General features: G+C 72.5%; 57 protein-coding genes and 1 other RNA gene (2 of these 58 only partly in view). 14 read left to right on the forward strand and 44 right to left on the reverse strand.

Features of this window, described 5'->3' with window-relative positions:
- Positions 1 to 5: the 5' end (the start) of a WD40 repeat domain-containing protein gene (locus tag AC3X7Z_RS02440; RefSeq protein ID WP_489974885.1), read on the reverse strand. 1,357 nt of this gene lie to the left of the window's left edge; the window shows 5 of its 1,362 coding nt (coding positions 1-5); its start codon is at positions 3 to 5; its stop codon lies beyond the left edge, outside the window.
- 128 nt (positions 6 to 133) lie between these two features.
- Positions 134 to 688: a YqgE/AlgH family protein gene (locus AC3X7Z_RS02445; RefSeq protein ID WP_186340707.1), complete on the reverse strand. Its 555-nt coding sequence runs from the start codon at positions 686 to 688 to the stop codon at positions 134 to 136.
- A gap of 121 nt (positions 689 to 809) precedes the next feature.
- On the opposite strand from AC3X7Z_RS02445, the gene AC3X7Z_RS02450 reads away from it, so the two are divergent.
- On the forward strand, positions 810 to 1,460 hold the full coding sequence (locus tag AC3X7Z_RS02450; RefSeq protein WP_489974886.1) for a TetR/AcrR family transcriptional regulator: 651 nt from the start codon (positions 810 to 812) through the stop codon (positions 1,458 to 1,460).
- Here the strand turns inward: AC3X7Z_RS02450 and AC3X7Z_RS02455 are convergent.
- From AC3X7Z_RS02455 to AC3X7Z_RS02465, 3 genes are all read right to left on the reverse strand, one after another.
- A complete protein-coding gene (locus AC3X7Z_RS02455; protein ID WP_186340705.1) occupies positions 1,444 to 2,514 on the reverse strand; it encodes a DUF3048 domain-containing protein in 1,071 nt (356 codons plus the stop codon). The two genes, AC3X7Z_RS02450 and AC3X7Z_RS02455, sit on opposite strands and share 17 nt — an antisense overlap.
- A gap of 107 nt (positions 2,515 to 2,621) precedes the next feature.
- Positions 2,622 to 3,251 (reverse strand): C40 family peptidase, encoded by a 630-nt coding sequence (locus AC3X7Z_RS02460; RefSeq protein ID WP_489974887.1) that lies wholly within the window; start codon positions 3,249 to 3,251, stop codon positions 2,622 to 2,624.
- Positions 3,252 to 3,556: 305 nt separating this feature from the next.
- Positions 3,557 to 4,324 carry an SDR family NAD(P)-dependent oxidoreductase gene (locus AC3X7Z_RS02465; protein WP_186340703.1) on the reverse strand — a complete coding sequence of 256 codons (768 nt, stop codon included), beginning with the start codon at positions 4,322 to 4,324 and terminating at the stop codon, positions 3,557 to 3,559.
- Positions 4,325 to 4,457: 133 nt separating this feature from the next.
- On the opposite strand from AC3X7Z_RS02465, the gene AC3X7Z_RS02470 reads away from it, so the two are divergent.
- Entirely contained in the window at positions 4,458 to 5,510 is a 1,053-nt protein-coding gene (locus AC3X7Z_RS02470) for a phosphatase PAP2 family protein (protein ID WP_489974888.1), read from the forward strand.
- A gap of 21 nt (positions 5,511 to 5,531) precedes the next feature.
- Here AC3X7Z_RS02470 and AC3X7Z_RS02475 read toward each other — a convergent pair whose 3' ends face one another.
- On the reverse strand, positions 5,532 to 5,942 hold the full coding sequence (locus AC3X7Z_RS02475; RefSeq protein WP_241005167.1) for a winged helix-turn-helix transcriptional regulator: 411 nt from the start codon (positions 5,940 to 5,942) through the stop codon (positions 5,532 to 5,534).
- Between the two features lie 122 nt (positions 5,943 to 6,064).
- Between AC3X7Z_RS02475 and AC3X7Z_RS02480 the strand changes: the two genes are divergently transcribed.
- Positions 6,065 to 7,477: an MFS transporter gene (locus tag AC3X7Z_RS02480; RefSeq protein ID WP_241005168.1), complete on the forward strand. Its 1,413-nt coding sequence runs from the start codon at positions 6,065 to 6,067 to the stop codon at positions 7,475 to 7,477.
- Positions 7,478 to 7,494: 17 nt separating this feature from the next.
- Here AC3X7Z_RS02480 and AC3X7Z_RS02485 read toward each other — a convergent pair whose 3' ends face one another.
- Entirely contained in the window at positions 7,495 to 7,908 is a 414-nt protein-coding gene (locus AC3X7Z_RS02485; RefSeq protein WP_186340700.1) for an HIT family protein, read from the reverse strand.
- A 199-nt stretch (positions 7,909 to 8,107) separates the two neighbouring features.
- Between AC3X7Z_RS02485 and AC3X7Z_RS02490 the strand changes: the two genes are divergently transcribed.
- From AC3X7Z_RS02490 to AC3X7Z_RS02500, 3 genes are all read left to right on the forward strand, one after another.
- Positions 8,108 to 8,731 carry an MSMEG_6728 family protein gene (locus AC3X7Z_RS02490; protein WP_489974889.1) on the forward strand — a complete coding sequence of 208 codons (624 nt, stop codon included), beginning with the start codon at positions 8,108 to 8,110 and terminating at the stop codon, positions 8,729 to 8,731.
- 165 nt (positions 8,732 to 8,896) lie between these two features.
- Positions 8,897 to 9,592 (forward strand): excalibur calcium-binding domain-containing protein, encoded by a 696-nt coding sequence (locus AC3X7Z_RS02495; RefSeq protein WP_489974890.1) that lies wholly within the window; start codon positions 8,897 to 8,899, stop codon positions 9,590 to 9,592.
- A 14-nt stretch (positions 9,593 to 9,606) separates the two neighbouring features.
- The gene (locus AC3X7Z_RS02500; protein ID WP_489974891.1) at positions 9,607 to 10,122 is read left to right on the forward strand and encodes a putative immunity protein; all 516 of its coding nucleotides are present in this window, start codon (positions 9,607 to 9,609) and stop codon (positions 10,120 to 10,122) included.
- Between the two features lie 23 nt (positions 10,123 to 10,145).
- On the opposite strand, the gene AC3X7Z_RS02505 is transcribed toward AC3X7Z_RS02500, so the two are convergent.
- Complete coding sequence (locus AC3X7Z_RS02505; RefSeq protein ID WP_489974892.1) at positions 10,146 to 10,574, reverse strand: organic hydroperoxide resistance protein; 429 nt, start codon at positions 10,572 to 10,574, stop codon at positions 10,146 to 10,148.
- A 41-nt stretch (positions 10,575 to 10,615) separates the two neighbouring features.
- Here AC3X7Z_RS02505 and AC3X7Z_RS02510 point away from each other — a divergent pair, with 41 nt between their 5' ends.
- Complete coding sequence (locus AC3X7Z_RS02510) at positions 10,616 to 11,065, forward strand: MarR family winged helix-turn-helix transcriptional regulator (protein WP_489974893.1); 450 nt, start codon at positions 10,616 to 10,618, stop codon at positions 11,063 to 11,065.
- 125 nt (positions 11,066 to 11,190) lie between these two features.
- Here the strand turns inward: AC3X7Z_RS02510 and AC3X7Z_RS02515 are convergent, their stop codons facing one another.
- The 3 genes from AC3X7Z_RS02515 to AC3X7Z_RS02525 form a co-directional block, all read right to left on the reverse strand.
- Complete coding sequence (locus AC3X7Z_RS02515) at positions 11,191 to 11,853, reverse strand: fasciclin domain-containing protein (protein WP_186340696.1); 663 nt, start codon at positions 11,851 to 11,853, stop codon at positions 11,191 to 11,193.
- Positions 11,854 to 11,979: 126 nt separating this feature from the next.
- A complete protein-coding gene (locus AC3X7Z_RS02520) occupies positions 11,980 to 12,654 on the reverse strand; it encodes a DUF6629 family protein (protein WP_186340695.1) in 675 nt (224 codons plus the stop codon).
- A gap of 114 nt (positions 12,655 to 12,768) precedes the next feature.
- The gene (locus AC3X7Z_RS02525) at positions 12,769 to 13,164 is read right to left on the reverse strand and encodes a RidA family protein (RefSeq protein ID WP_186341219.1); all 396 of its coding nucleotides are present in this window, start codon (positions 13,162 to 13,164) and stop codon (positions 12,769 to 12,771) included.
- A 127-nt stretch (positions 13,165 to 13,291) separates the two neighbouring features.
- Here AC3X7Z_RS02525 and AC3X7Z_RS02530 point away from each other — a divergent pair, with 127 nt between their 5' ends.
- Together AC3X7Z_RS02530 and AC3X7Z_RS02535 are read left to right on the forward strand one after the other, a co-directional pair.
- A complete protein-coding gene (locus tag AC3X7Z_RS02530; RefSeq protein ID WP_489974894.1) occupies positions 13,292 to 14,317 on the forward strand; it encodes a helix-turn-helix transcriptional regulator in 1,026 nt (341 codons plus the stop codon).
- A 274-nt stretch (positions 14,318 to 14,591) separates the two neighbouring features.
- Positions 14,592 to 15,311, forward strand: a complete 720-nt coding sequence (locus AC3X7Z_RS02535) for a transporter substrate-binding domain-containing protein (protein ID WP_489974895.1) — start codon at positions 14,592 to 14,594, stop codon at positions 15,309 to 15,311.
- Between the two features lie 164 nt (positions 15,312 to 15,475).
- On the opposite strand, the gene ssrA is transcribed toward AC3X7Z_RS02535, so the two are convergent.
- The 13 genes from ssrA to AC3X7Z_RS02600 form a co-directional block, all read right to left on the reverse strand.
- Positions 15,476 to 15,846: a transfer-messenger RNA gene (gene ssrA, locus AC3X7Z_RS02540) on the reverse strand.
- Positions 15,847 to 15,915: 69 nt separating this feature from the next.
- A complete protein-coding gene (locus AC3X7Z_RS02545; RefSeq protein WP_186340682.1) occupies positions 15,916 to 17,319 on the reverse strand; it encodes a hemolysin family protein in 1,404 nt (467 codons plus the stop codon).
- A 74-nt stretch (positions 17,320 to 17,393) separates the two neighbouring features.
- Positions 17,394 to 18,329 (reverse strand): ROK family protein, encoded by a 936-nt coding sequence (locus AC3X7Z_RS02550; protein WP_489974896.1) that lies wholly within the window; start codon positions 18,327 to 18,329, stop codon positions 17,394 to 17,396.
- A 290-nt stretch (positions 18,330 to 18,619) separates the two neighbouring features.
- Positions 18,620 to 20,713, reverse strand: a complete 2,094-nt coding sequence (locus tag AC3X7Z_RS02555; RefSeq protein WP_489974897.1) for a YhgE/Pip domain-containing protein — start codon at positions 20,711 to 20,713, stop codon at positions 18,620 to 18,622.
- Complete coding sequence (locus AC3X7Z_RS02560; protein WP_489974898.1) at positions 20,710 to 21,525, reverse strand: P-loop NTPase family protein; 816 nt, start codon at positions 21,523 to 21,525, stop codon at positions 20,710 to 20,712. The genes AC3X7Z_RS02555 and AC3X7Z_RS02560 overlap by 4 nt, the downstream gene beginning before the upstream one ends.
- Positions 21,526 to 21,641: 116 nt before the next feature.
- Positions 21,642 to 22,574: an urea transporter gene (locus tag AC3X7Z_RS02565; RefSeq protein WP_489974899.1), complete on the reverse strand. Its 933-nt coding sequence runs from the start codon at positions 22,572 to 22,574 to the stop codon at positions 21,642 to 21,644.
- Between the two features lie 77 nt (positions 22,575 to 22,651).
- A complete protein-coding gene (locus AC3X7Z_RS02570; RefSeq protein WP_489974900.1) occupies positions 22,652 to 23,665 on the reverse strand; it encodes an urease accessory protein UreD in 1,014 nt (337 codons plus the stop codon).
- A complete protein-coding gene (gene ureG / locus AC3X7Z_RS02575) occupies positions 23,662 to 24,297 on the reverse strand; it encodes an urease accessory protein UreG (RefSeq protein ID WP_186340677.1) in 636 nt (211 codons plus the stop codon). The genes AC3X7Z_RS02570 and ureG overlap by 4 nt, the downstream gene beginning before the upstream one ends.
- Before the next feature lie 92 nt (positions 24,298 to 24,389).
- Positions 24,390 to 25,088 carry an urease accessory protein UreF gene (locus AC3X7Z_RS02580; protein ID WP_186340676.1) on the reverse strand — a complete coding sequence of 233 codons (699 nt, stop codon included), beginning with the start codon at positions 25,086 to 25,088 and terminating at the stop codon, positions 24,390 to 24,392.
- A gap of 7 nt (positions 25,089 to 25,095) precedes the next feature.
- Positions 25,096 to 26,820: an urease subunit alpha gene (gene ureC / locus AC3X7Z_RS02585; RefSeq protein ID WP_186340675.1), complete on the reverse strand. Its 1,725-nt coding sequence runs from the start codon at positions 26,818 to 26,820 to the stop codon at positions 25,096 to 25,098.
- A gap of 1 nt (position 26,821) precedes the next feature.
- Complete coding sequence (locus tag AC3X7Z_RS02590) at positions 26,822 to 27,241, reverse strand: urease subunit beta (protein WP_489974901.1); 420 nt, start codon at positions 27,239 to 27,241, stop codon at positions 26,822 to 26,824.
- A gap of 128 nt (positions 27,242 to 27,369) precedes the next feature.
- Positions 27,370 to 28,263: a sirohydrochlorin chelatase gene (locus tag AC3X7Z_RS02595; protein ID WP_489974902.1), complete on the reverse strand. Its 894-nt coding sequence runs from the start codon at positions 28,261 to 28,263 to the stop codon at positions 27,370 to 27,372.
- A complete protein-coding gene (locus AC3X7Z_RS02600) occupies positions 28,260 to 28,565 on the reverse strand; it encodes an urease subunit gamma (RefSeq protein WP_186340672.1) in 306 nt (101 codons plus the stop codon). The genes AC3X7Z_RS02595 and AC3X7Z_RS02600 overlap by 4 nt, the downstream gene beginning before the upstream one ends.
- 185 nt (positions 28,566 to 28,750) lie before the next feature.
- Here AC3X7Z_RS02600 and AC3X7Z_RS02605 point away from each other — a divergent pair, with 185 nt between their 5' ends.
- The 3 genes from AC3X7Z_RS02605 to crcB all read left to right on the forward strand — a co-directional run bounded on the left by AC3X7Z_RS02605 (position 28,751) and on the right by crcB (position 33,106).
- Entirely contained in the window at positions 28,751 to 32,197 is a 3,447-nt protein-coding gene (locus AC3X7Z_RS02605; RefSeq protein WP_489974903.1) for an FUSC family protein, read from the forward strand.
- An 88-nt stretch (positions 32,198 to 32,285) separates the two neighbouring features.
- Positions 32,286 to 32,729 (forward strand): fluoride efflux transporter FluC, encoded by a 444-nt coding sequence (locus AC3X7Z_RS02610; RefSeq protein ID WP_186340670.1) that lies wholly within the window; start codon positions 32,286 to 32,288, stop codon positions 32,727 to 32,729.
- On the forward strand, positions 32,726 to 33,106 hold the full coding sequence (crcB, locus tag AC3X7Z_RS02615; protein WP_186340669.1) for a fluoride efflux transporter CrcB: 381 nt from the start codon (positions 32,726 to 32,728) through the stop codon (positions 33,104 to 33,106). Before AC3X7Z_RS02610 ends, crcB begins: the two co-directional genes overlap by 4 nt.
- A gap of 7 nt (positions 33,107 to 33,113) precedes the next feature.
- Here the strand turns inward: crcB and AC3X7Z_RS02620 are convergent, their stop codons facing one another.
- From AC3X7Z_RS02620 to AC3X7Z_RS02680, 13 genes are all read right to left on the reverse strand, one after another.
- Entirely contained in the window at positions 33,114 to 33,989 is an 876-nt protein-coding gene (locus AC3X7Z_RS02620) for an amidohydrolase family protein (protein ID WP_489974904.1), read from the reverse strand.
- A gap of 7 nt (positions 33,990 to 33,996) precedes the next feature.
- Complete coding sequence (gene smpB, locus AC3X7Z_RS02625; RefSeq protein ID WP_179617930.1) at positions 33,997 to 34,476, reverse strand: SsrA-binding protein SmpB; 480 nt, start codon at positions 34,474 to 34,476, stop codon at positions 33,997 to 33,999.
- Between the two features lie 42 nt (positions 34,477 to 34,518).
- Positions 34,519 to 35,784 (reverse strand): peptidoglycan DD-metalloendopeptidase family protein, encoded by a 1,266-nt coding sequence (locus AC3X7Z_RS02630; RefSeq protein WP_186340667.1) that lies wholly within the window; start codon positions 35,782 to 35,784, stop codon positions 34,519 to 34,521.
- A gap of 87 nt (positions 35,785 to 35,871) precedes the next feature.
- Entirely contained in the window at positions 35,872 to 36,780 is a 909-nt protein-coding gene (ftsX, locus tag AC3X7Z_RS02635) for a permease-like cell division protein FtsX (protein WP_186340666.1), read from the reverse strand.
- Between the two features lie 55 nt (positions 36,781 to 36,835).
- Positions 36,836 to 37,525 carry a cell division ATP-binding protein FtsE gene (gene ftsE / locus AC3X7Z_RS02640; protein ID WP_186340665.1) on the reverse strand — a complete coding sequence of 230 codons (690 nt, stop codon included), beginning with the start codon at positions 37,523 to 37,525 and terminating at the stop codon, positions 36,836 to 36,838.
- 123 nt (positions 37,526 to 37,648) lie between these two features.
- Positions 37,649 to 37,951, reverse strand: a complete 303-nt coding sequence (locus AC3X7Z_RS02645) for a hypothetical protein (RefSeq protein ID WP_489974905.1) — start codon at positions 37,949 to 37,951, stop codon at positions 37,649 to 37,651.
- A gap of 7 nt (positions 37,952 to 37,958) precedes the next feature.
- Positions 37,959 to 39,074 (reverse strand): peptide chain release factor 2, encoded by a 1,116-nt coding sequence (gene prfB / locus AC3X7Z_RS02650; RefSeq protein WP_186340663.1) that lies wholly within the window; start codon positions 39,072 to 39,074, stop codon positions 37,959 to 37,961.
- Between the two features lie 123 nt (positions 39,075 to 39,197).
- A complete protein-coding gene (locus AC3X7Z_RS02655) occupies positions 39,198 to 39,974 on the reverse strand; it encodes a hypothetical protein (RefSeq protein ID WP_489974906.1) in 777 nt (258 codons plus the stop codon).
- Positions 39,975 to 40,019: 45 nt separating this feature from the next.
- Entirely contained in the window at positions 40,020 to 41,783 is a 1,764-nt protein-coding gene (treZ, locus tag AC3X7Z_RS02660) for a malto-oligosyltrehalose trehalohydrolase (RefSeq protein WP_489974907.1), read from the reverse strand.
- Between the two features lies 1 nt (position 41,784).
- Entirely contained in the window at positions 41,785 to 44,130 is a 2,346-nt protein-coding gene (treY, locus tag AC3X7Z_RS02665) for a malto-oligosyltrehalose synthase (RefSeq protein ID WP_489974908.1), read from the reverse strand.
- Positions 44,127 to 46,307: a glycogen debranching protein GlgX gene (glgX, locus tag AC3X7Z_RS02670; RefSeq protein ID WP_489974909.1), complete on the reverse strand. Its 2,181-nt coding sequence runs from the start codon at positions 46,305 to 46,307 to the stop codon at positions 44,127 to 44,129. Before glgX ends, treY begins: the two co-directional genes overlap by 4 nt.
- A gap of 200 nt (positions 46,308 to 46,507) precedes the next feature.
- Complete coding sequence (locus AC3X7Z_RS02675) at positions 46,508 to 48,439, reverse strand: ABC transporter permease (protein WP_489974910.1); 1,932 nt, start codon at positions 48,437 to 48,439, stop codon at positions 46,508 to 46,510.
- The gene (locus AC3X7Z_RS02680; RefSeq protein WP_489974911.1) at positions 48,436 to 49,173 is read right to left on the reverse strand and encodes an ABC transporter ATP-binding protein; all 738 of its coding nucleotides are present in this window, start codon (positions 49,171 to 49,173) and stop codon (positions 48,436 to 48,438) included. The genes AC3X7Z_RS02675 and AC3X7Z_RS02680 overlap by 4 nt, the downstream gene beginning before the upstream one ends.
- Positions 49,174 to 49,282: 109 nt before the next feature.
- On the opposite strand from AC3X7Z_RS02680, the gene AC3X7Z_RS02685 reads away from it, so the two are divergent.
- Positions 49,283 to 50,491 carry a sensor histidine kinase gene (locus AC3X7Z_RS02685; RefSeq protein ID WP_489974912.1) on the forward strand — a complete coding sequence of 403 codons (1,209 nt, stop codon included), beginning with the start codon at positions 49,283 to 49,285 and terminating at the stop codon, positions 50,489 to 50,491.
- Positions 50,488 to 51,144, forward strand: coding sequence for a response regulator (locus AC3X7Z_RS02690; protein WP_489974913.1), 657 nt, complete (start codon positions 50,488 to 50,490; stop codon positions 51,142 to 51,144). The genes AC3X7Z_RS02685 and AC3X7Z_RS02690 overlap by 4 nt, the downstream gene beginning before the upstream one ends.
- A 30-nt stretch (positions 51,145 to 51,174) precedes the next feature.
- Here the strand turns inward: AC3X7Z_RS02690 and AC3X7Z_RS02695 are convergent, their stop codons facing one another.
- The 7 genes in view from AC3X7Z_RS02695 to AC3X7Z_RS02725 are tightly spaced (at most 23 nt apart) and all read right to left on the reverse strand, a layout consistent with a single transcriptional unit that may run on beyond the window.
- Entirely contained in the window at positions 51,175 to 51,618 is a 444-nt protein-coding gene (locus tag AC3X7Z_RS02695; protein WP_489974914.1) for a Tad domain-containing protein, read from the reverse strand.
- Positions 51,611 to 52,081, reverse strand: coding sequence for a hypothetical protein (locus tag AC3X7Z_RS02700; RefSeq protein ID WP_489974915.1), 471 nt, complete (start codon positions 52,079 to 52,081; stop codon positions 51,611 to 51,613). The genes AC3X7Z_RS02695 and AC3X7Z_RS02700 overlap by 8 nt, the downstream gene beginning before the upstream one ends.
- On the reverse strand, positions 52,078 to 52,473 hold the full coding sequence (locus AC3X7Z_RS02705) for a TadE/TadG family type IV pilus assembly protein (protein ID WP_489974916.1): 396 nt from the start codon (positions 52,471 to 52,473) through the stop codon (positions 52,078 to 52,080). Before AC3X7Z_RS02705 ends, AC3X7Z_RS02700 begins: the two co-directional genes overlap by 4 nt.
- A 7-nt stretch (positions 52,474 to 52,480) precedes the next feature.
- On the reverse strand, positions 52,481 to 52,687 hold the full coding sequence (locus AC3X7Z_RS02710) for a hypothetical protein (protein WP_489974917.1): 207 nt from the start codon (positions 52,685 to 52,687) through the stop codon (positions 52,481 to 52,483).
- A 23-nt stretch (positions 52,688 to 52,710) separates the two neighbouring features.
- Entirely contained in the window at positions 52,711 to 53,652 is a 942-nt protein-coding gene (locus tag AC3X7Z_RS02715; protein WP_489974918.1) for a type II secretion system F family protein, read from the reverse strand.
- Positions 53,649 to 54,503 (reverse strand): type II secretion system F family protein, encoded by an 855-nt coding sequence (locus AC3X7Z_RS02720; protein WP_489974919.1) that lies wholly within the window; start codon positions 54,501 to 54,503, stop codon positions 53,649 to 53,651. Before AC3X7Z_RS02720 ends, AC3X7Z_RS02715 begins: the two co-directional genes overlap by 4 nt.
- A protein-coding gene (locus AC3X7Z_RS02725) for a TadA family conjugal transfer-associated ATPase (protein WP_489974920.1) crosses the window boundary here: on the reverse strand, positions 54,503 to 55,334 show its 3' portion. 434 nt of this gene lie beyond the right edge of the window; 832 of the gene's 1,266 nt are visible here — the last part of the coding sequence; its start codon lies beyond the right edge, outside the window; it ends in the stop codon at positions 54,503 to 54,505. Before AC3X7Z_RS02725 ends, AC3X7Z_RS02720 begins: the two co-directional genes overlap by 1 nt.

Below are 55,334 nucleotides of genomic sequence, written 5' to 3' on the forward strand. Positions count from 1 at the left end.
GCCACCCCACCGCGGAACCCACCGCTGAACCCGCCTCGTGCCCCGCGTCGTGCCCCGCCCCGCGCTGCCCCCGTGGTCGTCGTCATGTGGGGGGAGACGCGCGCCCGGTGCTTCCGGTTGCGCGACGAGCGGATCAGTTGAGGTCGGGGTCGACGGGCCGGTTGACGTGCCAGGCCAGCGTCCCGGGCTGGCGGCGCATGACCTCGCGACGGAGCTCGCTCGGGTCGTCGCGGAACGCGTCGGCCGTCTCACTGGTGACGACGTACCAGCTGCCCTCCTCGACCTCCCCCTCGAGCTGTCCGACGCCCCACCCGGCGTAGCCGGCGAAGACGCGCATCCCGGTCAGCGCGCCGTCGACCAGCTCGGTCGGGGTGTCGAGGTCGACCATGCCGAGCAGGCCGGCCACCGGGCGCCAGCCCACCGGCGGGTCCTGCGGATCGCGCAGCGCTGCGACAGCGAGGGCGCCGTCCGTGCCGACCGGCCCGCCGCGGAACAGCACCTCGGGCTCGACCACGACGTCGCGCCACGGCTCGAGGACGTCGGCGACGGGCACCTGGGAGGGCCGGTTGAGCACCACGCCGAGGGCACCCTCCTCCGTGACGTCGAGCAGGAGGACCACGGTGTCGGCGAAGTTGGGGTCCTGCAGCGCCGGCGTGGCGACCAGGAGCATTCCCGATGCGGGCTGCATGGCTTCCACTATGGACCGCGCCCTCCCGGCCGCACATCATCCCCCGGAAGGGCTCCCGACGATTCGTGAGGGTGCCTCGGGCACACCCCCACGGGGGCACGGGTCACCTAGGCTGCGAGCCATGGAGACCCGCCGGCCGCGCTCCTCCGACGCCACGAGGCAGGCGCTCGTCGACGCGGCGCGGGAGCTGTTCACCGTCCACGGCTACCCGGCCGCCTCGCTGGAGGCGATCGCCGAGGCCGCCCAGCTCACCAAGGGCGCGCTCTACCACCACTTCAGCGGCAAGCAGGCCGTCTTCGAAGCCGCCCTCGAGCTCGTGCAGGCCCGCGCGAGCGCCACGATCGTCCACGCCAGCGCGCAGCACGCCGACCCGTGGGAGCAGGGACAGGCCGGTCTGCGGGCGTTCCTCCGGGTCGCGCAGGAGCCCGACTACCGCCAGATCGTCGTCTCCGACGGCCCCTCGGTGCTCGGCCCCGCGCGCCACCGCGAGCACGAGCGGTCGACCTACGCCGTCGTCGCCGAGCTCGTCCGCTCGGCGCTCACGGGCCCCGACCGGTCCCCCGACGACGCGCTGCTCGACACGTCCGCCAGGGTCGTCTTCGGCGCGGTGTCGGCCGCCGGCGGCTCGGTGGCCATGAGCGAGGACCCCGCGGCCGCGGCGGTCCGAGCGGAGGCGGCGATCGGCGCCATCGTCACGGGCCTGCGGCGCCTGCTGGAGGACACCGCCGGTGGGGACGGGGCAACCGACCGCGGCGCTACTTGGCGAAGGTGACCTCGCCGTTGACGGCCGGCACCAGCTCGATCCACACGCGACCGGCGGGCACCGTGAGGTCGCCCCGCTTGGTGGAGAGCTCGATCGCGCCGTTGAGGCCGTCCTTGCGCCAGGTGCCCTTCACCACGCGGCCGCCGTGGAAGAGCAGCGCGGTGCCCTTGCCCTCGAGCTTGGTCTCGGGCACCGGGTAGCCCGCGGGGTCGCGGTAGCCGGCGTCGCCGACCTCCACCCGCAGCACGAGCACGGACTCGGCCGGGAAGTGGTCGCCCTCGGCGGCGTAGGAGTCGGTGTTGACGTAGCGGCCGCGCTGGAACTGCCAGCTGGTCGAGTGGGCGCCGAAGTCGGCGGTCAGCGTGCGGGCCTTGGCGCCCTTCGGCAGGTCGGCCGCGTCGCCCCACGGCAGGTAGGGCGGCGGCTCCTCGTCGGCCTTGACGCGCTTGGCGATCTCGCCCAGCCGGGCGAAGAGGTTGTAGGGGGCCGAGCGGGAGGTGTCCCGGTAGACCCCGGCGTCGCCCTCGGTGATCCACGGGATCCCGGCACCGTTGATGCGCTTGATGGTGACGGCTGCGGCACCGCTGGTCACCACGGTGGCGCCCTCGGGCACGATCCCGATGTCGCTCGCGCGCATCGAGCGCACCGGTCCGATGGAGCCGGGCACCTGGGAGTAGTAGAACGCCGCCAGCCGGGTGTAGCCGCCCTCGACGAGCTCCTCGACGACCAGGTCGGCGGAGCCGAGCCCGACCTGCGGGGCGCTCGAGGACGTGTTGTCGACCTTGGTGACGAGGACCGGGTGCTTGGGCGCGTCGCCCTTGCGCTCCAGGCCGGTGAGGGGCCAGTAGCTCGGCTCCGGCGGGGCCTCGGTGGTCTCCGACGGGCTCGGCTCGGCCGAGGCCGATCCGCTCGTCGGCTCGTCGTCGCCGCCGCTGCACGCGGTGAGGACCAGCACGCTCGCTGCGAGCGTGGCGACGACGGCCCGGAAGGACGAGGTGGGACGACGGTGACGCACGGTGACTCCGATCGAACGGGGGTGCCGGGCCTGGGCCCGCGGGGGCATCTGGAAAGTCTGGAGGCGCGCCCTCCCTGATCGGGGAAGGCGCGCCACAGGGTAGATCAGCAGGAACTGCCTACCAATCCGAGCCTGTCGCCCGGGTGGCGGCCCGCTCAGGCGCGTCGCAGGGTGCCGCCGAACCAGCTCGGCGTCCAGGCCGTGGCGACCCGGACCCGCTGGCCGGTGCCGGGGGCGTGCAGCATCTGGGCCTTCCCGCCGACCCAGCGGAGGAAGATCGCGGCGTGGTAGACCCCGCCGCCGCCGTAGAAGAACATCAGGTCGCCGGAGCGCATGCTGCCCTTCGCGATGCGGCGGGCGTGGGCCGCCTGGGCGCGCGAGGTGCGGGGCACGGCGAAGCCGGCACGGCTGTAGCTGTAGCGGATCAGCCCGGAGCAGTCGAAGCGGTCCGGCCCGGCGGCGCCGTACGCGTAGGCGTCACCGCGCTGGCGCATGGCGATGTTGCGGGCGGCCAGCACCCGGCTGTCGACGCGGCGCTTGGCGCTGAGGCGCGCCGACGTGCGCGCGTGCTTGCGCGGGGTGGTCCGCTTGGCGCTCCGGTCGGAGCTCCGGTCCTGGGGACTCCGGTTCATGTCGTCGCTGGTGGTGCGCGTGCTGGTGGTGCGGTCGGACTGGCCGGCGCCCGGGGCGGCCGTGGCGGGCAGGGCGCTCATCGTCGATCCGGCGAGGCCGAGCCCGGCGAGGGCGAGCGCGCAGGCTCGCGCCACACGAGTGGTCGTAGGCATGGTTGTTCCTTTCCACGCCTGTGAGGTGAGCTGTCGGGCTAGGGCAGGAAGGTGCCCCGCCCCGTCCTCCGAGGGAGTCCGGTGGCTTCGCCCCGAGCCGGTCGACGACCGGCGCTGGAACCTGTGGGTCCCCCACTCCTGCCCTGGTGCTGTCGGGGGTGTCGTCCCGGCCGGGCAGGACTCGGCGTACTCCGGGACGGTTGGGTCTCTCGACCTCCTCCAACGTGACAGGACGACCGGGCAGATCCAAACCGGCCACGACCCCTGAGGCAGGGATCGTGGCCGATCTCACGCGGAGGAGGGGCTCAGCCCAGCTTGCGGCCCCCGTCGACGTACAACGTCTGACCGGTGATGAACGACGCCTCGTCGCTGCAGAGGAACGCCGCGGCCGCGGCGATGTCCTCGGGCTGGCCCACGCGCCGCACCGGGGTGGCCTCGGCGTTGAGCCGCTGCAGCTCCTCGGGCTCCATCTTGAGCCGGCGGGCGGTGGCGTCGGTCATCTCGGTGACGATGAATCCCGGTGCGATGGCGTTGGCGGTGATGCCGAAGGGGCCGAGCTCGATGCCCAGCGTGCGGGTGAGGCCCTGGATGCCCATCTTGGCGGCCGAGTAGTTGGCCTGGCCGCGGTTGCCCAGCGCCGAGACGCTGGAGAGGTTGAGGATCTTGCCGTACTTCTGCTCCACGAACCGCGACTGAGCGGCCTTGGTCATGTTGAAGACGCCCTTGAGGTGGACGTTCATCACGATGTCCCAGTCGTCCTCGGTCATCTTGAAGAGCAGGTTGTCGCGGGTGACGCCGGCGTTGTTGACCAGCACGTGGATGCCGCCGAGCTCGTCGACGACCCGCTGCACGGCGGCCTCGGCGGCGGCCGAGTCGACGACGTCGCAGCCGATGCCGACGGCGCGCGCACCCTCGGCGAGGTCGAGGCGGCCGGCGGCCTCCTGGGCGGCGGACTCGTCGAGGTCGAGGATCGCGATCGAGGCGCCCTCGCTCGCCAGGCGCTGCGCGATGCCGAACCCGATGCCTCGGGCGGCTCCGGTGATGACGGCTACGCGGCGGTCGAATCGACCCATCTCGTGACTCCTCAGGACTGGGCGGCTGTCTGTCGTGAGGGTAGTGCGTGGGCCGGGGCGGGGCTCCCCCGCGGTGGGGAGATCCGGTGCATCTCGCTCGCGCGCCGTCGTCCGGTGCCCTAGCCTGCCAGCCATGGCACGGGGCGACTTCCGCGGCGCGATGGGCGTCGCGGCCGCGATGGCGGTCGCCACGTGGGCGGTCGCCGCCACCCACGACCTGCCGGTGCGCGACCCCGACGGCGTCTCGGTCCCGACGTGGGTGCGGCTGCCGCTCATCGTGCTCCTCGCCGTGCTGCTCGACGCGGTGCCGCGGTGGGTGGCCGGTGCGCGGGCCACGCCCCGCCCGGGGGCGTGGACGGCCCTGCGCACCGTGCTCCGCGACCGCTGGACCCGCGACCAGGTGTGGTTCACGGTGAGCGGCCTCGCGGCCTGGTACGTCTCCTACGTCGCCTTCCGCAACCTCAAGGGCTATCTCCCCTTCGTCGACGACCGGCTGTGGGACACCGAGCTGGCGCGCCTCGACCGGCTGCTCTGGCTGGGTCACGACCCCGCCGGCGTGCTGCACGACGTGCTCGGCACCGGGTGGGCGGCGTGGGTGCTGTCCGGCGTCTACGTGCTGTGGATCGGGCTGGTGCCGGCGGCGCTGGCGATCGCGCTGGTGTGGACCCGGCGCTCGGCCGCGGGCGCGCTCTACGTCACGGCGGTGTCGTTCAACTGGATGCTCGGCGTGGCGGTCTACTACCTGGCCCCCTCGCTCGGCCCGGTCTACTCGCGGCCCCAGCAGTTCGCCGACCTGCCTCACACCTTCAACACCGACGTGCAGGACCTGCTGCTCAGCGACCGCGTCGCCGTGCTGGCCGGAGCCTGGGACACCCGCGCCGTGCAGACGGTGGCGGCGTTCGCGTCCCTGCACGTGGCCATCACGGTGACCACCTGCCTGGTGATGGAGCTGTTGCGGCTGCCGCGCCCGGTGCGGGTGGCCGGGTGGGTCTTCGCCGGGCTCACCTGCCTGTCCACGGTCTACCTCGGGTGGCACTTCTTCGTCGACGTGATCGGCGGGGCGCTGGTCGGCACGCTCGCGCTGGTGCTCGCGGCCTGGGTGACCGGCCACCCGCTGCGTCGGCGGGAGCGGCCGTGGTCGCGCGCCTCGGCCCGCGACCGCGCCGACGAGGCGATGGCCTCCTAGGCGCGGAGAGCGTCCCGCAGACTAGGCGGACCGCCCCTCGCGAGCGGTGCGCTCGTCGAACTTCTCTCGGGCGTGGGCGATCTGGTGCTGATGCAGCTCGGTCCAGTGCACCAGGGACTGGATGATCTCGAGCAGCGTGCACCCCAGCGCGGTCAGCCGGTACTCGACGCGGGGCGGCACCTCCGGGTGCACGGTGCGCCCGACGAGCCCGTCGCGCTCGAGGTGGCGCAGCGTGACGGTCAGCATGCGCTGGCTGATCCCGTCGATCTCCCTGCGCAACTCGTTGAAGCGCATCGTGCGCCGCTCCAGCAGCGCGATCACGAGCAGCGACCACTTGTCGGCGATCCGGTCGAGGATCTGCCGCACCTCGCATCCCTCGCGCACGTCCCACTGGAAGGCGTCCGGGCAGCCGCACTCGGCGGCCTCGTCCACCGTGGTCACCTCACGGGAACTAGGTGACTTCGAAGTGCCTACTTCCGTCATCAGTCCATCGTCCTCACGATGAGACATGGTTACAAGTGGTAACCGAGACACGAATCGGAACTGGAGGCATCGTGACCGACCGGGCCATGGAGACGGGGGCCGACCGAGCGAGCACGCTCCGGTCCTGGGGCCTGCTGATGGTCGTCTGCGGGGCACTGTTCCTCGAGGGCATCGACATCGCCATGCTGAACGTTGCGGTGCCGGTCATCGCGGCCGACGTCGGGCTGACCGCCGGAACGGCGCACTGGGTGATCAGCGCCTACGTGCTCGGCTACGCCGGGTTCATGCTGCTCGGCGGACGGACCGCCGACCTCGCCGGCCGGCGCCGCGTGTTCCTGCTCGCGCTGGTCATCTTCGTCGCCTTCTCGGTGCTCGGGGGCCTGGCGACGGCGGACTGGGTGCTGGTCCTGGCTCGGTTCGCGACCGGTGTGTCCGCCGGTTTCCTGACGCCCGCCGGGTTCGGCATCGTCGTCACCACCTTCCCGGAGGGGCCGCTGCGCGACCGAGCGCTGGTCGTCTACGGCTCGGTCGGGGCGGCGGGTTTCGTGCTCGGCACGGTCGCGGGCGGCGTACTGGCGTCGGCGAGCTGGCGGCTGGTCTTCTTCGGCCCGGCCGTCCTCGGCCTGGTCCTGCTGGTCGCCGGCGCGAGGCTGATCCGGCCCGACGAGCACGACGGCCCACCCGGAGGCTTCGACGTGGCGGGGGCCCTTACCGCGACCGCCGGGATGGTGGCTGTCGTCTACGCGGTGATCACCGTCGGCGAGGGCGGCGCGCTCGGCGCCGCGGTCCTCGTCGTCGGCGCGGCGGTGGTGCTCCTCGGGGCCTTCGTCGCGATCGAGTCCCGCCACTCCTCGCCACTGCTCCGCCTGGGGATGCTGCGCGAGGGCCTCCTCCTGCACGCGAGCCTCGCCGGCCTGCTCTTCATGGGCGCCTTCTTCGGCTTCCAGTTCGCCGTCACGCTCTACCTCCAGGACCTGCGGGGCTGGAGCCCGCTCGAGGCGGGTCTCACCTTCGCGATCATGGGCCTGGACCTGGTGGCCGCGCCGCTGCTGACGCCGTCGCTGGTCCGCCGCTTCGGCGCCGCCCGGGTGATGACCGCCGGCCTCGTCGCGGCCGCCGTCGCGTTCGGCCGCCTGCTCGGGCTCGGGAACGACTGGTCCTACGTGGACTTCCTGCCGAGCCTGCTGCTGGTCGCCGCGGCGTTCGCCCTGGTCTACGGACCGCTGACCTCGCTGGCCGCCGAGGGGGTGCCGGAGGCCGAGCAGGGCTCCGCCGGTGGCGTCGTCTATACCGCGTTCCAGTTCGGCGGGGCGCTCGGCCTGGCGGGCGTCACGGTCGCGCTGGGCGCAGGCCACGCCGACGGGGCCGCCCTCGGCGACTACCAGCGGGCGCTCGTCGTGCCGACGCTGGCCGCGGTCGCAGCCGCGGTCGTCGGCGTGCTGGCGGTGGTGCGGCGTCGGGAGCGTACGACGTCGCCGGGGTGAGGTGGCGGCCCGTCCGGCTAGGAGTCGAGGGCAGCCCGCAACCGCTCGGCGTACGCCGCCGCCTCGCCCTCGGCGTACTTCGTGCGCGGCCAGAAGAAGCCGCGCAGCCCGTCGCCCTTGGTCCGCGGCACCACGTGCAGGTGCAGGTGCGGCACCGACTGGCTGACCGTGTTGTTGATCGCGACGAACGACCCCTGCGCACCGAGGGCGTCCACCACCGCGGTCGCGAGCCGCTGGGCCGCGGCCAGGAACCCGTCGCGCTGGTCGGCCGGCAGGTCGGGCAGCGTCTCGAGGTGGGCACGCGGCACGAGCAGCACGTGGCCCTTGAACACCGGCCGGGTGTCCAGGAAGGCGACCAGGTCGTCGGTCTCCAGCACCAGGTGCCCGGGCAGCTCGCCGGCGATGATCTGGCAGAACACGCATCCGTCCACCCCGCGGATGCTGCCAGACGCGTCCTGACCCGCCCAGCCCGTCGAGTCGGCGCGTCCTGACCCGCCCAGCCCGTCGAGTCGGCCCGTCCTGACCCGAGATGCGGCCGGGACGGCAGGCGGCTCGAGGACGTTCCGAGGAATCCCCGACCGGCCGTCGGGGTGGGGCGTGGCCCCCGGAGCGCCACCTAGCCTCGAACGGGTGCAGACCTTCCTCCCCTACCCCGACTTCGAGGCGTCGGCGCGGGCGCTGGACCAGAAGCGGCTGGGCAAGCAACGGGTGGAGACCATCCAGGTGGTGCGGGCGCTGACCGTGCCGGGCTACGGCTGGGCCAACCACCCGGCGACGCTGATGTGGAAGGGCCACGAGGAGGCGCTCGGGCGCTACGGCCTCACCTGCTGCGAGGTGTGGCTCGAGCTCGGCTTCGGCGACACGTGCGCGGCGACGATCGCCGCCGACCTGGCCGAGGCCGGGATCACGAGCGTGCGTACGCAGCCCGAGCTCGCCGCGGCCGGCGCACTCCCGGCGTGGCTGGGCGACCCGGCTCTCCACCTGAGCCACCGCTCGGCGCTGGTGCGCAAGGATCCTGACCTCTACCGCGAGCGGTTTCCCGGCGTCCCCGACGACCTGCCCTACGTCTGGCCGGTCCGCTCCCCCGCCGTGCTCGAGGCCGAGCGCCGCCGGGAAGAGACCGCCGCGCGGCGCGAGCAGCGGGCGGCCGAACGACTCGTGGAGGAGGCCGAACGGGCCCGCCGGCGCCGCAGTCGGGCCGCGAAGAAGGGCTGGCGCACGCGGCGACAAGCCTCCACCGAGGACGCCGGCTGACCAAGCGGTCGAGTCGGCGCGTCTTGACGCGCCCAGCCCGTCGAGTCGGCGCGTCTAGGCACAGGATGCGCCGACTCGACCCCATCCGGCGGTCAGGATGCGCCGACTCGACCCCATCCGGCGGTCAGGATGCGCCGCCTCGACACCCGATCCCGTGGGGGGACCATGCTCGACACGATCGTCCGCGCGCTCGCGCTGGCCGTGGTGGCGCTCGGCCTGAGCGCCACCGCGCCGGCGCCAGCGTCCGCCGTCGTCGACCGCGACTGCGGCGACTTCGCCAGCCAGGCCGCCGCTCAACACTTCTTCCTCGGAGCCGGCGCGGGCGACCCGCACCGCCTCGACGACGACGGCGACGGCGTCGCGTGCGAGTCCAATCCGTGCCCGTGCATCGGGCGGGGCACGACCTCGCCGCAGCAGCACGCCGGCACCAGCCAGCAGCAAGGCCCGCGGACGTACCGCGAGACGGGCGACGTCGTACGCATCACCGACGGCGACACGCTGCGCGTGCGGCTGCGCAGCGGTGCCCACGTCTCGGTGCGCATGCTCGGCATCGACACCCCCGAGCGCGGCCGGTGCGGCGCGGACGCCGCGACCGCCAACCTGCGCCGGCTCGCGCCGGTCGGCTCGACGGTCACCCTCGTCTCCGACCGCACCCAGGCGGCGAAGGACCGCTACGGCCGGCTGCTGCGCTACGTCGGCCGCCAGGGCGGCTACGGCGACCTGTCGTTCCGCCAAGCGTGGGACGGCCACACCCGGCCGTACGTGTTCGGCGGCAAGCCGGTGGCGCGGCACCGGGAGTACGTCCGCGCGATCGACCACGCCCGCACCCACGCCCGCGGCGCCTGGGCGTCCTGCTGGTGACGTAGCGTCGGCCCGTGATCCTGCCGCAGGTCCGTGACCCGCGCCTGGTGACGATCCGGCGCGGAGGGACCTTGCGCGACGAGGACCATCACCGGCTCGCCCTCTGGGCCGCCGCGTGCGCGGAGCACGTGCTGGCGCTTTTCGAACAGGCTCGGGGGGACGACCCCCGGCCGCGGGAGGCGATCGAGGCCGTCCGCGCGTGGGTCCGGGGAGAGCTGCCGATGATGCGCACGCGGGCCGCGGGCGGCCACGCGATGGGAGCCGCTCGCGATCTCGCGGGTGCGCCGCGCTTCGCTGCGTACGCCGCCGGGCAGGCCGCGGTGGTCGCGCACGTGCCCGAGCACGACCTCGGCGCCGCGGCCTACGCCATCAGGGCGGCCATGGCCGCCGCGGGGACCGAGCGCCAGGCGGCCGCGCGTGCGGCCGAGTGTCGGTGGCAGCACGCCCGGCTCCCCCGCGAGGTCCGCGAGCTGGTGCTCGAGGACCAACGACGTCGCAACCCGATCTGCTGGAACGTCTTCGACGTCTAGCCCGACGCCGGCCGCTCGCTCCGTCAGGCGACGGTGAGCCGGACCTCGATGTTGCCGCGGGTGGCGTTGGAGTAGGGGCACACCTGGTGCGCCTTCTCGACCAGCTCCTCGGCGAGCGAGCGCTCGACACGGGGAAGGGTGACCTCGAGGGCGACGGCCAGGCCGAACCCGCCCTTGCCGTTGTCGCCGATCGAGACGTCGGCCACGACCTCGGACTCCGACACGTCCGCGTCCGAGCTCCGGGCCACGGCGTGGAGCGCGGAGTGGAAGCACGCGGCGTAGCCGGCCGCGAACAGCTGCTCGGGGTTGGTCGCCCCGCCGGGGCCTCCCATCTCCTTCGGGATGCGGACGTCGACGGCGAGCAGGCCGTCGGTGGACTCGACGTGGCCGTTGCGGCCCTCGCCCGTGGCGACGGCGCTTGCGGTGTAGACAGTTTCCATGTGCTCGATCATATTGCACACAATTCAATTGCACAACCAGTATCATCGACGTCGTGGACGACTACCCGCAGCTCGCGCTCGACGAGCAGATCTGCCTGCCGCTCTACGCGACGTCGCGGGCCCTCACCCGGCGCTACGGCGAGCTGCTGGCGGGCGTCGGTTTGACCTACCCGCAGTACCTCTGCCTGCTCGCGCTCTGGGACGCCGACGGTCCGCTGACGGTCGGCGAGCTGGGCGGCCGGGTCCACCTCGACTCGGGCACCCTGACGCCGCTGCTCAAGCGGATGGAGCAGGCCGGCCTGGTCACCCGCACCCGCGACCGCGCCGACGAGCGGCGGGTGCTGGTCGCCCCCACCGAGCGCGGTCTGGCCCTCCGCGCCGACGTGGCCGGCGTGCCGGCAGGGCTGGTGGAGGGCATCGACCTGAGCGAGGACGAGGCCCGTACGCTTCGCGGCCTGCTCGACCGACTGCTGGGCGAGCTCGAGGCCGGCGCCCCGAAGTAGGCCGGCTGCCACCGCGCACCGGACCGGCGCCGTCCGAGGCGTAGCGACGAGGTCCTCCGGCGATGGGGTGGGGGAGACCCGTCCCGCCGGAGGCCCTCGTGCTCGACTACGCCTGGCCTGTCACATCACAGGTCGGCCGGGCGCAGGACGAAGGTGATGCCGTGGGCGATCTGCGCGTTGCCCCGATTGATGTCGAGAGCGAGCGGGTTGACGATCGGGTCGACGTCGTTGGGGTCCTGGTCCCGAAGGATGATGATCGGCAGGAACCGCGAGGGCACCTTGACGCCGATCGTGGGCCCGAGCGCCGTGGTCAGCTGGGCGCCGTTCGACCGGAGCGCGTCGCGGGCCGTGATGGTGGCGCCCGGGACGACGTGGTAGAGCAGGACGTTCTCGACCGTGTCGATGCCCAGGCTCGCGACTGCGGCGAACACGTCCGCCTCCGAGCGCACCCACCGCCCGGTCAGGTCCTTGACGAGCACCTGGAACGCGCGGTCGTTGGGGAGGAACGCGGTCAGCGCCACCGACCCGTCGGCGAGCAGGCGCACCGGGCTGTTGGCGTCGGAGTCGGCGGCGATGACGGCCAGCACCGCCTCGGTGACGATGTCGTAGTCGTACCAGTCGCGGTCGAACTGGTTGCCGTCGGCGGTGAGCACCGAGGCCAGGCTGTTCGTCCCCGTGGCGCCGGCGCCCCCCGATCCGGAGCCGGCAGCGTGGGCGGCAGCTGGGGCGACCAGTGCCGTGGTGAGGGCGAGAGCGAGAGTTGCGGTGGTGCGGCGGAACACGTTCATTGGCATGTCCTCTCGTGGGTGACCGCGATCTGCGGTCACCTCCTTCTCCGCACCACACCGCCCACTGGATGCACCGGCGACCGGCCGGATCCGAGGAATTTCCCTCTCCCCCGCGTCGGCGCCGCCTCAGGCGGGCGCCAGTGCCTGACCCTCGAGGCGGTGGAGGTCGGACAGCCGGCGGCGCAGCACCATGTGCACGGTGATCAGCGCGGACGTCAGCGCGGCGTACACGCACCACAGCGACGCGAACGCCTGGACGTAGACGATGGCGACAACCGTGAGCCCGACGAGGTTGAGCAGCCCGAAGGCGACGATGGAGGGGTAGCCCGAGAGCACCGACGGACCGATCACCGCGACGACGTAGAGCACGGCCCACATCGGCCCGAAGGTCAGGCCGACGTCGTAGACCAGCGCGTGCGGCTCCTCCCGGACCTCGAGCGGGCCGCTGAGCACCGCCCAGAGCAGGTAGGCCGCGACCACCGCGCCGAGCGCGACGAACGGGGTCACCCGCCGGCGGCGCCCCTTCGGCTCGAGGAGCAGCACCGCGAGTGGCACCAGGATCGGAAGCACTGGGAACGCGAAGAGGACGTAGGCCATCGCTGCGGCGTGCTGGACCCCGGGCGAGAAGATGTCGGACGCGCTGTGCCAGACGAGGGCCTCGGTCAGCTGGTGGAGCGCGAAGAGCAGCGGCAGCGAGGCGAACGGCACCTCACGCAGCGTGCGCACCTCGCTCAGGCAGAACACACCGACGGGGAGGAGGACCACGCCCGCCGTCAGATCGGCGCCCACCGAGAAACACACCCGTGGACGGTAACGCGGCCGGCCGGTCTGCGGACGGGCCACAGTGCCCATGCCGGATGGCGCGGGCAGGAGGCCAGGCCGGGCGGGGCTCGGTGCGGCAGCAGCGACAGCCGCTCAGGCGACTGCCGTCCCTTCCAGTTCGATCATCTGCCCGGGGATCGCCAGCCGAGCCACGCCGAGCATCGTGGTGGTCGGCGCCACCTGGGCTGCTCCCAGCCGCGACGCCAGCACCCCGTAGTGCTCGAAGAGCAGGTCGACGTCGGTCGTGTAGACGTTGAGCCGCACGAGATCGGCCAGCGTCATGCCGGCCGCGGCGAGCACCGCCTCCAGGTTGTCCAGGCTCAACCTCACCTGTGCTGCCATGTCTCCCTCATGACGGGGAGTTCCGTCGGCCCCCATCGCGGTCTGCCCAGAGCAGTACAACGTCCGGGTGTGGCCGGTGACCACTTCGCCCTGGTTGAACCCCATCTCCACCGACCACCCCACGGGGTTGACGGCCACTCGTTCGATCGCCACATCAGCTCCCATCAGATTGCCTCCGGAGTCTCCCCCGTTCGCGGGCCGCGGTCGGCCCCGCGTCACCACCCTGACGCTGAATCACGACACCTTGTGTCAGGTATTCGGTAGCGTCTTCGTGGTGCGCGCTGATCGGCTGGTGTCCTTGGTCCTTCTGCTGCGTCAGCGCGGCCAGCTGACCGCGACTGCCTTGGCCAAGGAGCTCGAGGTCTCCACGCGCACCGTCATGCGCGACATCGAAGCCCTTTCTGCGGCTGGCGTCCCCGTCTATGCCGAACGCGGCAGGCACGGTGGCTACTCGCTGCTGCCGGGGTTCCGCACCGAGCTCACGGGCCTCAACCACGAGGAAGCGCTCGCGCTGCTCACCACCGCGGACTCGGGTTCAGGCGAGCAGATTCTGGGACTCCGAACGGCTCTCGCCTCAGCGATGCGGAAGATCGTTGACGCGCTGCCCGAAAGCCATCAGGTCGCCGCGAGCAACGCGGCACAGCGATTCCTGGTCAACCCCGAGACCGACCTCCTTTCCCGTCGCCTGAGCCGAGACGCGCTGCCCGACGCCACGTTGACGGTGGTGCGACGCGCGGTCCTCGCCGGCCGCAGGTTGCGGATCCACTACGCCTCGCGAGGCCAGACACCCCAGTGGCGCACAGTGGACCCGATCGGCCTGGTCACCGTGCGAGACACGGGCTACCTCCTGGTCACCGAGTCCGGCACCGACCGGACCCTTCGACTATCGCGCATCCGCGTCGCCGAAGAGCTTGCCGAACCGGCTCAGCGACCCGAGCAGGTCGACCTCGAGCACGTCTGGGCACAGCGGTGCGCGGAGTTCCTGTCCGAGGGTCACGTCCCCGTCCAGGTACGGGTGAGCGCGGCGCGGCGGGATGACCTCCTCGACATGGCCGAAGCGGTTCGCGTCGAGGAGGCCGAACCAGACGGCTGGCTGCGGCTCGAAGTCACCTTCCAAGATCTCTGGCACGCAGAGTGGGCGCTGTGGCAGCTCGGTATCAACGCTGAAGCGATCGCCCCGCGTGAGCTGCGCGTCTCCCTGCACGCTCGGGCAGACGCAGTCGCCAACCGCTACCGGGACACGGCTGAGCCCGACCCGTTCCAAGGCCAGTCCATCCCTGCCCGCCCAGTCCGGGCGTGAGGTCGAAGTTGGCCGCCATCGCGCAGCTCGTAGCAGTCGCATTCCGCGAACTGCTCCGCCAATCTGCACCCTCCGACAACAGATTCAGCACCCACCGGTGCGCTCGCATCCGAACCTGATGGGAGGCGTGTGACAGGCGGATCCAGGTCGGTATGAGCTCACACGCAGCGGACGGGTGTCGGAGCGGCTCACGTTCACGAGGGCTGGCTCTCAGCGGGGTGACCCCACCGGGACCGGAACGTCGCCCGCTGCCACGAGCGACACGGCTGGCACCATGCGGCTCGTGGACATCACCAACGATCTAGCTCCGTCCGGCACCCTGCGTGCGTCGATCAACCTCGGCAACCCCGTGCTCGCCCAGGGCACACTCGACGCTCCCGCCGGCGTCACGGTCGACATTGCCCGGGAGCTCGGCTCTCGGCTCGGGATCCCGGTCGAGCTGATCTGTTTCGACGCCGCGCGCGACTCGTTCGAGGCGATGGCCGCTGGTCGGGCCGACATCTGCTTCCTCGCCGTCGACCCTGCCCGCGAAGAGACAGTCGCCTTCACCGCGCCGTACGCCCTCATCGAGGGGGTCTTCGCGGTCCCCGACGACTCGCCTCTCACCTCTGCCACCGACGTGGACCGCCCGGGCGTCCGGGTCGGGGTCAAGAAGGGGTCGGCCTACGACCTGTTCCTCACCCGCACCCTGGCTCACGCAGAGGTGGTGCGTGGCAGCGAGGGCACCGCGACGTTCACTGAGCAGCAACTGGAGGTCGCCGCGGGCATCAGGCAGCCGGTCGTCGACTTCGTCGCAACCCATCCCGGGACTCGGCTGCTCGAGCCGTGCTTCATGGAGATCCAGCAGGCCGTGGGCACCACGCGGACCCGGAGCCCCCAGACGGTCGGATTCCTGCGTACCTTCGTCGAGGACCTGAAAGTCACCGGCTTCATCGCCGGGGCGCTCATCCGATCAGGTAGACACGACGCGACAGTCGCCCCGCCCGCCGCGTGAGGTCGGCGCAGACGGATTGCTTGTGACGGACTGGCAGGCCACGCACGAGAGCCGCACCGACGGGTGTCGGAGCGGCTCTCGTTCAAGAGGGCGGGCTCTCGATGGGGTGACCCACCGGGACCGGTAATTCTGCGAAGTCTCCGCGTTATTTTGCGAAGACCCCCCAGTGGAGCTGCGGGGAATCGAACCCCGGTCCTCGAGCGTCGATCCAGGTCTTCTCCGGGTGCAGTCAGTGAGATCGCTTTTCTCGGCCCCGGCGCTCGCACAGACACGTCGCCGACAGGCCCAGTCAGGATTGAGTCCCGGTCACCCCTCCTGACAGAGAGTGACCAGCAAGTCTCCTAGATGAGGCCTGGATCCGGGACGGAGACGGGTGCCCGGTCAGACCCTTCGATCACTGCTCAGGCAGCGAGAGCGAAGTCGTTGCGATTGGTGTTGGCAACTATGGTTTTCCAGCGGTCGTTTACGAGATGACGCTGGCTTCTCGACCCGCTTCCCCTGGAACTAACGTCCCAAGTCGAAACCGATCAGCCCCTCTTGTGTTGTCAAGCAGGCCCGAGCCCGCGGGCCCAGCCTACTGGTCACAACCGACAGCGTGCGAACGCTATTCCGCCCGGCGGCCCTCGGCGTCGCCGGAGGCGTCGGCGAAGGCGTCCGTGGAGGCGTCCGTGTGCCCGTCCGGACGCGGCTTGCCGGACTCCTCCGGCGACGCTGCCGAGTCCGCGGCGGTGTCCTGGTGCGGGTCGGGCGCGGCGTGCAGGCGCACCCGCGTGATGCGGTGGCCGTCGACCTCGACGACCTCCAGCGGGCGGCCGTCGACGAGGACGGAGTCGCCCACCTCGCTCATCCGCGCCAGGCGGTGCAGCAGGTAGCCGGCGACCGTCTCGTAGGGCCCGTCCTCGAGCTCGAGCCCGGTCCGCTCGCGGAACTCCTCGATCGTCATGCCCGCGTCGAGGGTGGCCGGGTCGGCGGACGCGGCGATGGCGGCGTCGGTGTCGTACTCGTCGTGGATCTCCCCGACGAGCTCCTCCATGAGGTCCTCGAGGGTGACGATGCCGTCGGTGCCGCCGTACTCGTCGACGACCAGGGCGATGTGCGCGCCGAGGTTGCGGAGCTGGTCGATGGAGGGCAGCACCCGGTTGGTGCGCGGCAGCACCGGCAGCTCGCGCGCGATGTCGGCCACCTTGGTGGAGCGGTCGTCGGCGCGGCCGAGCACGTCGCGCAGGTGGAGGTAGCCCAGCACCTCGTCGAACGACGTGCCGGTCACCGGGTAGCGGGTGTAGGGCTGGCCGACGATCACGGCCACCGCCTCGGCGAGGGTGAGGTCGCCGGCGAGGAAGACGACGTCGCCGCGCGGCTTCATCACCTCGCTGAGCGAGCGGTCGCCCGCCTCGAAGACGTCGTGGACGAGGCGGCGTTCGCCCTCGGGGATGTCCTCGTGGCCGGAGATCATCATCCGCAGCTCCTCCTCGTCGACCTCGTCGCCGGCCGCGTCGGGGTTGCCGCCGAGGAGCCGGACGAGGAGGTTGGTGGAGAGCGAGAGCAGCCAGATGACCGGGGTCATCACGGTCGCGAACCGGCCCAGCGGCGGCGCGAACAGCTTGGCCACCCCCACCGAGCGCTGCAGCGCGAGGCGCTTGGGCACCAGCTCGCCCAGCACCAGGGAGAGGTAGGACACCACCAGCGTGGTGACCACCAGCGACACCGTGTCGGGCGCCGGGGCGCCGAGGCTCTCGAAGGCCGGCGCGAATGACGGCGCCAGCGTCGAGGCGCCGAAGGCGGCGGAGAAGAACCCCGCCACGGTCACGCCGATCTGCACCGCCGACAGGAACCGGTTGGGGTCACGGGCCAGAGAGGCGACGGCGTGCCCGCGGCCGCCCTGCGTCTCCAGGCGCTCGACCTGCCCGGAGCGCAGGGACACCAGCGCGATCTCGGTGGCCGCGAAGACACCCCCCACCAGGATGAAGGCGAGGACGAGCAGGACATCGATCCAGGTGCCGGGTTCCACGGCCACAACCTACCGAGCGGCCCGTGACGCTGCAGAGCCCGTGGCGCCTCGTACGACGTCCGCGCCCGCCTCGGCTACGGCGACCCGCCCAGGATGGCAGCGCCGACGGCCGCGACGGGGTGGCCGGACGGCACGAGGGTGAGCCGGTCGGCGAGGCCGAGCGAGGCGAGGAACGGCGACCCCTCCCCCAGCACGTGCAGCTGACGGACCACCTGCTCGCGCAGCGGCCCCCCCAGCTCGGCCACGCCGCCGCCCAGCACGATCCGCTCGGGGTCGATCGTCAGGCCCAGGATGCGCACGGCACTCGCCACGCCCCGACAGAAGCGGTCGCGTACGGCCACGGCCGCTGGGTCGCCCGCGGCCGCCGCCGTGAAGACCGCCGTTGCCGGCGAGCCGTCGGGCGTCGGCCAGGCGCGGGCGAGCGCACGACCGGACGCGATGGTCTCCAGGCAGCCGGTCTGGCCGCAGCCGCACGGGGCACCGGCGGGATCGACCGGCAGGTGGCCGACCTCGCCCGCCGCCGCCTGCGCGCCGCGACGCAGCCGGCCGTCGATCACCACGCCCGCCGCGAGCCCGGTGCCGACGCTGAGGTAGACGACGTCGTCGACCCCTGCGAGCGCGCCCGCGGCCAGGGCGGCCGCGTTGACGTCGTTCTCGACGGCCACCTCCACCCCGAGCCGGGCGGCGAGCAGGTCCCGCAGCGGCAGGTCGGCGCCGTCGACGCCGAGGTTGACCGCGTGCCGCACCACCCCTCGCTCGGCGTCCACCAGGCCGGGTACGCCGACCCCGACGCGGCCGGGCGGCCCACCGACCTCGCGCGCGAGGGCGTCGTACACCTCCGCGGCGGTCGCGACCACGCCGTCGGCTCCGGGCCACGTGGGCTCCCGGGCCTCGGCGAGGATCGATCCGTCCTCGGCGAGCACCACGCCATGCGTCTTGGTGCCGCCGACGTCGAGGCCCACGGCGCGGGTCGCCGCCGCGCCCACGTCCGTGCCCGCCCGCGTGCTCACCGTGTCCACCCGGTCCTCCCGGCGCCCGCCTCGCGGCGCCGTCTCGTGGACGGTGCGGGGGCGCGAGCGGTCCACCTCGCGTAGGTCAGCGCACCCGGCCCGCGCCCGTCAAGACGACGCGGGGTCAGGACGCGCCGACTCGACGGGCTGGGCGCGTCAGGATGCGCCGACTCGACCTTCTTGCGCTGCCTGCCCAGCCCTGCCTGCCTGCCCAGCCCTGCCCGCCCAGCCCTGCCCGCCCAGCCCTGCCCGCCCAGCCCTGCCCGCCCAGCCCTGCCGGTCCCCGCCGCTCAGAGGACCAGCTCGGGCTGCAGCCGCTCGGGGGTCCACACCCGCTGGCGGTGGGCGGCCCACGCCGTCGCCGCCATGGCGACCAGGCCGACCCCGGCCAGCACCGCGAGGTCGCGCGCGAGAAGGGAGTCCTCGCCGCCGTAGAGGGTCTGGCGCAGGCCGTTGACGGCGTAGGTCATCGGCAGCAGCCAGTGCAGCGAGCGCAGCGGCTCGGGGATCGTCTCCCACGGGAAGGTGCCGCCGGCCGTGACGAGCTGGACCAGCATCAGCACCAACCCGGCGAACTCGCCGACGGTGCCGAACCACGCGTTGAGCGCCTGGATGATCGCCACGAACGCAATGGACGCCACCAGCAGCAGCGCGATCGTGCCGAGCAGCTCGTCGGGCACGATGCGCAGGCCGAAGCGGACGACGAGCAGCATCACCGCGACCTGGAAGATCCCGACGGTCACCGGTGGGAGCAGCCCGCCGAGCGCGGTGCGCAGGGGGGGACCGTTGGCGGCGAGGGCGCGGGCCGACAGCGGCCGCACGAGCAGGAACAGGACGTAGGCGCCGATCCAGAGCCCGAGGGACATGAAGAACGGTGCGAGCCCGGCGCCGTACGACCCCGCCTGGGCCAGCGTGTCGTCGTCCAGCGCGACGGGATCGGCGATCGTGCGCGCCGTGTCGCGGCCGGTCGCCTGGTCGAGGTCGGGCACCTTCTTCAGCCCGCGGCGCAGGCCGTCCTTGAGCCGGGTCGTGCCCGACCCCAGCCGCTGGGCGCCCTTGCGGAGCGTGGTGCTCGACTTCGCCAGCCGGTTGGCGCCGGCCGAGACCTGGCCGGTCCCGGAGGAGAGGGTCGACGCGCCGCTCGCCAGCGTGCGCGAGCCGGCCGCGAGCCGCGTGCTGCCGGAGGCGACGCGGTCGCCGCCGGCGGCCGCGGTGGCCACACCGCGCGCGAGGGCCGGCGCGGCGCCGGCGAGCCTGCCGGCGCCGGCTGCCACCTGCTTGGCGCCCGAGCTCAGCCGCCCGAGCTTGCCCGCCGCGCCCTCGGCGGTGCGTACGGCGTCGTCGACACCGGCTCGCGCGACGTCGAGGACCCGCGTCAGCCGGGCCGCCTCGGCGGGCGTCAGCCGCCCCTGCCGCACGAGCTGCCGCACGATCGCCGTCACGTCGCCGCGGGCCACGGCGAGCTGGCGGGCGATCGCGCGGGCCGCGCCGGCGGCGTCCCGGCCGATGGCAGCCACCTTCGCGTTGCCGGCGGCCACCTCCCGGGCACCGGCGGCGAGCCGGTGGGTGTCGGCGGGCAGCGCGGACGTGCGCTGGCGCAGGGTGCGCAGCCCGCCCGCCAGCTGCGTGGCACCGCTCGCGAGCTGGGCGCTGCCCCGCGCCCCCTGGCTCGCCCCGGAGGCGAGCCGATTGGCACCGCGCGCCGTCCTGGCGGCTCCGGACGCGAGCCGGCCGGTGCCGCTGACGAGCCGGTCGGTGCCCTTGCCGAGCCGCTTGGTGCCGGCCACCAGCTTGCGCGCGCCCTTGAGTCCCTTCTGCAGGTCGACGTGCACCTCGTCGAGACCGCGGATGAACGTGCTCGCCGAGGTGGCGCCGACCTCCCGGGCGATCTCGTTGCGCACGTCGCCGACGACCGTCTTGGCCAAGGTGGTGGCCATGTAGTTGTTGGCGTCGTTGGTCACCAGGCGCAGGCTCGCCCGGTGGGGCTCGTAGCGGGCCACGGAGGTCAGGTCCTCGGAGAAGTCGCTGCCGACGTAGAGCGCGGCGTCGTAGCGGCCCGACCGCACCCCCTCGTCCGCCTCCTTCGCGCTCGTCTCGACCCAGCCGAACCCTCCGTCGCCGTCGACGAGGCGCTCGGCGATCCGGTGGCCGTAGTTGACCTCCTCCGAGCTGCCGGTGACCGGGTCGGTCAGGGTGGCGCCCTGGTCCTCCACCACCAGCGCGGCGGGCACCCGGTCGAGCGAGCCGTAGGGGTCCTTGTTGGCGAAGACGTAGAGGCCGGCGTAGAGCGTGGGGATCACGATGAGGGCGAGGACGGCCAGCTTGGGGAGCGTGCCGGCGCTGATGCGCCGCAGCTCGGTGATGGCCAGACGGAGAGCGATCACCGGCCTTCGTTCCTCTCCTGCGGTGGGGGTGGTGGCTCACCCGGATCGGGCGGTGGGGTGCCCTCGAGCACGCGTGTCTCGGTCGGGTCGTCGGAGACCACCGTGCGGGTGTCGCCCAGCTCGCCGGCGGTGCCGGCCGACGGCATCAGGCGCAGCGCCTCGACGGGCGTGATCCGGTGGGCGTGGCCCCCGCGCGCCGGGGGCAGGTCGGCGCCGAGGTCGCGCGCGGACGACCTGGTGCACTGCACGAGCACGCCGTAGCCCAGCGCGGCGTAGGACGTCGCGAGGTGCCACCATCCGTACGCCTCGCCGCCGTGCCGGTCGGGCAGCGTCATCACCAGGAACCGGACGTCGGGACGCTCCGCCGCGAGCCCGGTGAGCAACGCCGTGCGGACGACCCCCTCGACGGCGTCGACCCGGTGGTCCTCGAACCCCTCGAGCGCGTGATGCTCCAGCCACGTGTGCACCGCACCGGGCGTGGAGTCGTGACCGGCCAGGGCGAGGTCCTCGGCGGCGATGGTCTCGACGGGCATCACGTCGTCGGGCTCGGAGACGCCGGGCAGGTCGACCACGGCAGTGACCCGCCGCAGCTGCGCCATGTCGTCGCTCACGGTGCCGTCGTCGGCGACCAGCCGGACGGAGCCGCCGGTGGGCGCGAGGCGGCCGGTGGTGGCCAGCGCGAGCACGGAGTGGCCCTGCCCCGGCTCGCCGGCCACGAGGACGCACTCGCCGGTGCTGAGGGCGAGGTGGTCGATCTCGAGCAGGCGGTCCCGGCGGCCCATCACGTGCACCTGGTCGAGCTCGACGCGCATCGTCTGCCCGGGGTGATCAGCCCTGCGGTGGGAGTGGGGCTGGGGATGGGTGGGGGGTCGGGTCTGGGGTGGCACGCCTCGGTCCGGGTCGGGAGAGGCCAGGTCGTCGGAGCTGCTCACGGTCGCTTCAGTGCGGGGATGAAGGTCGCGATGACGAGCAGCACCCACGTGGTGAGGATGTAGGGCCAGGTGAAGTGCGGGCCGCCGTAGGCGTCGGTCATCGCGACCGTGACGACCGCGGTGATCGCGGCGCCCACGGCGGCGTAGATCCAGGACCCGACGGTGCTGCGCAGGAACACCACCGACAGCGCGATGGCGGTCAGCACCCCGGAGTAGCCGGCGAGACCCTCCACGATCGTCTCCGCGCTCTCCCCCATCGCGAGCGCGCACAGGGTGCCGATGACGCTGCCCATCGCCGCGGCCAGTCCCACCTTCCACGACGCGACGAACAGCCCGACCAGGATCAGCGCCCCCGACCACACGTTGTTGATGAGCACCACCTCCGACACGTTGGTCAGCAGCGAGCGCAGCAGCGAGCCGGCCGACTCGTCGAAGGCGTGGTGCGACGACGACTCGACGTGCAGGCTCGTCGTGAGGACGTAGATGACGCCGGTCACCGAGCAGAACGGCGCCGTGGTCGACGGCAGGCCGAAGCGCGACAGGGCGGGCGTCGCGAAGAGCCAGTTGAAGAACCAGGTGACCGGGCCGCAGACCAGGGCGCCGACGACGGTGAGCACATAGGTCCAGACCTTGCCGCCGCCGAGCTCGACGAAGAGGGCAGCGCCCACCAGGGTGCCGTTGAAGCCCGCCATGCCCATCGTGATGTCGTCGGTCTTCACCCGCATGAGCACGCCGGCGAGCGTCGAGCAGATCGCCCCGATCAGGGCGAGCAGGGCCATCTGCCAGTCGGCCACCACGAACGCGGCGACGATCAGCAGGCCGGTCCAGGTGTTGCTCTGGAAGAAGATCTCCGAGACCCCGCGCGGCACGACCTCCCAGGTGAGCCACGTGCTGGGCGCCGCCGTGGCGGCCGTTCGCGATGTTGTCATCTCAGCTCCCTTGTCCGTGGTGGTCGTACGTCGGGTGGAGCGGGTCGCCCGGGCGCGCTCTGCGCGTCGGGAGTGGGTCAGGTCTTGCGGATGGTCGGGGCGGTGCCGCCTGTCAGCAGTCGCCGCACGGACTGCCAGGCGAGCGTCATCGCGGCGCCGACCGACCGGGTGTCGTCGCCGAGGAGGCGCACCCAGACGCCCGCGTCATCGGGGAGGGCGCTGACCCCGAAGATCACCCCACCCGTGGTCGACGGGGCCAGCGCGCTGTGGAGCAGCTCGGTGACCTCGGCCACCGAAGCCTGCGAGGTGAGGACGTAGAGCATGGACAGGACGTCGTGGTCGTCGAGGACGGCGAGGTCCCCTGTCGCTCCGTCCGCGGGCGTGAGGCGCACCCGGTCGAGTGCCACGACCGTCCCGTCGGGCCGGCAGACCTCGAAGTCGGCGGCGAGCGCCGAGTAGAGGTGACGCTCGTCGTGGTGGGCGAGCCGCCCGGCCACGAGGGTCTCGCCCACGACGACGCTCGCCGACGGCGGCAGCGTGAGCCGGGTGCGCTGGTAGAGCCGGGCCTCGGCGAACAGGATCACCGGGTCGGGCAGGTACTCCAGGAAGGCGTCCTCGCCCACCGAGATGTTGACCTGCGCGACCGCGTAGTCGTGGTGCATGCGCAGCACCTTGGTCCAGGCCGAGGTCGTCACGTGCGCGGACGTGCCCGGCCCGAAGACGAGGTCGGTGCGCAGCCGATCGCCCTGCATGACGCCGGCGCCGGTCGACATCAGGTAGGTGTAGGGCATGTCCGGGCGCGCCGGGTCGTAGTAGAGCGGGCGCATGATCTGCAGCGGCGCCTTCTGGTAGTGCTGCACGAGCTCGGTCCCTCGCGGTGTGCGCCCGAACTCCAGCTCCAGCAGGCCGACCTTGCCGGGGCTGCCGGGGGGCAGGGTGTCGATCGGTCCGGCGTAGCGCTCGATGATGTCGGGCACGCGGTCGGGCTCGTAGTAGGCCGGGTCGAGGCGCGGCCCGCCGTAGCGCGTCGTCGGCACTGCGACGGTGCTGGAGGGGACCGGGTCCCGCTCGCGCAGGAGCGAGGTGGTCATCGCGAGGACGCCACCGGACGCCTGTCCCAGGCGGCGAGGATCAGGTCCTGGAGCGCGTCGACCCCCTCGCCGGTCAGGGAGTTGGTGAGGACGACCGGCTTGCCGTCGCGGACCCGGTGGGCGTCGGACTCCATGATCGACAGGTCGGTCCGCACGTACTGGGCGATGTCGATCTTGTTGATGACCAGGATGTCGGAGTCGGTGATCCCGGGGCCGCGCTTGCGGGGCATCTTCTCGCCCTCCGAGGTGTCGAGGACGAAGACGAAGACGTCCGCCAGCGACGGCGAGAAGGTCAGCGTCAGGTTGTCGCCGCCGGACTCGTAGATGAGCGTGTCGACATCGGGGTGGCGCTCGAGCATCTCGGCGCCCGCGGCCAGGTTCATCGTCGGGTCGTCGCGGACCGCGGTGTGGGGGCAGGCGCCGGTCTCGACGCCCACCACCCGGTCGGGATCGAGCACCCCGGCGAGCTCGCGCCGCACGTGGTGGGCGTCCTCCTGCGTGTAGATGTCGTTGGTGATGACCGCGGGCTGCCGGCCCGCGGCCAGGAGCCGGGGCACGAGCGCCTCCGCCAGGGCCGTCTTGCCCGAGCCCACCGGGCCGCCGATGCCGATCCGCAACACGTTCTCGCTCATACGTCCGCCTTGTTTGTCGTCGTGGTTGTCGTCGTGGTTGTCGTCGTGGTTGTCGTCGTGGTTGTCGTCGTCGTGCCGGCCGAGGAGGGTCCTCAGCTGGCGAACAGTCGTGCGTCGGAGTGCTCGTGCCGCGCAGACATCACGTCGGTCATCGGCGCACATCCGCCCATGTCCGCGAGGTCCCGATCGATCGCCTCGGCACACACCTGCTCGATGACCGGTCCCAGGGCGTGCAGCACCACCTGCAGGTGCTTGTACTCGGTGAGCCCGAGCCGCAGGGCCGCCCCGAGGAAGCTCACCGCGAAGGCGGAGAGGTCGGACGCGACGGCCTGGGCCGCCGGCACGCCCGCGGCGGCGTAGGCCACCGCGGTCGCGACCGGCTGGCACCCCGGTGTCTCCTTGGCCGCGAGGGCGCGCTGCCACTCCTCCAGCAGCGGCCCGCCGATCGCGGCGACCGCCACGTCGGTGACCTGGTGGCCACTGCGCACCGTCACCCGTCGGAGCTCGGCGTTGAGCTTGGCTGCGAACAGCAGCCGGTCGACGTGGCGTACGCGGGCCCAGTCGCCCTGCGCGACCGCCTCGTGGGCCCGGGCGAGCGCGGTGGCGTCGCCCGGGCCCACGGAGTGGAGGAGCAAGCCTCGCAACAGTCCCTCGAGACCGTCCTGGTCGACCGCGCGGGCCTGGCTGAAGCCCTCCAGCCCGTGCGACATCGTGTAGAAGCCGCTGGGGAAGGCGGAGTCCGAGAGCTGCAGGCTCACCAGCAGCTCCGGGACCGCGGTCGTCGAGGTCATCTCGTCCTCACGCCAGGAAGAAGAGCTGGTTGAGCGGCAGGGACTCCGCCGGGTCGATGTGGGCCGGCTTGCCGTCGAAGGTGACCTTGTAGGTCTCGGGGTCCACCTCGACGAGCGGGGTGCGGTCGTTGCGCACCATGTGCTCCTTGCCGATCCCCCGGCAGCGCCGCACCGGCAGCACCTGGCTCTCCAGCCCGAGCTGCTCGGGGACACCGAGGTCGATCGCGGCCTGGGACATGAAGGTCACCCGGGTCTTCTGCCGGGCCCTGCCGTACGCGCCGAACATCGGCCGGTAGTACACCGGCTGCGGCGTCGGCAGGGACGCGTTGGGATCTCCCATCTGCGCCCAGCTGGTCAGCCCGCCCTTGATGACCATCCGCGGCTTGACCCCGAACGAGTCCACCGGCCAGATCACGATGTCGGCGAGCTTGCCGTCCTCGAGCGATCCGATGTGGTCCGAGACCCCTTGGGTGATCGCGGGGTTGATGGTCACCTTGGCCAGGTAGCGCAGCACCCGGAAGTTGTCGTTGCCCTCGGCGTCCTCGGGCAGCGCCCCGCGCTGGTCCTTGTTGTGATGGGCGGTCTGGAAGGCCCGCGTCACCGACTCGCCGATGCGTCCCATCGCCTGGGAGTCCGAGGAGAACATCGACAGCACGCCCTCGTCGTGGAGCACCGTCTCGGCCGAGATCGTCTCGGCCCGCACCCGCGAGTCGGCGAAGGCGACGTCCTCGGGGATGTCGTGGGAGAGGTGGTGGCAGACCATCACCATGTCGAGGAGCTCGTCGACGGAGTTGACCGTGTAGGGCAGGGTCGGGTTGGTCGAGGAGGGCAGCACGTTGGGCAGGCTCGCGACCTTCATGATGTCCGGCGCGTGACCGCCGCCGGCCCCCTCGGTGTGGTAGGTGTGGATGGTGCGGCCGTTGATCGCGGAGATGGTGTCCTCCACGAATCCGGACTCGTTGAGGCTGTCGGTGTGGATCGAGATCTGGACGTCGAACTCGTCGGCCACCCGCAGCGCGCTGTCGATCGCCGCGGGGGTCGTCCCGTAGTCCTCGTGCACCTTCAACGACGAGGCCCCGGCCTTGATCTGCTCGACCAGGGCCTCCCTCATGGAGCCGTTGCCCTTGCCGTGGAAGCCCATGTTGACCCCCACGTCCTCGGCGGCCTGGATCATCCGGTGGAGGTTCCAGACACCCGGAGTCGTGGTGACGCCGTTGGTCCCGTCCGTGGGTCCGGTGCCACCGCCGAAGAGCGTGGTGATCCCGTTCGACAGGGCTGCCTCCGCCTGCTGCGGCGAGATGTAGTGCACGTGGGAGTCGATGGCACCGGCGGTCGCGATGCAGTGCTCCCCCGCAAGCAGCTCGGTGCCCGGCCCGACGACCAGGCGCGGGTCGACGCCGCTCTGCAGGTGGGGGTTGCCCGACTTGCCGACGCCGACGATGCGGCCGTCCTTGACGCCGATGTCCCCCTTCACGACACCCAGGACCGGATCGAGGACGATCGCGTTGGTGATGACGAGGTCGAGCACGCCCTGGGCGCTGGTCGCCTGCGGGTCCGCCGCCATCCCGTCGCGAGCGGTCTTTCCGCCGCCGTAGACGACCTCGTCGCCGTAGTGCCCTTCGTTGTAGTCCTTCTCGATCTCGATGACCAGGTTGGTGTCGGCGAGCTGCACCTTGTCGCCGGTCGTCGGTCCGAAGAGGTCGGTGTACTGCTTGCGCGAGATGATGGCCATGTCAGTTCTTCTTTCCCTGCTTGTTGGCCCCACGGTTCTTCGCCGTGGGGGCGCCGTCCTTGAACTGCCGCTCGGTCATCCGGGCGAGGGCATCAATCCGGGTCTGCCCGGCGTCGAGGCCGCCGTTGACGAGACCGTTGAACCCGTAGACGTACCTGCTGCCGGCGTAGGCCGTGAGGGTGACGTCTCTGGTCTCGCCCGGCTCGATCCGGACCCCGGTCCCGGCCGGGATGTCGAGGTGCATCCCGTAGGCCCTCTCACGCTCGAACTGCAGGGCGCGGTTGACCTCGAAGAAGTGGAAGTGGGACCCGATCTGAATCGCTCTGTCGCCGGTGTTGCTGACAGTGAGGGTGACGCTCTCGCGACCGGCGTTGATCTCGATCTCGTTCTCGTTGTGGTCGTACTTGGGGCTGCCGAGCATGGGGATGTCCTTTCATGGTGGGCACGAGCGAACGCGCGTCGCCCGGGACTCCGGGGTTCGACCGGGATGGCCCGGTCTGGGGGACGCCGCGCACTGGGGGCGTCTCGTGGCGGGGTGGTGTGCCGTCCCTACCCGCGGGGCAGCGAGCCGGCCGCGCCGACCGCCTCGAGGTCAGGCGGTGACGGGAGGTGGGAGTGCCGGTGGGTCGCACCGTCGGAGTGGCCGTGGGAGTGACCGTGCGAGTCCCCCTCGCTGCCGTGCTCGAAGGCGTGGGAGTGGGCGTAGCCGTGACCGTGGTCGGCCAGCAGGCCCGCCGCGATGCCGTCGTGCCCGTGCCGGAGGTCGTGCTCCGCCGCGGCCACGCGCCGCCGGATGACCTCCAGGACCGCCTCCTCGGAGAGCAGGGGGCCGAAGAACGACGCGTCCTCGGGCAGGCCCGCCGGCGGGGTGCGGGCGAACCCGGCCGGGACGACCACCACATGGTCGGCTCCCAGCAGCCTCGCCCGATGCACGGCCCCGTCGAGGTCACTGGGCTTCGCGACGCACGCCACCTCGACCGGCACCCCCGCGCCGTGGGTGCGCACCAGGTGCGCCACCCGGTGGAGGTCGGCGTCGTCGAACGGGTCGGCCGACGGTGCGGTGACGACCAGGGTGGCCCCCGGTCGCGCCGAGACCCTCTCCGCCGCGCGACGCAACCACGCGACCAGGTGGTCCATGGTGCCGAAGTCGGCGCTCTGCGCGACCCGTCCCGCGCCCGCCGTTGCGGCGATCCACCGCAGCGTCTTCGCCGTGTCGGCCACCATGACGGGGTCACGGCCCCAGGTCATCGGGACGACCACGACGCGGCCCTCCCCCTCGGTGAGCAGTGCCGTCACGACGTCGTGCAACGGCCGGCCAGAGGTGGTGACGACGGCGCCCAGGGTGTCGGCGATCGGCGCCAGGGCGGCGCCCCCGTCGCTCTCATGCCCTGCGACCAGGACGGTCCTGGTCCGCCCGGACATGACCGAAGACATCTCCCTCACGCCGCCACTGGATCGTGGCAGGACACCAGCTTGCTGCCGTCGACGAAGGTCGCCTCCACCTGGAGCAGGGAGAGCCGCTCACGCACCCCCGGCATGCAGTCGGCCTCGGTGACGACGTGCTTGCCCAGCTCCATGCACTCGGCGACCGACTTGCCGTCGCGCGCTCCCTCGATGATCGCCTCCGAGATGAGCGCCTGGGCCTCGGTGAGGTTGATCTTGGTCCCCCGCTCTCGCCGACGTCGGGCGAGCTCGGCGACCTGGTAGATGTAGAGCTTGTCGATCTCACGCGGAGTCAGTTGCATCTGTGTCGACCTCCTGAGGGCGGGCTGGTGGTGGGTCGGCCCAAGCGGGTCTCCCCCGGGCGCATTCCTCACCCTCATCCACGTCCGTGCGCCTTCACAAGGGCCCAGGAGGTTCGGCCCGTGCCATCGGTATGAGCCTTGCCGGGCCTGGCTTTGCGGCCCGGAAATGCGGTTAGCCTGCAGAGGTGGAGACCGTCTGGTTAGTCCTCGGCGCCGCGGTTCTCGCCGCGACCCTCGCCGACGTCTTCCTCACGGTCCTCAACTACGACGAGGCCGGATTCCTCTCCGGACCGGTCGCTCGCGGGCAGTGGCACCTGCTGCGCCGCGTCACCCGCCGGCTCCCTCGCCGGTGGCGCCCGTACGCCCTGCGCCAGGTGACCGGTCTGCAGGTCGTGATCGGGATCCTGGTGTGGGTCTTCGGGGTCATCCTCGGATTCGGGCTGATCTACCGCGGGCTGATGACCCCGACGTCGTTCTCCGTCTCCGGGCGGGGGTCGAGCCTGGACTTCTTCGACGCCATGTACTTCAGCGCCGCCCAGCTCTCGACGGTCGGTGGCTCGGCGCTCACCGCCGAGACCGACGTGCTGCGCTTCCTCAGCATCACCGAGACGCTGAGCGGCGTCGTGCTGATCTCGCTGATCCTCACCTTCCTGCTCGGCGTCTACTCGGTGATCAGCGACCTCAACGCGCTCTGCCGCCACTTCTTCACCGCGGAGCGCGGGGCGGGCTCCCCCGTCGACAGCCTCGCCCCGTTCTTCCAGGGGGGCCAGCAGTCCGGGCTCGACGGCCACCTCGACGGCATCGCCGAGTCGTTCGCGTCCTACACCGACGGCCTGCGGCTGCACCACGCCGCCTACTACTTCCAGAGCGGTCGCGACCACTTCGCCCTCCCCTACGCGGTGCGGATGCTCGGTGGGACGATCGGCGCCCTGCGCTGGGGCCTGCCGTCGGGCCACCCCGCCTCGACCCTCCCGGGCCTGGTGCCCCTCACCTTCCAGTTCCTCGAGTTCGGCGAGCAGCTCGAGCAGTCGGTGCACCTCGGTGAGCGCCCCGTCCCCGAGGTGGTCGGCTTCGAGACGTTCCGGGCCCAGGCCCTGGGCGAGCAGGCGCCCGCCGACCAGTGGGTCCCGCGCTTCGTGCAGCTCGAGACCGCCATGGCGAGGCTGGTCGGCACGGAGCCCCTCGCCGACCTGCACGACTCCTACACCCGCTACAGCCGGTGGCTGCCCTTCGCCTACCGGAGCGAGCAGCTGACGCTCGGGGTCAGCGACGACCTCGACTACCAGCCCGTGATCGTCGGCGACCGACCCGTCGCGGCCCTCGACGACACCACCACCGTCGCCGCGCAGATGGTGCTGCGCGGGCAGCCGCCGCCGGTGGGCGACCCGACGGCCGCCGGCGCCCGGTCCACCCTCACCCCTCTGCCGCGCTGGCGGAGGTTCGCGCAGCGCGACCTCGCGCAGGTCGACCCCGGCTACGCGCGGCTGCGCACCGCGATGCGCTCCGTCGTCGCGGCCGTCCTCGCCGTGGCCTCGCTCTACGTCCTCCTCGATGCGGCCACCGACCGCGCCGCGATCCAGCCGGCCGTCTTCGGCGGCTTCGTCGCGATGACGAGCACGGGCGTCGCCGTCGAGAGGTCGCAGCGCGGGCAGGTGCTCACCAGCGTGCTGCAGCTCGTGCCGATCGGTGTCGTGGTGTTCCTCGGCGCGCTGGTGTCGGACTCGACACCGCTCACCGGTGTCCTGCTCGCGGTCGTGGCCCTGGTCGGCACGTGGGTGGGCCACTTCGGCGCCCGCTGGGCCGCCATCGGCCGGGTGTCGTTCATGGCCTACTACTTCGCGCTGATCCTCCGGCTGCAGCCCAGCGACGCTCCGTGGTTCCTCGGCGCGGCCGCGGTGGGCGTGCTGTGGGCGCTGCTCGTGTGCTACGTGCTGCTGCCCGCCCGCCCGCGCAAGGAGCTGCGCGAGGGCATCGAGGGATTCACTGCCCAGCTGGTCTCGGCGATGGACACCCTGGTCGACGCCATCTCGTGGGCCCGCTGGAGCGGCGACGTGCGCAAGCGGGCCGACCTCGAGCTGCGCCAGCTGCGCCGGGCCGGTGCATTCATCGGAGGATGCATGACCGGCGACGAGGAGACGATCGGCGTCTCCCCCGAGCGCGCGGCGGCGCTGCGCCTGCGGTTGTTCGACACCGAGCTCGCCGTCAAGAACCTCGCCTCCGCCGCACGCGACGTCACCGGCACCACCTTGTCGCTGGAGCTGCGGGCGCGGCTGGCCGGTCGGCTCGAGCTGCTCCAGGTCCATCTCGCCCGCACGACCGCGTTGGCGACGCCCGATGCCCACCTGCGTCCCGACCTCGCGGCACTGCCGCCCTGGACGGAGGAGGAGCCGCCGCGGGACTGGCCCCGCCAGGCGCGTGCGCTGCACGCGGCGATCGACGAGCTGCAACGCGTCTCGGAGAAGCTGCGGGACGCGGTCGACGCGGCTCTTGACCCGGAGGTCGCCTACACCGTGCCCCTGGCCGAGCAGGGCGAGGTGGGGGCCGACGCGCTGGTGGCGCCCGGCGCGCGCCAGGCCGCCGAGGACGCTCCCCCGGCGGGGCGTTCCCTCGCGCCGTCGACGCGCCACGCGATCCAGGCCGCGGTCGCGACCGGCCTCGCGCTGGCGGTCGGGGAGCTGGTGTCCTCGAGCCACCAGTACTGGGCGGTGCTCGCGGCCTACCAGGTGTTGGGCGGGACCGACGGCGAGACCCTGGTCAAGGGCGCCCAACGCCTCGCCGGCACCGTCGGGGGCGCGGCGATCGGCTTCGCGATCGCACTGGAGAGCGGGTCGGACCCCGCGGTGGTGCTGCCGGTCCTCGCCGTGGCGGTCTTCGCCTCCGCCTACTACCGCCAGGTGTCGCCGGCCCTCACCGCGCTGTGGACGACGATGATCTTCGCGATGCTCTACGAGTACCTCGGGCGGCTGACCAGCCTCGCGCTGGAGGAGCGGGTGCTGGAGACGGTCTTCGGCGCGCTGGTGGCGCTCGCCGTCGCCGCGCTGGTGCTGCCGCGCCACACCCGCACCCACTACCACGCCAACCTCGCCGCGCTGGTCGAGGACGTCGACGTGATCGTCACCGCGAGCCTGTCGCGACTGGCCGGTGACCACGCGATCTCGCAGACGGCGGTGCGCCAACGCCTCCTCGACGCCGACCGGCACGTGCGCTCCATCGCGACCGCCGCGGACCCGCTGCGCCGCTCGGCCGGGGCCCTCGAGCCCGGGGGCGTGGAGAGCCAGCTCACGGCGGCCTGGTCCCTGGTCTTCCACACCCGGCAGCTGGTGGGGGCGGTCGAGGGGGCGATCACCGAGGGTGTCGACCCGGGCGTCGACCCGAGCCTGGACTGGGGCGCCCTGAGCCGGGCCACCAGCGAGAACGTCGCTGCGCTCACGACGGCGCTGTCCGGCCGGCTGCCGGGCGCGATCGACGACTCGGTCGGCGACGGGGCGGACGTGGACGCGCCCCAACGCACCATCGACGCGGTCCTCCTGGAGGTCAGCCTGGTCAACCAGACCCTGCTGGCCCTCCTCGAGGCCGTCTCCCCCGGGGCGGTCGGCGCCGCCGAGCCCGCCGCTGAACCGACGACTGCATGAGGAGGCACACAGTGGACGACATGGGCACTGGTCCCGGAGGGGCCACACGCGGGGGACGCATCACCGTGCCCCCGGATCGGACGCGCCGATGAGCGCGGCGACGCAGCACGACTCGCGACTCACCTCGGTCCTGCTGGTCCTGGCCGGGGGCATCGTGGGCGTCGGGGCGCGTGAGGGATTCATGCTCGCCGTGCCCAACGCCGACGGCATCCCCATCGTGGTGCCGGTCGTCAACGTGCTCGGGGCGTTCGTCCTGGGGTTCCTCTACGAGGCACTCACCCGCGACGAGACGCCGCCCCAGCTCACGTCGCGGCTCAAGCTGCTCATCGGCACCGGGTTCTGCGGGGGTCTCACCACCTACAGCTCGCTGGCGACCGACACGGCCGTGCTGCTCGACGACTCCCGCGTGGGCGTGGCTGCGGTCTACGCCCTCGGCACGCTCGTCGTCGGCGGCCTGGCCACCCTGGCGGGCATCGCCCTCGCGGCGAGCCGGCACACGCAGTCCCCCCGCGGCGAAGGAGCCAGCCGATGACGCCGGGACTCTTCGCACTGCTCGTCGTCGCCGGCGGGGTGGGCGCCAGCGTGCGCTACCTCGTCGATGCCTGGATCAAGGCCCGGACGAAGGGGTCGGCCTTCCCGTGGTCGACGGCGATCATCAACCTCACCGGCTCGCCGGCGCTCGGGTTCCTCACCGGCCTGGTCGCCAGCCACCTCGCCTCGACCGACGTGAGCGCCATCGTGGGCACCGGGTTCCTGGGCGGCTACACGACCTTCAGCACCGCCAGCTACGAGACCGTCCAGCTGGTGCGCGAGAAGCGCTACGGCCTGGCGGCGGCCTACGGCGTCGGGGTGCTGGTGCTCAGCGTCGCCCTGGCGTTCGGCGGCTACTACTGGGGCTCGCACCTGTAGGCGGCGCTCAGCCCAGCAGGGTGGCCGTGCTGTCCCAGCAGACGGCACGCAGCCACTCGTCACCGAGCCCGAGCCGCTCGAGCGACTCGAGCTGCACGCCGTAGGGGTAGGGGATGTGGGGGAAGTCGCTGCCGAGGTGCACCCGGCCGGCGAGGCCGAGGTCGCGCAGCCGGGGCAGCAGGTCGTCGGGGTAGGCGCCGCCCATCTCCTCGAAGAACGGCGTGAACGCCATCGTCGTGTCGAGGGCCACCCGCTCGTGCTGCTCGGCGAGTCCGAGGAAGTCGGCGTACTCCGGGGCGCCGGCGTGGGCGATGACCAGCCGCAGCCGCGGGTGGCGGGCGAGCAGCGCGGCGACCGGGGCCGGGCCGGTGTGCTCGGTCGCGACGGGACCGCTGCCGGCGTGGAGGACGACGGGGGCGCCGGTCTCGGAGACCACGCCCCACGCCTCGTCGAGGAGGGGGTCGGTGACGTCGAAGGCGCCGACCTGCACGTGCACCTTCCAGACCTCGACCGGCTCGGGGGCCGCGGACCGGGCGGCGACGTACGCCGCGACGCCGGGCTCGGGGAAGAACGTGCCGCAGACCGCCGCCTCCGGCACGCGCCGCGCGAACCCGGCGGCCCAGTCGTTGAGGAACTCCGCCATGCCGACCCGGTGGGCGTAGGGCAGCGCAGTGAAGCGACGCACGCCGAACGAGCGCAGCGTCTCGACGAGGGCGTCGTCGGTGTCGCGGTAGTGGAGCGGCCACGGCCGGCCGATGAGCGGACCGGCCGCGTCGAACTGCGCACGGACCTTGGCCATCACCCGCGGCGGGAGGAAGTGGGTGTGCAGGTCCTGCAGGCCGGGCAGGCCGAGGGCACGGGCGAACGCGACGGGATCGGTCACCCCGGGCTCAGTCCCGGTGACCCTTGAGCCGCCGCTGGACCGCGTCGACCTTCTCCCGGTTGGCCTGCCGCTCGGCGAGGGTGTGGCGCTTGTCGTAGGCCTTCTTGCCCTTGGCGAGCGCGATCTCGACCTTGGCGCGGCCGTCCTTGAAGTAGAGCGCGAGCGGGACGATCGTGTAGCCCTTGTCGGTGATCTTGCGCTCGATCTTGTCGATCTCCGAGCGGTTGAGCAGCAGCTTGCGGCGCCGCCGGGCGGAGTGGTTGGTCCAGGTGCCCTGGCTGTACTCCGGGATGTGCACCCCCAGCAGCCACGCCTCGCCGTTGTCGATCTCGGCGAACCCGTCGACCAGCGAGGCCCGGCCCTGCCGCAGCGACTTCACCTCGGTGCCCATGAGGACCAGGCCGGCCTCCCACGTGTCCTCGATGTGGTAGTCGTGGCGCGCCTTCTTGTTCTGCGCGACCATCTTCTGGCCCTGCTCCTTCGCCATGGGCCCATCCTCCCAGAGCGTCACCAACGCCTGTCCAGCGCGTTACAGCCAGTTCATCGGGTCCACGGCCTGGCCGTTGGCCATCACGGTGAAGTGCAGGTGGCACCCGGTCGACCAGCCCGTGCTGCCCTCGAACCCGATCACCTGCCCCACCTCGACCCGGTCGCCCACGCCGACGTTGTAGCCGCTGGCGTGGTTGTAGATCGTGGCGATGCCACGTCCGCCGAGCACGCCGTGGTCGATCACGAGGCGGTTGCCGTAGACCCCGCTGTAGTAGGACGACACCACCCGGCCCGGCGCCGCGGCGCGCAGCGGCGTGCCGCAGCCGCCGGCGAAGTCGACGCCGTCGTGCAGGCCCCAGTAGTGGTAGATCGGGTGCGAGCGGTAGCCGAACGGCGAGGTGACGTAGCCGTCGACGGGGGAGGCGAGGATCCCCGAGCCCGGGCTGGGCGCCGCCTGGGAGCGGGCCTGGGCCCGCTGGCGGCGGAGCGCGGCGAGCGCTCGCTTGCGGAGCATCTCCTCGATCCGCTGCTGCTCCTTCTCGAGCTTGCGGAGCTTGGCGAGGTCCTTCGCGCGGGCCTGGCGCGCGCCGACGCGGGCGTCGCGGCGCTCGACGACGAGCTCGACCACCGCGTCCTTGGCGGCCCGCTCCTCGGCCTCGAGGGCCTGCATCACCTCGAGGTGCTCGGCGGCAGCCTCGCGCTTGACGGCCACGTCGTCACGGGCCTCGGCGACCTGGTCCTCGCGCACCTCGAGCAGCACCTCGGAGGCCTTGAGCTCGTCGTACTCGCGCGCCTCCTGGCCGACGACGACGTCGCGGACGCCGTCGCGGCGGGTGAGCTCCTCGGTCGACTCGGCGCCGAGCAGCGACGAGAACGCGAGGAGCTCGGGGTCGCCCTCGGAGTACATGTCGGCGACGGTGCTCGCGACCTTCTGCCGCTGGGTGTCGCGGTCGACCCGGCCCTGGGCCAGGGCCGCCTCGGCGGCGGCCAGCTCGGCCTCCGCGACCTCGAGCGCGGCCTGCATCCGCGCGTCGCGCTCGTGGGCCACCTCCACCTTGCCGCGCGCGGTGGCGAGCCGGGTCTTGGCGACCCGGAGCTGCCGCTGGGCTGCCGCGAGCCGGGCCGTGGCCTTGCGCAGCTGGGCGCTGGACGCGTCGAGGTCCTGGTGGGCGCCCTTGAGCTCGCGCTCGACCTTGTTCTTCTTGTCCTTGAGGTCGTCGGCATGGGCCGCGGACACGCTCAGGGCCATGACCGCGACAAGTGCTGCGGCCAGGCGTCGTTGAGCGGCACGGGGGAAGGTACGCACCGGGGAAGCCTTTGCGTCGGGGAAGCGGGGAAGGGTGCCACTCCCGACTGGCGCCGGGCGAGACGCCTAGACGCTAACCCCCGCGACTCAGACTTTGAGGTATTTGCGCGTCAACACGAGTGTCGGGAGCAAGGTGAGCACCGGGCCGAGGATCCCGATGGCTCCGGCGGCCACCCAGTACTCGCTCCACCCGATCCACGGCACGAACCTCAGGTTGGCGGCGAGGTCGCCGATCGCGAAGTGCAGGAACGCCGCCAGCGCTCCCCCGGCGAGTGCGACGCTGATCAGGGCCGTCACCAGCGCCTCGAGGAGGAACGGCAGCGCGATGTAGAGCGTCGAGGCCCCGACCAGGCGCATGATGCCGATCTCCTTGCGGCGCGCGAAGGCGGCGAGGCGGATCGTGTTGGCGACGAGCAGCAGCGCGGCCAGCACCAGCAGGCCGGCGGTGCCGAGGGCGTACGTGCGCATCTTGGTGATCGTGGTGAGGATCGGGCCCACCTGCTCGCGCAGGTCACGCACGCGCGACACCCCGTCGAGGCCCTGCACCGCGCTGATGATGCCCTCATACTCCTGCGGATCCTCGAGGGTGATCCAGATCGTCTCCGGCATGTCCTCGGCGGTCAGCGCCGGGTTGTCGCCGGAGAACAGCTCCTCGCCGTAGAGCTCCTTGGCCTTCTCCAGGGCCACCTCGCCGGACTCGAAGCGATGGCTCGCGACCTCGGGGTTGGCCTCCACGACCGCCTCGATCTCGGCCTTCTGTGCCTCGGTCACCGGGTTGGGGCACACCGGGTTGGAGTCGTTGAGCCGGCACAGGTAGACGGTGATCTGGAGCTGGTTGCCGAAGTGCTCGGCCGCCCGCGTCGCCTGCTGCTGGAACAGCAGGCCGATGCCGACGAGCGTCAGCGACACGACGAGGGTGAGGATCACCGCGAGGTGCATCGTCAGGTTGCGTCGCAGGCCCTGGCCGAGCTCGGAGAAGACGTAGCGCAGCTGCATGGAGGAAGGATCTCGATTCGTTCGGGGGGGGTGCGGATCGGGCGGGGGCGCCGCTCTAGTTCTGGTGGCCGTAGACGCCCTGCGCCTGGTCGCGCACGACGTGGCCGTTCTCGAGCTCGATGACGCGCTTGCGCATCTGGTCGACGATGCCGGCGTCGTGGGTGGCCATCACCACGGTCGTGCCGGTGCGGTTGATGCGGTCGAGGAGCTTCATGATGCCCACGGAGGTCGTCGGGTCGAGGTTGCCGGTGGGCTCGTCGGCGATGAGGATCATCGGGCGGTTGACGAACGCCCGCGCGACCGCGACGCGCTGCTGCTCGCCGCCCGAGAGCTCGTCGGGCATCCGGTCGCCCTTGCCGCTCAGCCCGACCAGCTCGAGCGTCTCCGGCACGACGTCCTTGATCTCCTTGCGGGACTTGCCGATCACCTGGAGGGCGAAGGCGACGTTCTCCGTCACCGTCTTGTTGGGCAGCAGCCGGAAGTCCTGGAAGACGGTGCCGATGTCGCGGCGCAGCCGCGGCACCTTCCAGCTGGCCAGCCGGTTGATCTCCTTGCCGGCGACGTAGACCCGCCCGGAGGTGGGTCGGTACTCGCGCAGCACCAGGCGCAGGAAGGTCGACTTGCCCGAGCCGGAGGAGCCCACCAGGAAGACGAACTCCCCCTTCTCGACGTCGACGGACACGTTGTCGAGCGCGGGGTGGGGGTGGCCGGGGTAGCTCTTGGTGACCTTCTCGAAGCGAATCACGGCATCGAGGCTACGTGAGGGGTACGCAGGTCCGGCAAACGCGCGCCGCAGGGCCCCAGGTCGACGCGGCGGGGCCTGTGGGGTGGGTCACCAGCGCCTCCGGTGCCGCCGCGGAGCGGGCACTCAGACCGGCAGCGCCTCGACGGCGTCCTTGGCCTGCGTGAGGCTGGCGCCGGTGTGCTCGCGATAGACCTTGATGGCGTGGATCGTCTTGCCGGCGCGGCGGAGCGCCTGCACCTCGGCCAGCCAGGGCTCGGTCGCGGACGCCGTCAGCGGGGCCACGCCTGCGGGCGACGCGGCACGGGCCAGCTGGGCCAGCTGTGCCTCGAGCGAGGCGACGCGTCGCTCGAGCTCCGCGATCCGGGTGCGGTCCGCATCGCTCCCAACGCCCGGGCCGATCACCTCGGGCCTGCTGAAGAGTCCCATCGTGGCCTCAGGCGTCGACCTTCTCGGCCCCGCGGCGCCAGCGGATGCCGGCCTCCATGAAGTCGTCGAGGTCACCGTCGAAGACGGCGCTGGGGTTGCCCGACTCGTGGCCGGTGCGCAGGTCCTTGACGATCTGGTAGGGGTTGAGCACGTAGTTGCGCATCTGGTCGCCCCAGCTGGCGGCGACGTCGCCCTTGAGGTCCTTCTTGAGCGCGGCCTCCTCGGCCTTCTTCTTCGCCAGCAGCTTGGCCTTGAGGACCACCATGGCGGAGGCCTTGTTCTGCAGCTGCGACTTCTCGTTCTGGCAGGACACGACGATGCCGGTGGGGATGTGGGTCAGGCGGACCGCGGAGTCGGTGGTGTTGACCGACTGGCCGCCCGGGCCGCCCGAGCGGAAGACGTCGGTGCGGATGTCGTTCTCGTCGACCTCGATCTCGTCGGTCTGCTCGAGGACCGGCACCACCTCGACGGCGGCGAACGACGTCTGCCGGCGGCCCTGGTTGTCGAACGGGCTGATCCGCACGAGGCGGTGGGTGCCGGCCTCGACCGACAGGGTGCCGTAGGCGTAGGGCGCGTGGATGGCGAACTCGGCGGACTTGATGCCCGCCTCCTCGGCGTAGGACACGTCGTAGACCTCGACGCCGTACTTGTGCTGCTCGGCCCAGCGCGTGTACATCCGCATGAGCATCTCGGCGAAGTCGGCCGCGTCGACGCCGCCGGCGCCCGAGCGGATCGTGACGATCGCCTCCCGCTCGTCGTACTCCCCCGACAGCAGGGTGCGGATCTCGAGCGACTCGACCGACTTCTTGATGCGGGCGAGCTCGGCCTCCGAGTCGGCGAGCGAGTCGGCGTCGCCCTCCTCCTGCGCCATCTCGACCATGAGCGCGAGGTCCTCGATGCGTGCCTCGAGGCCGGTGAAGCGGTCGAGCTCCCCCTGCAGGGCGGAGAGCCGGCCGGTGATGCGGGTGGCGCTCGCCACGTCGTCCCAGAGGTCGGGGGCGGCGACCTGCTCGCCCAGGTCGGCGATCTCGCCGCGCATCTTGTCGAGGTCGAGGACCTGACCGATGGTCTTCATGGTCGCCCGGAGCTGCTTGATCTCTGCGTCGTAGTCGATGCCTGCCACGAGAGCCAACCCTACGGCCAAACGCCAGTCGGGGCCTGATCGCGGCTCCGGACGCGCAGCAGCGGCGCGCACTCCCGGGCCTGTGACCCCGGTCGTGCGCGCCGCTGCCGGATCGGGTGCGCGTCAGCGCGTGCAGAGCACCTCGGGCGTCGCCACCGCGGCGACCGCGACGGGCGTCGCGGTGGTGGACAGGTCGATCTTGAGGCGGAAGACGCCGGAGAGGTCGAGGACCTCGTCGGCCACGACCGTGCCGACCGCCAGCGGGTGCGTGGCCAGGACGGCGCCGTCGGCGCTCACGGTCACCGCGCCGCTCGAGCCGGTGGCCGAGCTGTCGGTGAGGGCGTACGTCGCGCGCAGGGCGGTGCACTTGCGGCCGAGGGTGTACTCCACCGACGCCGGCTCACCGGAGGTCGTGGTCGCCAGGCTCTGGCCGAAGTAGTCGGCGCCGATGAGGACGCCGGTCGCGTCGAGGTTCACGCGGGGGCCACTGGTGCGGTAGGCGAGCTTCTCCCACTTGTAGACCTCGACGGCGACGGGCTTGCTGAAGCCCTTCGCGATCCCGTTCGAGGCGGGCTTGAGCACGCGGTACTCGCGGGGGCCCGGGGTCGAGGGCGTGTCCTTGAGGAGGTAGGTGCCGTTGTTCTTGACCTTGACGTTGCCGGTCACCTTCCACGTCTTCTTCTTGCCCACGCGCTGCTGGAGCACGACCTTCTGGCCGGCGGCCTTCGGCGTCACGCGGCCGCGGACCTTGACCGTGTCCTCCTTGGCGACGGCGACCTCGATGTTGGCCTTGGCGGTGACCTTGTAGGCCTGGGTGGGCGCGGCCTGGGCCGGCGCGGTGAGCGCCAGCGAGCCGGCGGCGAGCGCCACCGTGGCGGCGAGTGCGGTGATGCGGTTCATGGTTCGTCCCCGTTGTGTGCGGGCCCGGGGTTGCGGGCCGTTCAGTCAGGGAGACGCGGTGGCTCCGGCGAAAGTTGTGGCCGGGCCGAGCAGCGCCCCCGCGTGGCCCGGCACGCTCAGCGTGCCGCCGCCCAGGTCGACGCCCGCCGGCGTCTCGAAGAGCACGTCGCGCTCCCCCACCTCGACCCGGGCGGGCTCGTCGCCGGTGTTGACCACGACGAGCAGGTCGCCGCGGGCCATGGTGAACACCCGGCCCTCGACGGTGCACGAGACCGAGCCGAACGACGGGTCGGTGAGCTGTGGCAGGTCGCGCCGCAGCCGGCCGAGGCGCTGGTAGCAGTCGAGCAGCACCGCGTGCCGCCCCTCGGTCCGCTCGTCCCAGTCGAGCCGGGAGCCGTGGAAGGTGGCGACGTCCTGCGGGTCGAGCACCTCGTCGCGGTCCCAGCCCATCCTCTCGAACTCGGCGATCCGGCCCTCGGCGGTCGCCGTGCCGAGCTCGGGCTCGGGGTGGGAGGTGAAGAACGCGAACGGCGTCGAGGCGGCCCACTCCTCGCCCATGAAGAGCATCGGGGTGAAGGGCCCGGCCAGCGTCAGCAGCGCCGCGCAGGCGAGCTGGTCGTCGTCGAGGTGCTCGGCGAGCCGGTCGCCGCGGGCACGGTTGCCGACCTGGTCGTGGTTCTGGTTGGCGACGACCAGGCGCCAGGTCGGCATGTGCGCGGTGTCGACGGGCGCCCCGTGGTCGCGCTCGCGGAACGACGAGAACGTGCCGTCGTGGAAGAAGCCCCGCTCGCACACCTTGGCCAGCGCCTCGAGCGGCGCGAAGTCGGCGTAGTAGCCGGTGGTCTCGCCGCTCAGCGCGACGTGCACGGCGTGGTGGAAGTCGTCGCTCCACTGGGCGTCGAGCCCGTAGCCGCCTGCCTCGCGCGGGCGCACGAGCAGCGTGTCGTTGAGGTCGGACTCGGCGATCAGCGTCAGCGGGCGGCGCACGTGGGCGGACCAGGCGGCGGTCTCGATCGCCATCTCCTCGAGCAGGTGCACCTCGGAGGTGTCGCTGAGCGCGTGCACGGCGTCGAGGCGCAGCGCGTCGACGTGGTAGTCCTCGAACCACATCCGCACGTTGTCGAGGATGTAGCGGCGCACCTCGGCCGACCCCTCGCCGTCGAGGTTGACCAGGTCGCCCCAGGTGTTGCGGCCGTCCTTGAGGTAGGGCCCGAACAGCGGCAGGTAGTTGCCCGAGGGGCCGAGGTGGTTGTGGACGACGTCCTGCACGACGCCGAGGCCCTTGGCGTGGCAGGCGTCGACGAGGCGGCGGTAGCCGTCGGGGCCGCCGTACCCCTCGTGCACGGCGAACCAGCCGACGCCGTCGTAGCCCCAGTTGTGGGTGCCGTTGAAGGCGTTGACCGGCATCAGCTCGACGAAGTCGACGCCGAGGTCGACCAGGTGGTCGAGTCGCCCGGCAGCCGCGGCGAACGTGCCCTCCGGGGTGAACGTGCCCACGTGCAGCTCGTAGATCACCGCCCCCGCGAGCTGGCGGCCGGTCCACGCCGAGTCCTGCCACTCGTGGGTGTCGACGTCGCGCCGCGACAGGCCGTGCACCCCGTCGGGCTGGCGACGCGAGCGCGGGTCGGGCCGCGGGTCGGGGTCGTCGTCGAGGAGGTAGCCGTAGTCGACGGCGTCACCCACCGGCGGCACCGGCCCGGTGGGACTCCACCAGCCGTCGTCGGCGCGGGTCATCTCCACCACCTCGCCGGCGACGTGCAGGCGCACGCGACCGGGCCTCGGCGCCCAGACGTCGAACGGGCCGCGCACGTCAGCCCACCTTCACGAGGAGGGCGACGGGGTGGACGGCGAGCAGGTCGGCGAGCCGGCCGTCGGTGTCGAGACCGGTGAGCACGTCGTGCCACCGGCCGTCGGGGAGCTCCAGCACGGTGTCGCCCCAGCCGCCGGCGGCGGCGAGCCCGACGGGCAGCCGGGTGGCGACGGCGATCGCGCCGCCGCGGTCGTAGGCGACGACGTGGTCGGCCGCGGCGCCGGTCGCGCCCACCGGGGCGTAGCCGGTGAACAGCTCGGGACGGTCGCGGCGCAGCGTCAGGGCGGTGCAGGTGACGTGCAGCTTGGTCGCCGCGTCGTCCTCGGCGGTGCCGGCCAGCACCGCGACCCGGTGGTCGAAGTCGACCCGGCGGCGGTTGTCGGGGTCGACCAGCGACGTCTCCCACAGCTCGCTGCCCTGGTAGACGTCGGGCACGCCCGGCATCGTGATCGCGAGCAGCTTGGCCGACAGCGAGTTGGCCTGGGCGGGTGCGTCGATCCGCGCGGCGAGGTCGAGGAGCACCGCGCGCACCTCCTCGGAGTCGAAGATCGCATCGACCGCCGCGTGCACCTGCTTCTCGTACGCCTCGTCGGGCTCGGTCCAGGTGGTGCGGTCGCCGGCCTCCCGCATCGCCTTCTCGGCGTAGCCGTGGAGCCGCTCGCGCAGGTCGGGCAGGTGGTCGGGCGTCTCCCAGGTCCAGGCTGCGCCGAGCACCGCCTGCCACAGCAGTGAGCCGAAGCCCGGGTCGGGGACCGGCGCGAGCCGCAGCAGCTCGTCGAGCGCCCGCTCCCAGTGGCCGGGCTCCTCGGCGAGCACGGTGATGCGGGCGCGGACGTCCTCGCCGCGCTTGGTGTCGTGGGTCGAGAGCGTGACCATCGCGTCGGGCCAGTCGCGCTGGCGGGCGGCCATCGCGTCGTGCCACTCCTCGACGCCGACGGAGAAGATCGACGGGTCGCCGCCGACCTCGTTGAGCGACGTCAGCCGCGACCACCGGTAGAACGAGCAGTCCTCCACACCCTTGGCCATCACCATGCCCGAGGTCTGCTGGAAGCGGCGTGCCGGCTGGCCCCACTCGTCGTTGAGCAGCGGCTCCAGCACGTCGTACGTCGCCGCGAGGTCGGGGCGGTGCGCACGCGCGGCGGCGAACGCCTGGTCGAGGTGCTCGCGGCCCTCGGGGAGGTAGGAGCGGTAGACCGGGAAGCAGGCGAGCAGCTCGGCGACCGCGTCGGCCACCGAGTCGGAGTCGGCACCAGGCCCGGCCTGCTCCTCGCGCGACTCCAGCACGCGCTCGACCTCGCGGGTGATCCGCAGGACCTCCGCGCGCAGGATCCCGTCGGCGACGGCGCGCTTGTTGTCGTGGACCATCTGCGCCCAGTCGACGCTGGTGCCGCGCAGCCGGTCCTCCAACGCGGTCAGCGGCGCCTCGCCGGCCGGGTCGGTCAGCAGGCGGTCGATCAGCGCGAGCGCGTCGTAGCCGGTGGTGCCGGCGGTCGCCCAGTCGGCGGGCAGGTGCTCGCCGGGCTCGAGGATCTTCTCCACCAGCACGTAGGCGCCGCCGGTGAGGGCGGCGAGGTCGTCGAGGTAGCGCTTGGGGTCGCGGAGGCCGTCGGGGTGGTCGACCCGCAGGCCGTCGACCAGGCCCTCGTCGAACCACCGCTTCACCTCGGCGTGGGTCTCGGCGAAGACCTCGGGGTCCTCCACCCGCACCGCGGCGAGGGTGTTGACGGCGAAGAACCGGCGGTAGTTGAGGTCGTCGTCCGCCGCGCGCCAGCTGACCAGCTCGTAGTGCTGCTCCTCCAGCGTGGACGTGCCGGGGGCGAGCGGGAAGCGGTGGTCGTGGTAGCGCACCTCGCCCTCCCCCGCCTCCGACACCGCGAGGTGGATCGCGTCCTCGTCGTCGTCGCCGACCACGGGGATCAGGATGCGGCCGTCGCCGGCGGCCCAGTCGACGTCGAACGCCGACGCGTACTCGGACCCGCGCCCCAGCCTGAGCACGTCCCACCACCACGGGCCCTCCGCCGGGGTGGCGACGCCCACGTGGTTGGGCACGATGTCGACCAGCACGCCCATGCCGAGGCGCCGGGCCTCGGCCGACAGCGCGGCCAGGCCCTCGGCGCCGCCGCGCTCGGGGTCGACGTGGTCGAAGGCGACGACGTCGTAGCCGTGCGTGCTGCCGGGCTCGGAGGCCAGCAGCGGCGACAGGTAGACCCAGTCGACACCGAGGTCGTGGAGGTAGAGCAGCACCCGGGCCGCGTCGTGCAGCGTGAAGTCGGGGCTGATCTGGAGGCGGTAGGTGCTGTGCGGCGTACGCCGCTCGGGCCGGCTGGGGGTGGGGGCGTCGGTCACGAGGCGTCTGTACCCGAGCGGGCCGCCAGTGATGCCGCCACCGAGTGGTCGGAGCTGGTCTCCTCGTCGGAGTGCTCGCGGAGCACCACGACGCAGTGCGTGTCGAGGTCGAACGTGCCGCCCGCCTTCAGCGTCGGGCCGGCGTCGGCGTCGCCGCTGGTGTCGATCACCACGTCCCACGCGGCGGCGTACTCCTCCGGCGGCAGGGTGACCTGCGCCGGGCCGTCGGCGTTGAAGTAGAGCAGGAAGTGGTCGTCGGTGATCGTGGCGCCCCGGGCGTCCTTGCCGGCGATGCCGTTGCCGTTGAGGTACATCCCGATGGCCTTGCCGCCCTCCCAGTCGTCGTCCTCCATCGGGGCGCCGTCGAGGTCGAGCCACACGATGTCGTTGAGGCGCTCGCCGTCGCCGGTGCGCACGGTGTTGCCGGTGAAGAAGCGCTTGCGGTGGAACGTCGGGTGGTCGGCGCGCAGCCCGGCCACCGCCGCGGTGAACTCGATCAGCGGCCGGTCGGCCTCGTCCCAGTGCACCCAGCTGATCTCGCTGTCCTGGGCGTAGGTGTTGTTGTTGCCGTGCTGGGTGCGGCTCAGCTCGTCGCCGTGCAGCAGCATCGGCACGCCCTGGCTCAGCAGCAGGGTCGCGATGAAGTTGCGCTGCTCGCGCGCTCGCGCCTGCAGGATCTCCGGGTCGTCGGTCGGTCCCTCCACACCGTGGTTCCACGAGCGGTTGTGGCTCTCGCCGTCGTTGTTGTCCTCGCCGTTGGCCTCGTTGTGCTTCTCGTTGTAGGACACGAGGTCGCGCAGCGTGAAGCCGTCGTGGGCGGTGACGAAGTTGATGCTGGCGAAGGGCCGCCGGCCGGAGTGCTCGTAGAGGTCGGAGGACCCGGCGAGTCGCGAGGCGAACTCGCCCAGCGACGGCTCACCGCGCCAGAAGTCGCGCACGGTGTCGCGGTAGGCGCCGTTCCACTCCGTCCACTGCGGCGGGAAGCCGCCGACCTGGTAGCCGCCGGGCCCGATGTCCCACGGCTCGGCGATGAGCTTGACCTGGCTGACGACCGGGTCCTGCTGCACCATCTCGAAGAACGTCGCCAGCTTGTCGACGTCGTAGAACTCGCGGGCCAGGGTCGCGGCGAGGTCGAAGCGGAAGCCGTCGACGTGCATCTCGGTGACCCAGTAGCGCAGCGAGTCCATGATCAGCTGCACCGAGTGCGGGTGGCGCACGTTGAGGGTGTTGCCGGTGCCGGTGTAGTCCATGTAGTAGCGCTGGTCGTCGTCGACGAGGCGGTAGTAGGCCGCGTTGTCGATGCCCTTGAAGCTCAGCGTCGGGCCGAGGTGGTTGCCCTCGGCGGTGTGGTTGTAGACGACGTCGAGGATGACCTCGATGCCGGCGGCGTGCATCGCCTTGACCATCGCCTTGAACTCCTGCACCTGCTGGCCCTGCTTGCTCGACGCGTAGTCGGCGTGCGGGGCCAGGAAGGCCAGGGTGTTGTAGCCCCAGTAGTTGCGCAGGCCCTTCTCGAGCAGGGTGGAGTCCTGCACGAACTGGTGCACCGGCATCAGCTCGATCGCGGTGACGCCGAGCTTCTGCAGGTGGGCGGTGATCGACGGGTGCGCCAGCCCGGCGTACGTGCCGCGCTGCTCCTCCGGGACGTCGGGGTGCAGCCGGGTGAGGCCCTTGACGTGCGCCTCGTAGATGAACGACTCGTTGTAGGGGATGTCCAGGCGCCGGTCGCCCTCCCAGTCGAAGAACGGGTTGATCACCACGCCGTGGGTCATGTGCGCGGCCGAGTCGTCGTCGTTGCGCGAGTCCTCGTCGCCGAAGTTGTAGGCGAACAGCGACTGGTCCCAGTCGATCTCGCCCGCGGTCGCCTTGGCGTACGGGTCGAGCAGCAGCTTGTTGGGGTTGCAGCGCAGCCCGCGGGACGGGTCCCACGGCCCGTGCACGCGGTAGCCGTAGCGCTGGCCGGGCTGCACCGTCGGGATGTAGCAGTGCCACACGTAGGCGTCGACCTCGGTGACCTCGAGCCGGGTCTCGACGAAGCCGCCGGGGGCGTCCGGGTCGGGGTCGAACAGGCACAGCTCGACGCGCTCGGCGACCTCGCTGAAGAGCGCGAAGTTGGTGCCGGTGCCGTCGAACGTGGCTCCCAGGGGATAGGCAGTGCCGGGCCAGGTCTCGATCATGCGACGAACGTACCGGCGACGCGCCGCTAGTCCCTCCCCCGACCCATTCGATGGGGTGGGGCCGTCCCGTCGAGGGTGACGCGTGTCCCAGCCGGGGCTCCCCCGGTCGGCGTCGCGACGACGACAGCGGTGGCGGCCCTGGTGCGGCTCCCCGGGTCACTCCCGGGTCACTCCCGGGTCACTCCTGGGTCACTCCTGGGTCACTCCTGGGTGGCGATGTCATGGACGGGAGGGCGCCTGGTCGCGACGAGTGCGGCCACCGTCGCCGTCCCCGCGGCCAGCAGGGCGACGGTGACGCTCACGCCGCCGAGCAGCTGCCAGGGAACGGCGACGGCCGGCGACCCGAGGTGGCGCCACGTCCCGACCCACAGCCCGACCAGGGCGGCGACGGAGACCACGGTCCCGAGGACGAGGCCGATGAGCAGGATGGCCGCCGTCTCGGTGAGGACCACCCGGACGACCTGCCGGCGGGTGATGCCGGCGAGGCGGTCCACGGCGAGCTCGGAGCGACGCTGGGTGATGGCGATCGCGAGGGTGCTCAACAGGCTGATGAGCGCATAGACGCTGCCCACACCGACGAGGGCCGTCATCACCGCCCGGTTGTCGTCGGCCTTCGCCGCCGTGAGCTCCGCGACCTCCTCCTCCTGGCTGGTCACCTCGCCCAGGGCGAGCGCCTCGATGGCGCTGCGGACCTCGTCGGGGGCAGCTCCGCGCTCGAGGGTCACGAGCACGGTCGAGGGCGAGCCGGCGAGGATCCGGTCCGGGACCGCCTGTCGCGCGACGTAGCAGCAGTCGGCGGCCGCCAGGCCCTCGCCCGTGCGGGCGGCCTCCCGCAGGACCCGGGTCCGGCCGCCCACGGTGAGCGTGATGCGTCGGATGCGGCCGGCGATCCGGGCATCCTCCACACCCGGCCCGAAGACGATGTGACCGGCATCGAGCGCAGCGGTGCTGCCGCTGCGCGGAGGGTGGGGATGGACGACGCCGAACCGGGAGGGCTCGACGGCCAGGACCGTCCCCCGGAGCGCGCGGACGGCGTCACCCCGGGTGATCTCGACCCGCGCCGGGACCTGGACCTCCGTGTCGGCGCTGGCGACGCCGTCCACGGCCGCGACCCGCCGCGACGGGTCGCCGTGGGTGCGCACGAGGAGGTCTGCGCGGGTGAGCGTGGTGATCTCGAGCTCGCCGGCCTTCGTCTGGGTGTCGAGCAGGCCCTGGAGGCCCACGACGAGCCCGACGAGGACGATCAGGGGCGCGGCGACCTGGGCGGCACGGCGGGCGTCGCCACGGATCTTCGCGAGGGCGAGCCGGCCGAGCGGGTCACGGACCGCCGGGCCGATGGCCCAGGCGAGGAGCGGGACCAGCAGCGGGCTGAGCTGACTCATGGCGATCGAGCCGGTGATGATGATCCCCAGCGCGAGCAGGAGGGGGCCGAGGATGCCCCCCACGGCCACCGCCGCGGCCATCTGGGCGAGGGTGACGAGGGCGCCGAGCGTGCCCCAGATCCAGCGGGACCGCGTCATCGCCGAGCCCTCGGCGCCGCGACGTTGCAGCGCCTCGAGCGGCGTGATCCGGGTGGCCCGTCTGCTCGCCGCGCGCGCACCCGCCACCGCGACTCCGATGCCGACCGCCGCGTCGGCGACCAGGTGGGCGGTGCTCCACTCCACGTGCACGTCGTCGGGCAGGACCCCCAGGCCCACGAAGATCCTGACCTGGACCGCAGCGACGACCACGCCGAGGACCGCCCCCGCCAGGGCACCCGCCGCCCCGAGCAGGGCGGCCTCCCCGAGGAGCAGCAGCCGGAGCTGGCGCCGCTTGAGCCCGGCGAGCCGCAGCAGCGCGAGCTCTCGTCGTCGTTCGGTGATCGCGAAGTCGACGGTGGAGCGCACCACGAAGATCGTCAGGAAGACGCCGAGGATGCTCGCCAGGCCGTTGAGCGTGTTGGCGCCGCTGAGCCGCGCCTCGTAGGCGGCCTGCTCCGCGGCGGACAGGCCGGCCGGTGGCGACGCGGACGCGACGGTGCTGGCGATGCTCAGCCCGGCATGGACGAGCGCGACGCCGATCGCGATGGCGCAGAAGGTGCCCAGCAGGAGGTGCCAGCGGTCGCGGAGCACCCGCACTGTGAGGACGATCATCGCACCTGCTCCAGCCCGCCGAGACGGGCCGCGATCTGCGCCGACGTCTCACCGCTCGCCTGGTCGACCACCAATCCGTCGCGCATGAACACCACGCGGTCCGAACGGGCGGCCACCGTCGGATCGTGGGTGACCATCAGGACCGTCTGGTCGTGCCTGTCGACCAGGGCGCGCACGAGGTCGAGGACGGTGGCGGCCGAGGCGGTGTCGAGTGCTCCGGTCGGCTCGTCGGCGAACAGCACGGCCGGCCGGGTGATGACCGCGCGCGCGATCGCCACCCGTTGCTGCTGGCCGCCGGAGAGCTCCCGCGGACGGTGGGTGGCACGTTCGCCGAGCCCCAGGTCGGCGAGCACGCGGCGGACGGCAGCCGTGTCCACCCGGCGCCCGGCGAGGCGCATCGGCAGCGTGACGTTCTGCTCGGCCGTGAGCGCGGGGATGAGGTTGAAGCCCTGGAAGATGAACCCGATCGTCGTACGCCGCAGCTGGGTCAGCTCGTCGTCGTCCAGCGCCGACAGGTCGTGCCCGGCGAGGGCCACCTGTCCCTCGGTGGGGCGGTCGAGTCCCGCCGCACACTGCAGGAGCGTGGACTTGCCCGATCCCGACGGCCCCATGACCGTGGTCCACGTGCCCGGGGCGCAGGCGAGTGAGACACCCCGCAGCGCGTACACGACGTTGTCACGTGTGCCGAAGCGACGGCTCACGTCGCGGATCGTGAGGACGTCTGAGGTGTTCATGGCTCCAGTCCACCGCGGATCCGGTCCGTGCTCACTGGCGCCAGCTGCCGCGTCGAGGGTAGGGCCAGCCATACCGTCCGGGCGTCCTGTTCCTCCTAGGATGGCCGCCATGCCCGGTCGACCAGGTGCCGTGCTCGCCGTGCTGCGTCTCGCCGCGAGCGCGCTGGAGGTCCTGGCGGTGTGGTTCGTCATGACGCTGGGCCTCATCCCCGGCGTCCTCGGGGCGCAGCAGGCCTTCCTCGGCCCGGATCGCGTCGCCGGTGCGTCCCTCCTGCTGGCCGCACTGGTGCTCTCCGGCCTGCTGGCCCTCGCGACGGCCCGTCCCCTGGCCGCCCGGTCGCGGCGTCGTCTCCGGACGAGGGCGCCGGCTCGACCGAGGGGTTGGCTGGACGGTCCGTCCCTCGCCTGGCTCGCCACCACGCTCACCGTCAGGTCCGCGGTCACGGCACTCGTCCTCGTCGTCACGCTCGTCTCCGCGGTGGCGGCGCTCGCGCCGTTGCTGGTCTCGCGCGGTGACCGGGTCGACTTCGGCCCCTGGCGGATCGACGACCAGGGCCCGGCGATCGTCGTCGCCCTCATCGGTCTCGGCTGCCTGACCGCACTCCTGGTGGGTGCGCCGCGGCTCGCGGCGCTCGACTCCCGCCTGGCGCACGCCGTGCTCCTCGGCCGCGAGGAGCGGCTGGAGCAGGACCTCGCCGCCGCGACCACGTCCCGGGCCCGGATCCTCGATGCCTTCGACGTCGAGCGCCGACGCATCGAGCGCGACCTCCACGACGGCGTGCAGCCCGAGCTGCTGCGCGTGTCCATGACCCTGGGCCTCGCCCTGGCCGTCATCCCCGAGGACGACTCCGCCCGGCCCCTCGTGGCGCAGGCGCAACGCGAGTCACTGTCGGTGCTCGAGACCCTGCGCCGCTTCGTGCGCGGCATCCATCCCCAGGTGCTCGACGACCACGGCCTGACCGCTGCCCTGGGAGAGCTCGCGAGCGGGGCACCCATGCCCGTCACCATCGACGACAGGCTCGGCGGGCGCCTGCCCCCGCACCTCGAGGCGTCCCTCTACTTCGCCACCGCCGAGCTCCTCAGCAACGTCACGAAGCACGCCGACGCCGGCCGCGTCGGGATCAGTGTCGTCAGGCAGGACGGCAGCGTGGTGATCACCGTCTCCGACGACGGCCGCGGGGGCGCCGACCCGACCGGCGCGGGACTCACCGGGGTCAGCGACAGGCTGGCGGCCATCGACGCCCGCCTCGAGCTCCACTCCCCCGGCGGCGGTCCGACCCGCGCGAGGATCACCGCACCGATCGGGGACCGGCCATGACCCTGCGCGTCGTGCTCGCCGAGGACAACGCCCTGCTCCGCGAAGGGCTCAAGGCGATCCTGAGCATGGGTGAGCTCGACGTCGTCGACACCGTCGGCGACGCGGACGCGCTCACCGCGTCGGCCGAGCGGCACCGGCCCGACATCCTGATCACCGACGTACGCATGCCGCCGCACCTCGGGGCCGACGGCCTGCGCGCCGCCACCCGGCTCCGCGAACGTCGTCCCGACCTGCCGGTGATCGTGCTGAGCCAGTACGTCGAGCGCAGCTATGTCACCGACCTGCTCGACTCCGCGTCGGGTGCGGGCTTCGGCTACCTGCTGAAGGATCGGGTCACCCAGGTGGCCGAGTTCCTCGCGACCATCCACCGCGTGCACGCGGGCGGCACCGCGCTGGACCCGCTGGTCGTCACCCAGCTGCTCCGGACCACCACCCATCCGCTGACCCGCCTGACCCCGCGGGAGCGCGAGGTCCTCGCCCTCCTCGCCGAAGGGCTCTCCAACCAGGCCATCGCCTCGCGCCTCTTCGTCAGCGAGTTCGCCGTGGTGAAGCACGTCGGCAACATCCTCATGAAGCTCGACCTGCCGCCCGACGACGACCACAACCGTCGCGTGATGGCCGTGCTCGCCTACCTGCAGGGACCGGGCTCCTGACCTGCGCCGACCGAGTGCGCGAGCCTGCCGTCACCCGCCCGGCACCACGGTCACGGCAGCGGTGCTGCTCGCGCCGACGAGCGGGCTGGCCGGCGATCCCGGGATCGTCAGCGGGAGGTCGAGCGGCGCGCTGAGGCGGACGGTCACCGAGCGCCCGACGGGGTCGACGCGTACGCCGACCCGGATGCCGGGGTACTTCGCGCCTGCGCCGGCGCGGGCGAGGTAGTCGCGGACCCCGGCCTCGACCGCGGCCTCCTGCTGGGTGAGCCGCTCGCCGTCGAGGCCCTGCTCGTAGATGCCGGCCGAGCCGAGGTCGGCGCCGTAGAGGGCGGCGCCGTCGGCGAGGTTGTCGAGGCCCTGGCGCTGGAGGTAGGTGGCCGACGCGTCGATGACCACCACGATCGCCATGAGCAGGATGCTCGCGAAGCCGATGATCAGCAGGGTGACCTGGCCCTGCTCGTCACGCTCACCCATCGGGCTCGTCCGGCCCGGACTCGACGTACTGGCCGATCGGGACGGTGTGCGTCGCGTCGAGGGAGAAGCTCGCCGACCCCCTGCCGAGGATCGCGGGGAAGAACGGCAGCCGGACACCCGAGGCGACGCGCACGGTGATGACCGAGGTGCCGACGTGGCAGTCGCCCGCCGGCGCGTCGCACGTGACCGTCACCCGGGCGCGCTGGCCCGGCGCGCCCTGGTCGGCGAGAACCTGGCTGACCACGGCCTCGGCTCGGCGCTCACCGGTCGCGTCGTCGGGAGCGAGTGCGTAGGCCCGACCGGCCGCACGCGCGGCGGCGCTGGTGGCGAACGCCCCCTGCTGGACCTCGAAGACCGAGATCACGATCCACACCAGGGGCACCAGCAGGATGATCGCCAGCCAGCTGAGCTCGACCAGCGCCGAGCCCTGCTCGTCGCGGCGCCGGACCACTGGCAGGCTCACGGGGTCGGCACCTCCGCCACGGCATGGCCGGTGACGCGGATCGGGACCCCGGTGTGACCGAGCCCCAGCAGGCCGACGTCGGCCTCGACGACGGCCACGTAGCCGGGCGCGCCCCCGACGAGCGCGGGTCGGACGGTGACGGTGTGGACGAAGTCGCGCGAGAGCGCGCCGTCCACGAGCTCGTGCACCTTCGCCTGGCCGGCCGGTGCGGACGACCCGGCGACCGCGGCGTGCCGGGCGCCCTCGGCCGCGGCCGAGGCGAGGGTGTTGCGGACGTGCAGCACCAGCGCGAGCTGGAGGATGCCGATGACCAGCGGCAGCAGGACCAGCAGGACGAGGACGAAGTCGACGACCGCTGCCCCTCGCTCGCCGGGGCGGGTGCCGCGGAGCACGTCCGGCCTAGCCGCTGACCATCGAGAACGCCCGCGACAGCAGGGAGCGCAGCTCGTCGCTGACGAAGGGCGTGAGCGCTGCCACGACGATGGCGGTCATCAGCGTGACCATCACCCACCCCGGCACGTCGCCCCGGTCGTCGCGGCGGCGGCCTGCGAGGTCGAGGTGCACGAGGTGGAGGTGGAGCAGGGGTCTCGAGAGGGGTGGAGGCATGACGTGTCCTTTCGTTGGAGGCATCAGGGGGTGGTGAGGCGCAGGCCGAGCACGCCCGGGTAGAAGGCGAACAGGATGGTCACCGGCAGCACGAAGAACACGACCGGAGCCATCATCGCGATCTCCTTGCGCGCCGCCGTCTCGATGAGCAGGCGCCGGCCCGCCTCGCGTACGTCGGCGGCCTGGGCGTGCAGCACGTCGGCCAGCGGGGTGCCACGCTCCATCGCCACGGTGATGCCCGTCGCGAACCGGGCCACGATGGGCAGGCCGGTGGAGCGCGCGAACGACTCGAACGCGGCGCCGACGGGCTCGCCGGTGCGGATCCGGGCGAGCACCTGGGCGAGGTCGTCGGACAGGGCACCGTTGCTGCGGCGCACGACCCGGTCGAGCGCCGCCACGGGACTCTCCCCGGCCGCCACGGACAGGGCCAGCAGCTCGGCGACCGTGGGGAACTCGACGAGGATCTGGCGCTCGCGCTCCTTCACCTGCGTGCTGAGCCGGTTGTCGCGCAGGGAGACGCCGCCCGCGAAGCCGAGCAGGCAGAAGACCAGGCCGGACGCGACGCCGCCCACCCCGCCGAGCGCGCGCAGCAGGACGACCGCGGCGGCGGCCGCGAAGCCGACGAGGCCCCACACGACCTGCTCGGTGCGGAAGTCCTGGACGGTCCGGTCGAGCCCGGCGCGCTGGAGCCGACGGCGCACCGACGCGCTCCCGCCGAGCACCCGCTCGACCACGTCGGCCGCCCGGCGCAGTGATGGCCCGAAGATCCGCGCGGCCGCCGAGGTCGGCGTCGACACCACGGGCCGCAGGACGGCGGTCTCGTCGAGGCGTGGCACGTCGCGCAGGTAGGGCAGCACCCGCACCGAGAGCAGCGGGCGCCGCAGCACCGCGACCCGCGTCAGGACGAGCAACAGCCCGGCCCCGGAGGTGCCGCCGAGGAACGCGCCCCACACCGCGGTGCTCACGACAGGATCCGCTTCTCGATGGGCAGCCGGCCGATCCGCATCATCGCGGCGTAGGCGAGCACGCACACGCCGAAGCCGATGCCGAGCACCAGCACGCCGCCGGGTGAGGCGTACTGCCGGATGGCGGTCGTCTGGAACGACATCAGGAGCAGCACGATCCACGGCGCGGACACGGCCAGCCGGGCGCCGTTGACGGTCCAGGCCTGCCGCGACTCGAGCTCGGAGCGGGTGCGCGCGTCGTCGCGCAGGAACCCCGAGAGGTTGCGCAGGAGGCGGCCGAGGTCTCCGCCGCCGACCTCGCGGGCAAGCCGCAGGCCCTCGACCACCCGGTCGCCGACGGGGTCGGCGAGCCTGTCCTTGAGCCGATCGAGGCACTCGCCGAACCGCCCCGTGACCTGGTAGTCGAGGGCGAACCGGGAGAAGTCGGCGCGCAGCGCCTCCGGCCCGTTGGTGCCGAGGGCGGCGACGGCATCGGGCAGGGAGAGGCCGGCCCGCACGGCGCTGGCGAGGTTGTCGACCGCCTCGGGCCACACCTCGGCGAACTCGCGCAGCCGCCGGGTCGCGCGCTGGCGGAGGACGGCGATGGGCAGGTAGGCGGCCATGAGGGCGAAGGTGAACGCGACCGGTGGGGTGCGCGAGACGGCCTGCACGAGCGCGAAGGCGACCGCGAGGAGCACCGCACAGAGCGTCAGGACGCTCGCCGGGGTGACGTCGGAGAGCCCGGCACGACCGAGGAGCCGGCTGAGCGCCGTCGAGGTCGGCGCCCCGGACCTCGGCCGCCGCGGCAGGACGAACGCCGACCAGATCAGGAGCAGGCCGACGCCCACCCCCAGCCCGACGAGCGCGCCCATCAGCGACCGACCTCCTCGGACGCGAGCACCTGGTGGACGTCGATGCCCACCCGTTCGTAGCGCTCGACCCGGGCCGGCACTCCGCCGGTGCGGCGCAGCTCGCCGCCGTGCCGCACGAAGATCGGCTCGACCTCGATGATGTCGGCCTCCACCCGGCCCGGCACCGACACGACCTCGTTGACCCGGCGTAAGCCGTCGGCGCCCAGGCCGAGGTGCACCACGATGTCGACGCTGCTCGCCACCGTCGGCACCACGAAGCGGGCCGAGATGTTGTCGCCCGCGAGCAGCGGCAGGGTGCACATCTTGACCAACGCCTCACGGGCGCTGTTGGCGTGGAGGGTGCACATGCCGGGCAACCCCGAGTTGAGCGCGAGGAGCAGGTCGAGGCACTCGGCCGCGCGCACCTCGCCGACCAGGATCCGGCTCGGGCGCATCCGCAGCGCCTCCTTGACCAGGTCGCGCAGCACGATCTCGCCCGTCTGCTCGAGCCCCGCCTGCCGGGTCTGCATCGCGACCCAGTCGGGGTGGCTGAAGCGCAGCTCGAAGACCTCCTCCGCGCTGACGACCCGCTCGCCGCCGGGCACGGCTGCGGCCAGGCAGTTGAGCATGGTCGTCTTGCCGGCCTGGGTGCCGCCGGCGACGAGGATGTTCATCCCCGCACGCACCGACGCCTCGAGGAAGCGGGCGGCCTGCGGGGTGAGGCTGCCGAGCGCCACGAGGTCGGAGAGCCGGTGGGCGCGCAGCAGGAACTTGCGGATGTTGACCGCGGTGAACCCGCGCGCGATGCCCTCCAGCACGACGTGGAGGCGGTGGCCCTCGGGCAGCATCGCG

This window comes from Nocardioides sp. Z24_21 (genome assembly GCF_058134345.1).

Excerpts from the sequence above, each read along its gene's own strand:
- AC3X7Z_RS02560 (WP_489974898.1), bottom strand. The coding sequence starts at position 21,525 with ATGCGCGTCGAGCTCGACCAGGTGCACGTGATGGGCCGCCGGGACCGC.
- AC3X7Z_RS02675 (WP_489974910.1), bottom strand. The coding sequence starts at position 48,439 with ATGATCGTCCTCACAGTGCGGGTGCTCCGCGACCGCTGGCACCTCCTG.
- AC3X7Z_RS02610 (WP_186340670.1), top strand. The coding sequence starts at position 32,286 with ATGAGCGCGGCGACGCAGCACGACTCGCGACTCACCTCGGTCCTGCTG.
- AC3X7Z_RS02680 (WP_489974911.1), bottom strand. The coding sequence starts at position 49,173 with ATGAACACCTCAGACGTCCTCACGATCCGCGACGTGAGCCGTCGCTTC.
- AC3X7Z_RS02695 (WP_489974914.1), bottom strand. The coding sequence starts at position 51,618 with ATGGGTGAGCGTGACGAGCAGGGCCAGGTCACCCTGCTGATCATCGGC.
- AC3X7Z_RS02445 (WP_186340707.1), bottom strand. The coding sequence starts at position 688 with ATGCAGCCCGCATCGGGAATGCTCCTGGTCGCCACGCCGGCGCTGCAG.
- AC3X7Z_RS02655 (WP_489974906.1), bottom strand. The coding sequence starts at position 39,974 with ATGAACCGCATCACCGCACTCGCCGCCACGGTGGCGCTCGCCGCCGGC.
- AC3X7Z_RS02570 (WP_489974900.1), bottom strand. The coding sequence starts at position 23,665 with ATGACCACCTCGCTCCTGCGCGAGCGGGACCCGGTCCCCTCCAGCACC.
- AC3X7Z_RS02645 (WP_489974905.1), bottom strand. The coding sequence starts at position 37,951 with ATGGGACTCTTCAGCAGGCCCGAGGTGATCGGCCCGGGCGTTGGGAGC.
- AC3X7Z_RS02465 (WP_186340703.1), bottom strand. The coding sequence starts at position 4,324 with ATGGGTCGATTCGACCGCCGCGTAGCCGTCATCACCGGAGCCGCCCGA.
- AC3X7Z_RS02505 (WP_489974892.1), bottom strand. The coding sequence starts at position 10,574 with ATGATCGAGCACATGGAAACTGTCTACACCGCAAGCGCCGTCGCCACG.
- AC3X7Z_RS02515 (WP_186340696.1), bottom strand. The coding sequence starts at position 11,853 with ATGAACGTGTTCCGCCGCACCACCGCAACTCTCGCTCTCGCCCTCACC.
- AC3X7Z_RS02720 (WP_489974919.1), bottom strand. The coding sequence starts at position 54,503 with ATGGGCGCGCTCGTCGGGCTGGGGGTGGGCGTCGGCCTGCTCCTGATC.
- ureC (WP_186340675.1), bottom strand. The coding sequence starts at position 26,820 with ATGGCCATCATCTCGCGCAAGCAGTACACCGACCTCTTCGGACCGACG.
- AC3X7Z_RS02600 (WP_186340672.1), bottom strand. The coding sequence starts at position 28,565 with ATGCAACTGACTCCGCGTGAGATCGACAAGCTCTACATCTACCAGGTC.
- AC3X7Z_RS02495 (WP_489974890.1), top strand. The coding sequence starts at position 8,897 with ATGCTCGACACGATCGTCCGCGCGCTCGCGCTGGCCGTGGTGGCGCTC.
- ftsX (WP_186340666.1), bottom strand. The coding sequence starts at position 36,780 with ATGCAGCTGCGCTACGTCTTCTCCGAGCTCGGCCAGGGCCTGCGACGC.
- AC3X7Z_RS02710 (WP_489974917.1), bottom strand. The coding sequence starts at position 52,687 with ATGCCTCCACCCCTCTCGAGACCCCTGCTCCACCTCCACCTCGTGCAC.
- AC3X7Z_RS02690 (WP_489974913.1), top strand. The coding sequence starts at position 50,488 with ATGACCCTGCGCGTCGTGCTCGCCGAGGACAACGCCCTGCTCCGCGAA.
- crcB (WP_186340669.1), top strand. The coding sequence starts at position 32,726 with ATGACGCCGGGACTCTTCGCACTGCTCGTCGTCGCCGGCGGGGTGGGC.
- AC3X7Z_RS02470 (WP_489974888.1), top strand. The coding sequence starts at position 4,458 with ATGGCACGGGGCGACTTCCGCGGCGCGATGGGCGTCGCGGCCGCGATG.
- AC3X7Z_RS02580 (WP_186340676.1), bottom strand. The coding sequence starts at position 25,088 with ATGACCTCGACGACCGCGGTCCCGGAGCTGCTGGTGAGCCTGCAGCTC.
- smpB (WP_179617930.1), bottom strand. The coding sequence starts at position 34,476 with ATGGCGAAGGAGCAGGGCCAGAAGATGGTCGCGCAGAACAAGAAGGCG.
- AC3X7Z_RS02565 (WP_489974899.1), bottom strand. The coding sequence starts at position 22,574 with ATGACAACATCGCGAACGGCCGCCACGGCGGCGCCCAGCACGTGGCTC.
- AC3X7Z_RS02535 (WP_489974895.1), top strand. The coding sequence starts at position 14,592 with ATGCGGCTCGTGGACATCACCAACGATCTAGCTCCGTCCGGCACCCTG.
- ureG (WP_186340677.1), bottom strand. The coding sequence starts at position 24,297 with ATGAGCGAGAACGTGTTGCGGATCGGCATCGGCGGCCCGGTGGGCTCG.
- AC3X7Z_RS02685 (WP_489974912.1), top strand. The coding sequence starts at position 49,283 with ATGCCCGGTCGACCAGGTGCCGTGCTCGCCGTGCTGCGTCTCGCCGCG.
- AC3X7Z_RS02590 (WP_489974901.1), bottom strand. The coding sequence starts at position 27,241 with ATGCTCGGCAGCCCCAAGTACGACCACAACGAGAACGAGATCGAGATC.
- AC3X7Z_RS02460 (WP_489974887.1), bottom strand. The coding sequence starts at position 3,251 with ATGCCTACGACCACTCGTGTGGCGCGAGCCTGCGCGCTCGCCCTCGCC.
- AC3X7Z_RS02455 (WP_186340705.1), bottom strand. The coding sequence starts at position 2,514 with ATGCCCCCGCGGGCCCAGGCCCGGCACCCCCGTTCGATCGGAGTCACC.
- AC3X7Z_RS02450 (WP_489974886.1), top strand. The coding sequence starts at position 810 with ATGGAGACCCGCCGGCCGCGCTCCTCCGACGCCACGAGGCAGGCGCTC.
- glgX (WP_489974909.1), bottom strand. The coding sequence starts at position 46,307 with ATGATCGAGACCTGGCCCGGCACTGCCTATCCCCTGGGAGCCACGTTC.